Source organism: Pseudomonas sp. NPDC087336, assembly GCF_044744285.1.
Taxonomy (GTDB): domain Bacteria; phylum Pseudomonadota; class Gammaproteobacteria; order Pseudomonadales; family Pseudomonadaceae; genus Aquipseudomonas.
Window position 1 is genome coordinate 219,344 of sequence record NZ_JBIUYA010000004.1, and the last position, 56,913, is coordinate 276,256.

Here is a 56,913-nt window from a genome sequence, read left to right on the forward strand (position 1 = left end):
CGCCTATATCGCCAGCGCAATGAATGACTTTGATGGCGTTGCCTGCTTTTTGGACGCTAGTCCTTTCCAGCAGGGAAAAGAGCTGTTTGGCAAGCCGATTCTTTCTCCACAGTCGCTTCCGGAAGATGTGAAGGTACTTTACGTGGGCTTGAACCCCAGCATTGCTCGCGCCGTCATGGATGACATGCGCTGGCTGCAAGAGCGAGACATCTCCCTGGTGTTCCTTGAAGAGCAACTAGCATGATCACAGGGAAAAACGTTGTGCTACGTAGCTGGAAAGAGGGCGATCTCGCGCAACTCCGGAACATGCGAAATGACGTTTCGTTGCAAGCTCAGTTGCTGGCCCGCCCGCGGGGCAGCGATGAAAACCAGGTGCGTGAATGGCTAAAAAGCTTTTCGGGTGCCAACGATAGCTTCATCTTTATTCTGGCGGACCCTGCCGATGATACGGCCTTGGGGTTTTTACAGTTTAAAAACACCGATTTTGTCAGCCGGAATACAGAACTGGGTATCTGTTTGGCTTCCAGTGCCCAAGGGCGTGGTATCGGCAGAGAGGTGCTTGCCTTGGCCTGCGCCTATATGCGTGACACTTGGGGGCTTGGCAAAATTTGGCTGAAAGTCAGAAGTGACAATGCTGCGGCAATAAAGTGTTATGAAAAAGCAGGCTTCAAGCACTGTGGAAAGCTCTCGAATCACGTATTCATTGCAGGGGCTTGGCATGATGTGGTGCTTATGGAGCTCTTTTTGAGTTAAGTGACTTATGAATATCGTCATTTCACAATCGATGCTTTTTCCATGGGTAGGTCTCCTGGAGCAAGTACGCCTGGCCAACGTTTTTGTTCATTACGATGACGTACAGTTTTCCAAAGGCAGTTTTGTCAATCGCGTACAAATCAAGACGCCTCAGGGTATGCGCTGGATGACGGTCCCTTTGGTGGACCTGCATCTAGGTCAAAAGATAAATGAAGTTCAGGTGCCTCCCACTTCGACATGGCGAGATGCACACATGGCGTTGCTGGAAAAAAGCTTTGCGAACGCTCCATTTCGTCAGGATGCTCTTGAACTCGTTGCGAATGTCTATGCTGGCGATTATGCAAATGTCGGAGCGCTGGCTCGTGCATCGTTGATGGCACTGGTCGAGTATTTTGGCCTGGATATTAACTGTCGTTTTATCGATGTGCAGTCCCTGGATATTTCCGGAAGTAGCAGTGATCGTGTCCTTTCAGTAGTGAAGCGTCTGGAAGGGGACAAATACATTACCGGTCATGGCGCCGGACGTTACCTCGATCATGAGTTGTTCGAGCGTTCGGGCGTTGCCGTCGAATATATGGCCTATAACTGCACGCCTTACCCCCAAGCCCATGGCGATTTTACGCCCTATGTGTCCACCCTGGATCTGGTGGCGAACTGTGGCAAGTTCGGGCTTGAGTCTATAAATTCTGGAACTACAGATTGGAGAAGCTTTAAAAATGAATCCGCATGAGCAGTTTCGTCAGGAAGTCGCAGAAAACATTGAAGCGCTGGGTGCTGACACCGATCTGCAAGCACTCTCTCGTGTTTGGGTTCGCGAGATCAGCCGGCACAAGTGGGCTTATAACTTTTCCTGGTTCGGTCGTCCGGCGATTCAATTCCCTAACGATACCTGGGCCATGCAGGAGCTGATCTGGGATATCAAACCGGATCTGATCATCGAGACCGGCATCGCCCACGGCGGGTCATTGATTTTTAGCGCTTCGATGCTGGCGATGCTCGATTATTGCGAGGCTGTTGAACAAGGCAAGAGCCTTGACCCGCACGCCAGTAAGCGCCGTGTGCTCGGTATTGATATCGATATCCGTCAGCATAACCATGATGCGATTAAGGCTCACCCAATGTCGCATATGATTGAAATGATTCAGGGCTCGAGTATCGACAATGATACGATTTCCAAAGTCCGGGAATATGCAAAAAATTACAAGCGCGTCTTGGTCTGCCTGGATTCGAACCATACGCATGATCATGTGTTGGCAGAACTTGAGGCTTATGCCGATCTGGTCAGCGTTGGCAGTTACTGCGTGGTGTTTGATACCTTGATCGAAGACATGCCTGTCGATTTGATCCAGGAGCGCCCATGGGGCCCAGGAAATAGCCCGAAAAGCGCGGTTAAAGAATACTTGAAGCAACATGCTGAATTCGAAATCGACAAAAAAATTGATCACAAACTCCAGATCAGCGTGGCGCCTGATGGTTTCTTGAAGCGCGTTAGTTAAGGCTGGTATGGCAGGATGCTTCGAAGGAGCTTGATTGCCAATTTTATTGGGCAAGGCTGGACCGCGGTTATGGGGTTGGCCTTTGTCCCTTTGTACATTAAATGTATTGGCATTGAGTCACATGGTCTGATTGGTCTCTCTGGGGCATGCCCCGCGCCAAGATGAGAGTCGCGCCTGACGATCCTCGCAACATGGTTCGTTCCACGCTTTACGATGCCTTGAGCGCTCCAGCGATTGCGATGCTGTCGCCAAGGTGCACAGGCTGCTGGCCTGTGTTATCTGGGTACAAAACCTGTGGGAGCGAGCTTGCTCGCATGATGGCGTCAGTCACAACGCCCCATCCTTCGGCTCATCTGCAATGGAAATTTTATGTTCCGCTTCGTAAAGAAATATTTACGAATATCCCGCTTTTCACCCATGGAGTCGATGGACCTTCGGTGCCGTAAGGAAATCCTGCCGAATTCGTGCCGTCATTGCTGGCTGCAAGGCTTTGCCCCGGTTGTTTCGCAAGGCTGGTGAGGGTGTTATGCGCCCCATGCCTGTCGTGCAGGCCATAACAACAAGGAGGCGCAATGAACGCCGTGACTGACTTTCTGCGAGGCGAAATCGACTTCGCCTTCAATGACAACCCCTGCGGGTCTGTCCATTCGTTTGCCGCTATTGAAGACCCTCTCGCAAGCCCCGGCCTGACGCTGCGCGATCCGCGCTTATCAAGCGGTGTCTGGCAGCAGGTGGTTACGGGTGTACAATGCGCGGCGTTTTAACTGTGACTCAACTGCGTATCCGCGCATTTTGCGCCTGTCGGCTGTCATGAATCGTTTGCTCCCAGCATTCAGTTCGATTGCCCAAGGCCAATAAACTCAGGGCTATCCGCCTTGTTCACTCCGCCGCGCCACAAGCGTGTCGGGTTCGATTTCGTCACAGATAAAAACAAACAGGTGACGCATGACCGTTGTAAATACGCTGAACTCCTGGTGCCTGCGCTGGGGTTTGATCGACGCGGCTTAACGTCCTTCTGAGTAGCAACGTCAACTGACCATCATCAAACCTTGCGTGAGACCCTTTTCATGAGTGGACAAAACTCGCATTCAGGCGAGCTGAAACGCGGCCTGAAAAATCGCCACATTCAACTGATTGCCCTCGGTGGCGCGATTGGTACCGGTCTGTTCCTCGGCTCGGCCGGGGTGCTGAAATCCGCCGGGCCGTCGATGATCCTCGGCTATGCCATCTGCGGCTTCATTGCCTTCATGATCATGCGCCAGCTGGGCGAAATGATCGTCGAAGATCCGGTGGCCGGCTCCTTCAGCCACTTCGCGCACAAGTACTGGGGTGGCTTTGCCGGCTTCCTGTCGGGCTGGAACTGCTGGATTCTCTACATTCTGGTCGGCATGTCGGAGCTGACGGCGGTCGGCAAATACATCCACTACTGGGCGCCGGACATCCCGACCTGGGCATCCGCAGCCGCTTTCTTCGTGTTGATCAACGCGATCAACCTGGCCAACGTCAAAGTGTTTGGCGAGGCCGAGTTCTGGTTCGCGATCATCAAGGTTGTGGCGATTGTCGGCATGATTGCCTTGGGCAGCTACCTGCTGGTCAGCGGTAATGGCGGCCCGCAAGCGGCGGTCAGTAACCTGTGGTCCCACGGCGGCTTCTTCCCCAATGGCGTAAGCGGCCTGGTAATGGCCATGGCGTTCATCATGTTTTCCTTCGGTGGCCTGGAAATGCTCGGTTTCACCGCAGCCGAAGCTGACAAGCCGAAAACCGTGATCCCCAAAGCGATCAACCAGGTCATCTACCGCATCCTGATTTTCTACATCGGTGCACTGGTCATCCTGCTGTCGCTGACGCCATGGGACAGCCTGCTGACCACCCTGAACGCCTCCGGTGACTCCTACAGCGGCAGCCCGTTCGTGCAAGTGTTCTCGATGCTGGGCAGCAACACCGCTGCGCATATCCTCAATTTCGTGGTCCTGACCGCGGCGTTGTCGGTGTACAACAGCGGCACCTACTGCAACAGCCGCATGCTACTGGGCATGGCCGAGCAGGGTGATGCGCCCAAGGGCCTGGCGAAGATCGACAAGCGTGGCGTACCGGTGCGTTCGATCCTGGCTTCGGCTGCCGTGACGCTGATCGCGGTACTGCTGAACTACCTGATCCCGCACAGCGCGCTTGAGTTGTTGATGTCGCTGGTAGTGGCAACGCTGGTGATCAACTGGGCGATGATCAGCTACTCGCACTTCAAGTTCCGCCAGCATATGAACAAGACCAAGCAAACGCCGCTGTTCAAGGCCTTTTGGTATCCGTACGGCAACTACATCTGCCTGGCGTTCGTGTTGTTCATCCTCGGTGTGATGTTGTTGATTCCGGGGATCCAGACATCGGTGTACGCGATTCCGGTGTGGCTGGTGTTCATGTGGGTCTGCTACGGCATCAAGAACAAGCGCAGCGCACAGCGCGCCTTGCAGCCAGCTGTGGAGTAACGCTGCACAGAAACAACAAACCCGGCCATGTGCCGGGTTTTTTGTTGCGGGGTTCACACAAAACCTTGTGGGAGCGAGCCTGCTCGCGAAGGGGGCCTGTCAGTCGGCGTCACTGTTGCCTGGCACACCACCTTCGCGAGCAGGCTCGCTCCCACAAGGTCCGTATTCCTCCCACCTATTCGCGGTATCCTGCACTCTCTGAATACGGACGCTTTTTCCATGCTGGTGATTTCCAACAACGTGCATCTACCGGATGCCGAGATCGAGTTGACCGCCATCCGCGCCCAGGGGGCAGGTGGGCAGAACGTCAACAAGGTTTCCAGTGCCGTGCACCTGCGCTTCGACATTCCAGCCTCGTCCTTGCCCGAGTTCTACAAGGAGCGGCTGCTGGCGCTGCGCGACAGTCGCATCACCAGCGAAGGCGTGTTGATCATCAAGGCCCAGCAGTACCGGACCCAGGAGCAGAACCGCGCCGATGCGCTGGAGCGTTTGATCGAGTTGATCCAGAGCGCCACCAAGGTCGAGAAGAAACGCCGGCCGACCAAGCCGACCCTCGGTTCGAAAACCCGACGGCTCGAGTCCAAGAGCAAGCGCGGCAATATCAAGGCCGGGCGCGGCAAGGTCGACTTTTAGCGCGACTCCCGCGCCTGGCGTTGCTTCGGTGCTTGCCGATACAGATAGAGGCAGAGCATCAAACTGCTGAGCGCAGCAAGGGCGGCAAACAGGAAGATCGACGCAAAGCCGAATCCCGCCGCCACCGCTCCGGCGACTGGCCCGGTGATCCCCAGCGACAAGTCGAAGAACAGCGAGTAGGCCCCGACCGCCGCGCCCCGACTGGAGGCCGGTACCAGGTTGACCGCTTCGACACCCAGCGCCGGAAACACCAGCGAGAAACCGAAACCGCTCAAGGCAGCGCCGGCCAACGCCCAGTGCGCGTCGGGTGCCAGCCACAGCAGCAGCAGGCCCAGGGTTTCCACGGACAGGCAGGCAATAGCCACGCGAAAACCGCCGAGGCGATTGATCAGGTTGCCAAACAACAGGCGCGCACCGATGAAGCTCGCACCGAACAGGCTCAGGCACAACACGGCGTTGTCCCAGTGTTGGGTGGCGTAATAGAGCGTGATGAAGGTAGCGATGGTGCCAAAGCCGATCGAGCCCAGGGCGAGGCCGCAACCATGAGGTAGCACCCGACCGAGCACGTGCATGAACGGCAAGCGTTCACCGGCAACAATGGGCGCGGCGGTTTTCGGCCAGGCCAGCAGCAGGCCAAGTACTGCCAGCAGCACAATGCTCACGCCCATGATCCACAAGCCCAACTGTTTTACCAGCAGCACGCCCAAGGGGGCGCCCACGGCCAATGCGCCGTAGCTGGCGATGCCGTTCCAGGAGATGACCTTGGCGGTGTTCGCCGCGCCAACCCGACCGATGCCCCAGCCAATGGAGCCGGAACCCACCAGGCTTTCGGCGCTGCCGAGCACCAGGCGACCAATCAGCAGGCTGATCAAGCTGAGCATCGGCAGGCTTTGGGTCCAGGCCGATAGCAACATGAACACGCCGCTCAAGCCACAGCCGGCCAGGCCATACATGACCGCCAGTTTGCTGCCCTTGTTGTCGATGATTTTCCCGGCGTAGGGGCGGCTGAGCAGGGTGGCGAGGTACTGCACGCTGATCACCAGCCCGGCGATCACGGCGCCAAAGCCCAGGTCGCTATGGACATAGCCCGGCAGTACCGCCAGCGGAATGCCGATATTGAGGTAGCCGATAAAGGTGAACAGGACGATGGAAACAACTTGCAGCGTGACCGCCAGGGGGCGCTGGTTTTCAGACATGGGTAAAGGTCCACGGGAAAGCAGGATTAGATAGGCTGCTTATGATAGCGGCGCAAGCGGCTGCCGGTCGTGGAAAAAGTAAAACTATTTGCCGGACGGGATCGGTCAGGGCTTGGCAGGCGCTACCAGTTGCGTGGTGACCAGGGCGGCCAAGGCATTTTCTTCACTGCCGAAGCGGGCGAGCAGGGCGGCTTGTTTTTCGGGTGAGAGACGATTCCAGATCTCGATCATTTTCTCGGCGGTGCCGATCAGGACGCTGGCTTGGGCTTCGGAAAATTCGTCGGTCATGGAGGGCTCACAGTTCAGGCGGTGTGGAAAGCGCATGTTAGCGCTTTCCACACAGTCTGTACGGCGGGTGTTTCAGTCTTCGCTGTCAGCCTGGCGGCTGCCAGTGGCTTCTTTCGGCTCGGGCTGTTGGGCGCCGGCTTGTTGCGTGGTCGTCTGCTCAGGTACGTGCAGGCTTGGGAAGGGGAGATTAGGAATCTCGTGCATGGTAGCGCTCCTCGCTAAGTCTGTTGATAGATCTGGTAGATCCGCGCTTTCAAAAAAGCCTGGGCAGGATACAGCACGAGAAATGACAAACAGACTTTTATATCTATTTGTTTCGACGAATGGGGTTGTCTATACAAATCTGGAGGAGGACTTAAAACAATTGTGGGAGCGAGCCTGCTCGCGAAAGCGATAGCACATCCAGCATCGATGTGACTGAAATACCGCATTCGCGAGCAGGCTCGCTCCCACAGGGGGCTACAGCGTGCTTGAGGTTATTTGCAGACCTTGGCAATCGCCTCGGCCAACAGATCAAGACGCGTAGCATCAATGCCGGCAACGTTCGCCCGCCCCGAGCTAACCATGTACACACTGTGATGATCGCGCAGTTGCTTGACCTGCTCCGGCGACAACCCGGTGTAGGAAAACATCCCGCGCTGCACGCCAATGTGCGCAAAGCGCTCACGCAAACCGTAAGTCTCCAGCGCTTCGAGCAAGCCGCTGCGCAGTTGCGCAATGCGCAAGCGCATGGTTTCCACTTCGTCGGCCCAGAGGTTTTTCAGTTCCGGGTCGCCGAGGATGGTCGCCACCACGGCAGCGCCGTGATCCGGCGGCGTCGACCACAGGTTGCGGGCGATGTTGGCCAGTTGGCTGCGGATGTCGGTGAGCTTGTCCGCGGATTTTGCGCAGACAATCAGCGCGCCGGTGCGGTCGCGGTACAGGCCGAAGTTCTTCGAGCAGGAGCTGGTGATCAGGACTTCCGGCAACTCGGCGGCAAACAGTCGAGTCGACCACGCGTCCTGCTCCAGGCCGTCACCGAAGCCCTGGTAGGCGAAATCGATCAGCGGCAGCAACTCGCGCCGACGCACCACGTCCAGCACCCGGCGCCAGTCGTCATGGGACAGATCGAAGCCGGTCGGGTTGTGGCAGCAGGCGTGCAGCAGCACCACGTCGCCCCTGGGGGCTTCATTGAGCACGGCGAGCATCGCATCGACGTCCAGGCGGTTGTCGCTGCCCACGTACGGGTAATGGCTGACCTTGACCTTGGCCGCGGCGAAAATGGTTTCGTGGATCGGCCAGGTCGGATTGCTCAGCCAGACGCCACGGCCCGGCAGGCATTGGGCGATGAAGTCCGCGCTCAAGCGCAACGCACCGGTGCCGCCCGGGGTCTGGGTGGCGCCGGCGCGCTGTGCGCTGATCAGCTTCGAGTCGGCGCCGAGCACCAACTCGTTGATGACCTTGCCGAAGGCCGGGTCGCCATGCCCGCCGATGTAGGTCTTGGTGGTCTGGCGATCCACCAGTCGCGCCTCGGCGAGTTTCACCGCCTGGGGAATCGACGTCAGGCCCTGGGCGTCTTTATAGACACCCACGCCGAGGTCGAACTTGCGCGGGTTGGGGTCCTGCGCATAGGCCTCCATCAGGCCGAGGATCGGGTCGCCGGGCACCCGGCCGATGGCGTCGAAATGCATTATTTGCGGCCCTCGGCGTCCTTGGCAACGATGTCCGTACGCGCGGCCATGATGAAGTCATTGCGGTGCAGGCCCTTGATGGAGTGGCTCCACCAAGTCACGGTGACTTTGCCCCACTCGGTCAAAAGGCCTGGGTGATGGCCTTCGGCCTCGGAGATTTCACCGACGGCGTTGGTGAACGCCAGGGCATGCTTGAAGTTCTTGAACAGGAAAACCTTTTCCAGCTGCATGATGCCGTCGCGAACTTCGATGTTCCAGTCGGGGATCTGCTTGATCAGTTCCGGCAGTTCTTCATCGCTGACTTGTGGGGCGCCGGCTTGGCAGGCTTCGCAGTGGGCTTGGGTTAATGCGGTCATGATGGGTTCCTGAAATCGTATTATTGGAATTCGGCCGTCAATGTCACCACGCTAAAGCAAAGCGTCGGTTCCGGACAGGCTCACTTGATTCTAAAAGCTGCGGTTCACGCGGCTTTTGGTTTTGGCGGAAATTTCGGCGCGTGCAGACCCATCTGCATCGCTTGCTTGACCATACCCATGATGTCTTCGTGGGCCAGGTCGAACAGGCGCTTGAGGTTCGGCAGCACGAAATACAGCGGTTGCAGGATGTCGATACGGTAAGGCGTGCGCATGCACTCCAGCGGATCGAATGCCTGGTGTTCAGGCTCATCCGACAGGCAATACACGGTTTCTTTCGGTGAAGACAGGATACCGCCACCGTAGATGCGCTGGCCTTGCGGGGTGTCGAGCAGGCCGAATTCGATGGTCATCCAGTACAGGCGCGCCAGGTATACGCGTTCTTCCTTGGAAGCCTGCAGGCCAAGTTTGCCGTAGGTGTGGGTGAATTCAGCGAACCAGGGGTTGGTCAGCAATGGGCAGTGGCCGAAGATCTCGTGGAAAATGTCCGGCTCTTGCAGGTAATCCAGCTCTTCGCGGGTACGAATGAAGGTAGCCACTGGAAACTGCTTGCTGGCGAGCAATTCGAAAAAGGTCTGGAAGGGAATCAGCGCCGGAACGCGGGCGACTTGCCAGCCGGTGGTTTCACCGAGGACCTTGTTGATCTCGCCCAGTTGCGGAATGCGGTCGTGGGGCAGACCGAGTTTTTCGATGCCGTCCAGGTATTCCTGGCACGCACGCCCTTCGATCACTTTGAGTTGGCGAGTGATCAGCGTGTTCCACACCGCGTGTTCTTCGGCGGTGTAGTCGATAAAACCTTGCGCATCGGGCTCACGAGCCACGTATTGCGTCTGCTTCATGCTGCTCTCCTGCTAGGGGATTCGTTCTTGTTATGCACTGCTATGGACCTAGGAATACCCCATCAATTGCATCGTTGCAGCCGGTGAACCGCGTCCTGAGCGGAAAAATCCCTGGAAAATCGTAAAGTATTCGTTACGTATTGAGCGTCATCGCGCAGATGTTGAGATTGGCGGGTGGGAAAAGCCCTCCACCTGTCACATAATCTTGACGACTAACTGAGCGCTCCTGCAGAAAAAATCCTGCCAAGGGCCTCTTCATTACTGTCCGGGCCTCTATATGCGTATCAAAGTCCACTGCCAGAACCGCATCGGCATCCTGCGCGACATTCTCAACCTGCTGGTCGAGTACGGCATCAACGTCGCGCGAGGCGAGGTGGGTGGCGAACATGGCAATGCCATCTACCTGCACTGCCCGAACCTCATCAACATTCAGTTCCAGGCGCTGCGTCCGAAATTCGAGGCGATTGCCGGGGTGTTCGGCGTCAAGCGCGTAGGGCTGATGCCCAGTGAACGGCGGCATATGGAACTCAATGCGTTGCTCGGCGCGCTGGAGTTTCCGGTGCTGTCGATCGATATGGGTGGCTCGATCGTCGCGGCCAACCGCGCGGCGGCGCAGTTGCTGGGCGTGCGGGTGGATGAAGTGCCGGGGATTCCCTTGTCGCGTTATGCCGAGGATTTCGACTTGCCCGAGCTGGTGCGCGCCAACAAATCGCGGATCAACGGGCTGCGGGTCAAGGTCAAGGGCGATGTGTTCCTGGCCGACATCGCGCCCCTGCAATCGGAGCATGACGACAGCGAAGCCATGGCCGGGGCAGTGTTGACCCTGCATCGCGCCGACCGGGTGGGCGAGCGCATCTATAACGTACGCAAGCAGGAGTTGCGCGGCTTCGACAGCATCTTCCAAAGCTCGAAGGTGATGGCGGCGGTGGTGCGCGAAGCCCGGCGCATGGCCCCGCTCGATGCACCGCTATTGATAGAAGGGGAAACCGGTACCGGTAAAGAACTGTTGGCGCGTGCCTGCCATCTGGCCAGCCCGCGCGGACAATCGCCGCTGATGGCGCTCAACTGCGCCGGCCTGCCGGAATCCATGGCCGAGACCGAATTGTTCGGCTATGGCCCGGGTGCCTTCGAGGGGGCTCGCGCCGAGGGTAAGCTCGGGCTGCTGGAGTTGACGGCGGGCGGTACGTTGTTTCTCGACGGTGTCGGGGAAATGAGCCCGCGCCTGCAGGTGAAACTGCTGCGCTTTCTGCAGGATGGCTGCTTCCGTCGTGTAGGCAGCGATGAGGAGGTTTACCTCGATGTGCGGGTGATTTGCGCGACCCAGGTCGATTTGTCCGAACTCTGTGCCCGCGGGGAGTTTCGCCAGGACCTGTATCACCGCTTGAACGTGCTGTCGTTGCACATCCCGCCGCTGCGCGAATGCCTCGACGGCTTGACGCCGCTGGTGGAGCACTTTCTCGACCAGGCCAGTCGGCAGATCGGTTGCCCACTGCCCAAGCTGGCGCCAGCGGCCATGGACCGGCTCAGCCATTACCATTGGCCGGGCAACGTACGGCAATTGGAAAACGTGCTGTTCCAGGCGGTTTCCCTGTGCGATGGCGGGACGGTCAAGGCCGAGCATATTCGCCTGCCGGATTATGGTGTGCGTCAGCCACTTGGCGATTTTTCGCTGGAGGGTGGGCTGGACGAGATTGTCGGGCGCTTCGAGAAAGCGGTGCTGGAGCGATTGTATTCCGAGCATCCGAGCAGTCGGCAATTGGGCAAGCGGTTGGGGGTTTCGCATACCACCATTGCCAACAAGTTGCGTGACTATGAGGTGGGCAAAACTGAGTCCTAGCTGCCATTTGCGGTGATCGTGCAGGCCTCTTCGCGAGCAGGCTCGCTCCCACAGGGATCTTCGGTGCGGAACAGATCCAATGTGGGAGCGAGCCTGCTCGCGAAGGCGGTGGTGGCCATTGCCCAAGGCCAAGCCTTGCCACCATCCGGCACGACACCGCCGGTTTTTCGTCTCCGACACAATCGCGTCATCCCCTTTGAATACCTTCAAGTCCTTTGTTTTCAGGCCCTCGCGCCGCCAAAAACAACTTGGTCTGCAAATTGCTTATGCCACGGCAGTACAGCATCGGGCGGCAAACGTCCGGCAGGCAGAGGAAAGCGTGTGGACAAGTACCTTTATGTGGCAATGACCGGTGCCAGCCAGAATGCACTGGCGCAAAAGGCTCATGCCAACAACCTGGCGAACATCTCTACCAACGGTTTCCAGAAAGACCTGGAGCAGGCGCGCTCGATGCCGGTGTTCGGTGACAGCTTTCCGGCGCGTGCGTTTGCCCTGTCCGAACGCCCGGCCACCGACTTCTCCCCGGGTTCGCTGGTGGAAACCGGCCGTGACCTCGACGTCGCCGTGCAAGGCAACGGCTGGCTGGCGGTGCAGAACCCTGATGGCGGTGAAAGCTACGTGCGCACCGGCAGCCTGGTGGTGGACGCCCTGGGCGTGCTGCGGGCTGGCAACGGCATGCCGGTGATCGGCAATGGCGGACCGATTGCCGTGCCGCCCGAGCAGCAGATCGAAGTGGGCGAGGACGGCACCATCAGCATCCGCGCGATGGGCGAAGGTCCGCGCGTCATGGCTGAAGTCGACCGCATCAAGCTGGTCAACCCGGACATCAAGAACATGACCAAGGGCCTGGACGGATCGATCCACACCAAGGACGGCCAGCCGGCGCAAGCCGATGCCGGCGTCAAGCTGGTGTCCGGTTTCCTGGAGTCGAGCAACGTCAATGCGGTGGACGAGATGACGCAGGTGCTGGCCCTGTCGAAGCAGTTCGAGCTGCACATCAAGATGATGAATACCGCCAAAGAAGACGACCAGGCCATGGCTCGGGTCTTGCAGATCAGCTAATTACCAGAACGTCGCGCCGTAAAACAGGCGCACGAGGAGAATCGAATGCTTCCGGCTCTATGGGTTGCCAAAACCGGTCTGTCCGCCCAGGACACCAACCTGACCACCATTTCCAACAACCTGGCCAACGTGTCGACCACGGGTTTCAAGCGTGACCGCGCCGAGTTCCAGGACTTGCTGTACCAGATCAAGCGTCAGCCAGGCGCCCAGTCGACCCAGGACAGCGAACTGCCGTCGGGCCTGCAACTGGGTACTGGTGTGCGCATTGTCGGCACCCAGAAAAACTTCAACGCCGGCAGCCTGCAAACCACCGAACAACCCCTGGACATGGCCATCGACGGTCGCGGCTTCTTCCAGATCCTGCAGCCGGACGGCACCACGTCCTACACCCGTGACGGTACCTTCCACCTGGACTCCAACGGCCAGATCGTCAACGCCAGCGGCTTTGCCCTGGAACCGGCGATCGTCATTCCGAACGACGCCCAGACCTTCACCGTGGGCAAGGACGGCACCGTGTCCATCACCGTCGCCGGCAACCCGGCCTCCCAGGTGATCGGCAACCTGCAGACCGCCGACTTCATCAACCCGGCTGGCTTGCAGGCCGTGGGCAACAACCTGTTCCTGGAGACCGCCGCCAGTGGCGCGCCGCAAGTCGGCACGCCAGGCCTGGCCGGTTTCGGCACCACGCTGCAGAACACCCTGGAAACCTCCAACGTCAGCACCGTTGAAGAGATGGTCAACATGATCACCACTCAGCGCGCCTACGAGATGAACTCCAAGGTGATCTCCACCGCCGACCAGATGCTCTCGTTCGTAACGCAGAATCTGTAATCAAGTCTATGGGGCGGCCAGGCGGTCGCCTGCAACACCGTGAGGTAGGGTCATGAAACGCTTCGTCTCTGTTCTGGCATTGAGTGGGATTGCTGCGCTCGCTGCGCTCGCAGGCTGCGTGCCTGTGACGCCCAAGCCCAATGACCCTTACTACGCCCCGGTGTTGCCGCGCACGCCGTTGCCGGCTGCCGCCAACAACGGCTCGATCTACCAGGCCGGTTTCGAGCAGAACCTGTACAGCGACCGCAAGGCGTTCCGGGTCGGTGACATCATCACCATCACCCTGAACGAGAAAACCCAGGCCAGCAAGAACGCCAACTCGCAAATTGGCAAGAACAGCAAGGCCAGTATCGGCCTGAGCTCGCTGTTCGGTTCCACGCCCAGCACCAACAATCCGTTTGGCAGTGGTGACCTGAGTCTGGACGCCAGCTACGAAGGCGACCGCGCGACCAAGGGCGACAGCAAGGCCGGGCAGGGCAACAGCCTGACCGGTTCGATCACCGTTACGGTGGCGGACGTCCTGCCCAACGGCATCATCGCCGTGCGCGGCGAGAAGTGGCTGACACTCAACACCGGTGACGAACTGGTACGGATTGCCGGTCTGGTCCGGGCTGACGATATATCCACTGACAACACGGTGTCGTCGACCCGCGTCGCCGATGCGCGCATCACCTACTCGGGCACCGGTTCCTTTGCCGATGCGAGTCAGCCAGGCTGGTTCGACCGTTTCTTCCTCAGCCCGCTGTTCCCTTTCTAGGTGGTCACGTTGAATCTCAGAAGTCTCATCGTTGCAGCCTTGATGATGTCGGCAGCCTTCAACGCTCAAGCCGAGCGCCTGAAGGACATCGCCAGCATTTCCGGCGTGCGCTCCAACCAATTGATCGGCTACGGCCTGGTGGTCGGGCTTAACGGCACGGGCGACCAGACGACGCAAACCCCGTTCACCCTGCAGACCTTCAACAACATGCTCTCGCAGTTCGGCATCAAGGTGCCGCCGGGTTCGGGCAACGTGCAGTTGAAGAACGTTGCGGCGGTCTCGATCAGCGCCGACTTGCCGGCATTCGCCAAGCCGGGGCAGCAGGTCGACATCACCGTTTCGTCCATCGGTAACTCCAAGAGCCTGCGCGGCGGTACCTTGCTGCTGACGCCGCTCAAGGGTATCGACGGCAACGTCTACGCGGTGGCCCAGGGCAACCTGGTGGTCGGCGGTTTCGATGCCGAGGGTCGCGACGGCTCGAAGATCACGGTCAACGTGCCGTCGGCCGGGCGCATCCCGGGCGGTGCCTCGGTCGAGCGAGCAGTGCCGAGCGGTTTCAACCAAGGCAACAGCCTGACCCTGAACCTCAACCGTTCCGACTTCACCACGGCCAAGCGCATCGTCGACAAAATCAACGACATGCTCGGCCCAGGCGTGGCCCAGGCCATCGACGGCGGGTCGGTGCGCGTCACGGCGCCGCTGGATCCGAGCCAGCGTGTCGATTACCTGTCGATCCTGGAAAACCTTGAAATCGATCCGGGGCAGGCGGTGGCCAAGGTCATCATCAACTCGCGCACCGGCACCATCGTGATCGGCCAGAACGTCAAGGTTTCCCCGGCCGCCGTTACCCACGGCAGCCTGACCGTGACCATCACCGAAGACCCTATCGTCAGCCAGCCAGGTCCCTTGTCCAATGGCCAGACGGCGGTCGTGCCGCGCTCGCGGGTCAACGCCGAGCAGGAAGCCAAGCCGATGTTCAAGTTCGGCCCGGGCACCACCCTCGACGAAATCGTGCGTGCGGTGAACCAGGTCGGCGCGGCACCGGGCGACCTGATGGCCATCCTTGAAGCACTGAAACAGGCTGGCGCCTTGCAAGCCGACCTGATCGTGATCTGAGGACGGCGACCATGGACATGTACAAGAGCGGTCGGGTCAGCAGCAGCGATTCAGGTGCGTTTTCCGACCTGAACCGGCTAAACCAGCTCAAGGTCGGCGACAAGAACAGCGACGCCAACATGCGCAAGGTGGCGCAGGAGTTCGAGTCGCTGTTCCTCGGCGAGATGCTCAAGTCGATGCGCTCGGCCACCGAGTCCCTGGGCAAGGACAATCCGATGAACACCGCCGAGGCCAAGCAATACCAGGAAATGTACGACCAGCAACTGGCGGTTTCCATGTCCCGCGAGGGTGGCGGTATCGGCCTGGCGGACGTGCTGATGCGCCAGATGTCGAAGAACAAGCCGCTGGCGCCGGGTGAGGCGGCAACGCTGTCCGCCGCCAAGCAAGAGGCCGCCAAAGCCGCTGCGCAAACCCCGGTGGCCGCTGGCACGACGGCGCTCAACGGGCCGCTGTCGCGGGTCAATGGCGAGCGTCCTTTGTGGGCTTCGCGTTCGGTCAGTGCACCGACAGGCGAGGGCGCGCATCGCAATGACATGGCGCTGATCAATCAGCGGCGCCTGGCCTTGCCGCCGAAACTGGCCGATCGCTTGCTCGCGGGCCTGGTGCCTTCCGCCACGCCGAGCAGCGCTGCCGCGGTTAACAAGGCGCCCTTGCCCGAGCGCGTCGCGAGCAGTGGTTCCGGGCCTTTGTATAACGGCGACTGGCTGGCCAATGCCCAGGCAGCGGAGAGTGGGTCCCTGCAGATTCATGGTCGCGCCATCGCGCAGATCCCCTTGGCACCGGCGAAAAAAGCCTTCGGCAGCGCCGACGAATTCGTCAACACCATGCTGCCGATGGCCAAAGAGGCCGCCGATCGCATTGGCGTCGACCCGCGTTACCTTGTGGCTCAGGCCGCTTTGGAAACCGGCTGGGGCAAATCGGTCATGCGTGCCCAGGACGGCAGCAGCAGTCACAACCTGTTCGGCATCAAGGCCGGCAGCAGTTGGAAGGGCGATTCGGCGCGGGCGATCACCAGCGAATTCAGGAACGGCGAGATGGTCAAGGAGACGGCCGAGTTCCGTTCCTACGACTCCTACAAGGAGAGCTTCCATGACCTTGTAACGTTGTTGCAATCCAACAATCGCTATCAAGATGTCGTGAAGTCGGCCGATAACCCGGAACAGTTTGTGCGCGAGTTGCAAAAGGCCGGTTACGCAACCGACCCGAACTACGCCAGCAAGATTTCGCAGATAGCCAGGCAGATGACGAGTTATCAGAACTACGCTGCGGCGGGCGTTTCAACCACGCCTCTATAAACACAAGGTATAAGGTCTGAACCATGAGTTTGCTCAATATCGGGATGTCGGGGTTGTCTGCCAGCCAGTCTTCGTTGGTGACCACCGGTAACAACATTTCCAACGCCGACACCGCCGGGTACTCGCGTCAGCAAACCGTGCAGGGCAGCAAAAGCTCCATTCAGTACGGCAATGTGTTCATCGGCACCGGAACGACGCTGGCTGACGTGCGCCGCGTGTATAACACCTATCTCGATGCGCAGCTGCGCACGGCGACTTCGCTCAACAGCGAAGCGTCCGCTTACAGCGCTCAGGTCACGCCGCTGGATGCCACGCTTTCCGATACCAATACCGGTTTGACCAGCGTGTTGCAGAAGTTCTTCACCTCGATGCAGGGTGTAGCGACATCGCCCACCGATGACACCTCCCGTCAGTCGGTGTTGAGCGGTGCGCAGGCTCTGGCCAATCGCTTCAATTCCATTGCCAAACAGTTGAACGACCAGAACAACACCCTCAACGGCAACCTGTCCGACATGGCAGGTCAGGTGAACAAGCTGGCCAATTCGATTGCCAGTCTCAACCAGAAAATTTCCGAGTACTCCACCGGCAGCAGCCAGCCAAACGACCTGCTGGATTCGCGTGACGAAGCCGTGCGTCAGTTGTCCGAGCTGGTCGGTGTACAGCTCGTCGAGCGCGGCTCCAGCTTCGACATTTATGTCGGCAGCGGTCAGCCACTGGTCGTCGGTAACACCACCAACACCCTGCAAACCGTACCGAGCAAGGATGATCCGTCGCGCATGGCGCTGCAGATGGACCGTGGTTCGAGCACCATCGACATCACGTCGGTTGTCAGTGGTGGGTCGATCGGTGGTCTGCTCAGCTATCGCAAGGAAGTGCTCGACCCTTCTCTCAATGAGCTGGGGCGTGTGGCGCTGGTCGTGGCTGACCAGATCAACCGTCAACAAGCGCAAGGCATCGACAAGAACGGTGATATTGGCGCGGCGATTTTCAACAACATCAACAGTGCTGCCCTGATCAGTCAGCGCAGCATTGGCCAGGCAGGCAACAGTGCCGGGTCGGGCAATCTGGATGTCACCATCAAAGACACCGGCAAACTGACCAGCAGCGATTATCAGGTGACGTTCACCAGCGCAACCAACTACACCGTCACGCGCTCTGACGGCACCGCGCTGGGCGCTTTCAGCACCACGACCACGCCAGCTCCGGTGATCGACGGGTTCAGCCTGTCGCTCAATGGTGGTGCGATGAGCGCCGGTGACTCGTTCAAGGTGACTCCAACCCGTGGTGGGGCGAGCAACATCCAGGCGGTGTTGACCGAACCGAAAAAAATTGCCGCTGCGGCACCCTTGAGCGGAGTGACCAGCGCCAACAACTCCGGCACTTACACCCAGCCGACGCTGACCAGCACTCTGGACATCTACGACCCGGCGGCGCAGGCGGATATGCAGACCGCGCTCAAGTACTCGACACCGGTCAAGCTGGTGTTCGGTGCCGCAAGTGGTGGCAGCCAGAGCTACAACATGCTCGATGCCCAGGGCAATTCGATCGGCACGGGCACCATTGTTCCGGGCCAGAGCAACACCCTGAATTTAAGCGTGGGCATGGTCGATAGCACTGGCGCTCCGATCATGGACACCAGCGTCACGCCCGCCGTGCAGAAGACGTTTACCGTGCAAACCACGGTCGGCGGCACGCCAGCCAGCGGTGAAAGTTTCACGATCAACATGACTGGCGCGGCGTCCTCGGACAACCGCAACGCCCAGGCGCTGGTGGGGCTGCAAACCAAACAGACGGTGGATACCGGCTCGGCGAGCAAGGGCATCAGCCTGACCAATGCCTATGGCACGCTGGTGACCAATGTCGGCACCAAGGCTGCACAGGGCAAATCCGACAGCACCGCCACTACATTGATCCTTACCAATGCCAAGGGCGCCCGTGATTCGGTGTCCGGGGTCAACCTGGATGAAGAAACCGGCAACCTGGTCAAATACCAGCAGTACTACACCGCCTCCTCGCAGATCATCAAGGCTGCGCAGGAAATTTTCAGCACGCTGATCAACAGTCTTTAAGGAGTCGTAATTCATGCGCATTTCCACCGCCCAGTATTACGAAGTCACCGCTGCAAACTATCAGCGTAACTACAACAACACGGTCGCCACCAGCCAGGAAGCAAGCAGCCTGACGCGCATCAACACCGCCGCCGATGATCCGATCGGTGCCGGTCGTTTGCTGCAACTGGGTCAACAGAGCGCTGCACTGACCCAGTACACCACCAACATCAACACCACCAAGAGTACGCTGACCGAGCAGGAAACCACCCTGTCGTCCATTGGTACGGCTCTGCAACGCGCCAAGGAACTCGCCCTGGCCGCCAGCAACGGCATCAAGACTGATGTGGATCGCCAGGCCTATGCGTCGGAATTGAGCCAGATCCAGCAACAAGTGTTGGGCCTGATGAACTCCAAGGACTCGAACGGCAACTACCTGTTCTCCGGTTCGAAGACCGACACCGCGCCTTACTCGCAGAACTCGGACGGCACCTTCACCTACAATGGTGACCAGACCAGCATTAATCTGGGCATTGGTGACGGCATGACCGTGGCCACCAACACCACCGGTTGGGATGCTTTCCAGCAGACCATCAACACCAGCCGCACCCAGGCCACCATGACTGCTCCGGCGGTGGATGACGGTCGCGTGGTGCTGTCCAACGGTACGGTTGGCAGCAGTTCCACCTACAACGCCAAATTCTCCGGCGGCCAGCCCTACACCGTCAGCTTTCTCAGCAGTACCCAGTTGAAGATCACCGACGCACTGGGTAACGACGTGACGTCCGAGGCCAGCCAGAACGGCCTCGTCAGCAATTCCAACGGTGCCAACCAGACGGTGAGCTTCCGCGGCGTCGACCTGCAGTTGAACATCAACCTCAAGTCCACCGACACCAACCCCGATGCAGTCATCGCTGGCCACAGTTTCACGTTGTCGTCCACGCCGGACAGCTTCAACGCCTCGCGTAGTCCCGGTAATACGTCTACCGCTGTCATTACCGGCTCCAGCGTGACCAACCAGACGGCGTACAACAACGCCTTCCCGGCGGGCGGGGCGATCCTCAAGTTCACCAGCGCCACCAACTTCGACCTGTACGCCGCACCGGTCACAAGCGACAGCCGGCCGGTATCGTCGGGCACCGTATCAGGCGGCAATGCCACCGCTGCGGGCGTGACCTTTGCCCTGGGTGGCGGTACGCCGGCATCTGGAGACCAGTTCGCGATTCAGTCAAACAACCATCAAACCCAGAACGTGCTCGACACCCTCGGCCAGATGGTGACCGCGCTCAACGCGCCGGTCGACGGCAGCGCGGTGGCCCTGCAGAATTTCATGGCCGCCATGGATAAAGGGCTCGGTAACATCGACAGCGCATCCAACCAGATCGGTTCGGCCGTCTCCTCGATCGGTGCCCGCGGTCAAGCGCTGGATAATCAGTCCGCGACCAACGACAGCCTGACCCTGGCGAACGGTGCGAGCCAGTCGGCGATCCGTGACTCGGACCCGGCAGAGGTCATGACCCGCCTGACCTTGCAACAGACCATGTTGCAGGCAGCACAACTGGCGTTCAGCAAGATTTCCCAGCTGGGCCTGTTCAACAAGATCTGACGGTGGTCGGGTGCGCAAGCGCCCGATTGCCTGGTCCCTTCAGTATTTATCGTCTTTTTGCGGTTTCAGAGGGTTCGCCTTTCAGGGCGAGCTCGCACCGCCTGTGAGCCCGCCGTGAATTCACTCCCGCTTGTCAGTCTAGTCATTCCTGCCTTCAACCCACGCTTTTTCGGTTGTGCCGTGCTCTCGGCTGTGAGTCAGAGCTATGGCAATCTGGAGATCATTGTTTGCGATGACAGTCGCGGCCATGAGATCGAAGACTTCGTCACTTCGATCGTCGAGCAGGGGCACGCCGTGCGCTATGTGCGCAACCCGCGAACTTTGGGGTTGGTGGGCAATCTGCAAGCTTGCCTGGAGCAGGCACAAGGCGAGTTCATCAAGTTTTTGTGTGATGACGATCAGTTGTTCCCCACCTGCATCGAGCATCAGGCTCAGGTGCTGATCGATTGTGCCGACGTCAAGCTGGTGGTGGCACAACGGCTGTTCTGGGATGCCGATGACATGGTGCTCCCTTCGCGCCTGGAAAATACCCCGCTTTCTCCGGTGGGCGGGGTATTCAAGGGGGATGACCTGCTGGCGATTTTCGAGAACTTCCCGGTCAATATTCTCGGAGGCTTCAGCAACGCGCTGTTCCGCCGGGCAGATTTGCTGGAACTGTTCCCGGCATTGACTCAGCCCGACCATTGTTTTGTAGCGACGCTCGATTTTGCTTTGTACGTATGCCTGATGCGTCGCGGCAATCTGGCGGTCTCCAATTTTGTGCTTGGCGTCGAGCGCCTGTACGCGGAGCGTTTGAGCAGCCAGCAGTCAATGAAGGACGCGGCACAAAGCGAACAGCAATGGCTGTCGCAGATGCTCAAGGCGCGAAGCGGTGAATCTGCGCCGGCCCAGGGCTGGGTGCGCTATCTGCCGCTGACCAGGGTTGACGAGTCGCCGCGGGTTTGGGAAGAGCTGCCGTTGAGCCGAACACTGGGCACAAAGCAGACTACTCAGGATTGGCATGTCGGTATTGCCAGTGTCAGTTTCGCCCAGCTCTATGCTCAATGGCTGGAGTGCCGCCTGTTGACTGACCGCCAGCGTAACCACCTGCCAGACACATTGGCCTCCTGGCCAAAGGTGCCGAAAATCGTTCCGGTGATCCTTGATGAAAACGGCAGTCGTTCGGCGCTTGATCTCACGCTGCAGTCGCTCGCCACGCAGGAATTCCCGCCTGAGTTGACCCTGGTGCTGTCGACTTCCTGTACCCAGGTCGAGTTGGATGAGCGGGTCTTCCGTTTGCCTCTGCAAGACGACTGGCAGCAACAGATCAACGATTTGTTGCCGCAACTGGAAGGCGCTGACTGGATCTATCTGTTACGTGCCGGTGATCGTCTGGTCGTGCCGGCCTTGTTGGTGATGGCGGAGCGAATTGCCTTCGCGCCAACGATGGCGTGCCTGTACAGCGACGAAGGTGGGCTGCACCAGGGTGAATCCGCAGGCCCTGCATTCAAGCCCGACTTCAACCTGGACCTGATGCGCAGCTACCCCTATGTCGGACGGGCGCTGGCGTTTGAGCGTGAACGATTCCTGGCCTTGGGTGGTTTCAATTCGCAGTTCGGCGAGCTGGCGCCTCATGATCTGTTGTGGCGCATGGTCGAGAACGAAGGCACTCACGTGATCGGCCATATCGCCGAAGTGTTGCTGGAGTCGGCGCTGGATCTGGCCAAATGGTTGTCGCAGCCGCAAGTGCTGGACGGCAATCCTCTTTTGCTCGAAGCGCACCTGCAACGCCTGGGCGTCGCCCATGAGGTTCGCCGAGGCAGTTCGCAAATAATCAACCGTATCGATTACCTGCATGGCGAACGTCCGCTCGTGTCGATCGTCATTGTCAGTCAAGACCGTATCAGTGCCGTGCAGCGCTGCGTCGAGAGCCTGCTGGAGAAGACCACCTATAGCGAATACGAGTTGCTGCTGGTGGACAATGGCAGTGAAAGCGTCGAGGCGCGCACCTGGTTCGACGGCATGGCGCAGATGGGCAGTGAGCGGATTCGTGTGCTCAGCCTCGAACAGAAGGGGGCAGCGGCGCAGGTGCGCAACTTCGCCGTGAATCATGCCCATGGCGACTATGTTCTGATACTCAACCCCTATGCGGTGATCACCCAGGGCGATTGGCTTGCCGAGATGCTCAATCACGCGCAGCGTCCGGAAGTCGGTGTGGTTGGGGCCAAGCTGCTCAACCCCGACAGTCGAGTGGTGCACGCCGGTCTGATCCTTGGGTTGCGGGGGCCGGCCGGGGTGCCATTTTTTGGTGAGTCGCTGCAGGCTGGTGGACACATGTTCCGGTTGCAGGTCGCCCACGATTTCAGTGCCGTGGGCGGTGATTGCCTGATGGTACGCAAGGCGGTTTTCAACGCCGTCGGCGGCCTGGATGAGCAAGATCTGGCGCACTCGCTCAACGAGGTTGACCTGTGTCTGCGTATCGGCCAGGAAGGTTATCTGGTGGTATGGACGCCTTACGCCCAACTCGCTTTGGGTGCGCAACCGGCGGTGGATGCGCAGGAAGGGGATCAGGCTCGCGGCGAACAGGAGCAAGAGGTTTTCTATAAGCGCTGGCTGCCGATCGTTGCTCGCGATCCGGCCTACAACACCAACCTGGCGCTGCAAGGGGTGGGTGAGACAAGCTTCAGTCTCGAGCCGGGCCTGCGTTCCGGCTGGAGCCCTTACGCCAAGGCGCAGTTGCCGAAAATTCTCGCGTTGCCGGTCAATGCCTCCGCCATCGGTCATTACCGTGTCACGCAACCGCTGATTGAGCTGGAAGCGGCAGGCAGGGCGCACGGACGCATTCACTACAACCTGCCGACCATCATTGAAGTCGAGCGTCATTCTCCTGACGTGATTATCTTGCAGGGGCGCTATTCCGAAGGGCCGATCAATGAAATTCCGAGCCTGCAAAAATATTCCAGCGCGCGACGCATCTACGAACTGGACGACTACGTGATCAACGTGCCCCATCGCAATGCCCATATCCGCAATATGCCGGGCAAAGACGAGATGGAGAAACTCGTTCGTCGCGCCATCGGCATGTGCGATCGCGTGGTGGTTTCCACCGAACCGTTGGGCAATGCGTTGTCGGACATGCACCATGATATTCGCGTGGTGCCGAACATGTTGGCGGCGCACCTGTGGACCGATTTGCGCAGCCAGCGCCGTACCTCGAAGAAACCGCGGGTCGGTTGGGGGGGAGGCACCAGTCACCACGGTGACCTGGCAGTCATCGCCGATGTGGTCCGTGAGTTGGCCAATGAGGTCGATTGGGTGTTCTTTGGCATGTGTCCGGATGATTTGCTTCCGTACATGCATGAGTTCCACGGCGCGATCGGACTGGATGTGTATCCGGCCAAATTGGCCAGCCTGAACCTGGACCTGGCCCTGGCGCCCCTGGAGTTCCACATCTTCAACGACTGCAAGAGCAACCTGCGCTTGTTGGAGTATGGCGCTTGCGGCTACCCGGTGGTCTGTACCGACACGGCGGCCTATCGAGGTTACCTGCCTTGTACTCGCGTGATGACCAACACCACCGATGAGTGGCTGCAGGCTATTCGCATGCACCTGGCCGACCCGGATGCCAGTTACCGTATGGGCGACGAATTGCGCGAAGCGGTGTTGCGCGACTACATGCTGCGCGGGGATAACCTGCGGTACTGGGAGCATGGCTGGTTGGCGGACTGACAATAAACCGTCTTTAACAGCCAGGTGGCAGCTACGACAGGCTGCCCCGTTTCGGGCAATTCGAGATGGCGCGCTTCCTGCACGTCTCCCCAATATCGCCATAAATCGTGCATTTGCGGCGCAGCCAGAAGGCTGCGCGCTTGGCTTGAAGCGTTGCACTTCAGGTTCGAGCCAATTCTCTGGCACATCAATGGACGTCGAGTGGGGCAAGGGTCACCACGCCGCCGTTGTCGCAAAAACATCATTGTTAAGTTTATCGGGCGATTCGCCGATTCTGGGGACACGTTATGCAAGGCAAGTACGGTTCTGAACACGCTTTACCACTGAACGAGCAGTTGACGGTGGTGGTAATCACCCATAACAGACCCGCATTCTTGCGCAGGGCGCTGCAGTTCTACACTCCCTTGCCTTGCCGGATTATTGTGCTGGACTCCTCGACCCAGGCCAGCGAGGGCATTACCGACGCTTTTCCGAGCGTCGATTATCTGCACCTGCCACAGTTTGGCTACTGGGATGCCCAGGCCAAGGTCGTCTACGGTATCGATCAGGTCACCACACCCTATATCGTGTTTGCCGCGGACGATGATTTCCTCGTGCATGACTCACTGAAAGAGTCGGTGGCATTTCTGGAGGCGAACCAGGACTATGGCATGTGCCATGGTTACTGCCTGATGTACCTGGCGCTGGCGGGTAGCGTGACCTACTACCGCCGCGACAAGAAAGTCTGCGAAGACTATTCGTCCGAGCGGGCCCAGGACCGTGTGCTGGACTTCATGGGCCAGTTCATTCCGCCTTTCTATGCCGTTCACCGTACCTCGCTGTTTCGCGACTGGTATGCGGCCATGCCCCATGACGCGAAGTTCGAGTGGCAGGAAATCGGCCACTCGTACTACATGCTGGCCCGCGCCAAGGCACGGATTCTGCCGATACCGTATGTGGTGCGCGAGATCAACTACATGCAGTCGGAGCACAAGACCGATGTGTATCACTCGCTCTCCTTCACCGATGCCAAATCAGTGGCTGAGCGTGAGGCCTTTGCCGAGTTCCTGGCGGCGCTGCCCACCGAGATTACTGATCTGGAGCCGGAGCAGGGCAAACAATTCGCGCTCCAGTGTTTCGAAGCGATGGCCGACAGTTTGAGAACGGGGAAGGCGCTGGCGGCCGAAATGATTTTCGAGTCCTGCTGGAACAGCGCCTTGAAAGTGCCGGAGCGACGTTTCTCGCCCAGGCAGTACGTCGAAATGCCCTTTTATAACCAGACCTTTTTCGATCAGTTGACCCACATCGAGTTTCTGCTCCATGGGATGCCAGCGGGACGTGTTCAGCTACAACAGCTTGAAGGGGTGTGGACCCATCAGTACAACATGATGCGTGCACGCAACAACGATACGCCTGAGAGTGTCGTCGACCGTCTGTGGCATGCCCACGATTTCAATATGTTCAACCGGCACCTGATCCAGTGCCTGATGGACCAGTTGCAAGGTCTTGGCGAGGAAGAAGAGGCGCAAAAGATGCTCGCCTGGGCCGAGCGTCTGGATACGCTCCCGCCTCAGCTCATCCGCCAGACATTCGATTCCACGCTATCCGGGCGTTTGCTCAAGTGGCTGGAGGCGCGAGAGCCGGATGCCGGGCAGCGAGAGGCAATCGCCCAGCATCTGGCGGCCCATCACGGCGGCCCGCAGTTCGGCATCCTGATCCTGGACCTGGAGAACGATGTCGGCAAATTGCAGGTTACCCTCGACAGTCTTCTGGAGGGGCACTGCAAGGCATTCAAGATCGTGGTCTTCACCACCGGCGAACCGTTGGCGGCGACGACGGCGCAAAACACCCTGCACTTTGTCCGGGTCACCCAGGGCAATTACGTCGACAAACTGAATCAGGTCGCTCGGCAGTCGACCTGCGACTGGTTGTTGCTGGCAGAAGTGGATGACGAATTCACCGCCAGTGGTTTGTTGCGAGCGAGCCTGGAGCTATTGGACGCGCCGCAATGCCGTGCGGTGGCGACAGATGAAATCCAGCGTCAGGCCAATGGCTCGCTGGTGGATGTGTTCCGGCCGGGCTTCAACCTGGACCTGCTGCAAAGTTTCCCGGCATTGATGTCACGCCATTGGCTGATTCGCCGTGAAGTGCTGCTGGAAGCTGGCGGTTATTCTGCGGACTTCAGCAAGGCGCTGGAGTTCGATTTGCTGCTGCGGGTAATCGAGCAGGGCGGAATGGCGGGGCTGGCTCATCTGGATGAGCCGCTGCTGATCAGCCCGGCGGTGGTCATGGAAGATAACGCCCATGAGCGCCAGACCTTGATTCGGCACCTTGCGACGCGTGGCTACAACGCCAAGGTGACCTCGCCGGTGCCAGGCACCTATCACATCGATTATCGTCACACCGAGCGGCCACTGGTGTCGATCATTGTGCCTGTCCAGGACAACCTGCCGGCCTTGCAACGCTGCCTGGCCAGCGTGCTGCAGAGAACCCGCTATACCCGCTATGAGGTGCTGATCGCGGATAACCGGAGCCAGTCGTCCGCTGTCGCGGCCTGGCTGGACAGCCAGGAGCAACAGGGCGGTAACGTGCGAGTACTCAGGACTGACCGTCGCCTCAGTGCAGCGGCCTTGCACAACGCCGCCAGTCAGCAGGCCCGGGGCGAATACCTGGTGCTGTTGGACGCCGACAGTGAAGTGGTCAACCCGAACTGGCTTGAGTCGCTGCTCAATCACGCCCAGCGTCCGGAAGTCGGCGTGGTCGGTCCCAAATTGATCGACCGTGATGGCAATGTCACCCAGGCCGGACTGATTCTGGGCATGAATGGTGGGGTTGGCTCAGCCTTTGTCGGTGAAAAACACGATGACAAAGGCTATATGCACCGGTTGGCTCTGGAGCAAAACTATTCGGCGGTATCGACGGCGTGCCTGATGGTGCGCAAAGCGTTGTTTGACGACTTGGGTGGTCTCGACAGCGTGACCTTCGCCGACGGCTTGAGTGAAGTCGATCTATGCCTGCAGGCTGCTGAGGCTGGTTACCTGACCGTGTGGACACCGCTGGTTCAGGTCATTCATCCGGGTGAATTGCAACAGGTGCCGAACGCCCTTGATGCACTGCGTGAAAAATGGGCTGCTGCCTTTACCCAGGACCAGGCCTACAACAGCAATCTGGCCTTGAGCGGCAAAGGGTTCTCCCTGGGTGAAAGCGCTCCGGTGGACTGGGCGCAGTTGCTCGCATAAGCCTGGCGGACAGGTATAAGGATTCAAGGCATGTTCAACGGTAAATCGATTTTCATCTCGGGCGGCACCGGGTCGTTCGGACGCAACTTCATCCGTCGCTTGCTGGAGCAGTACCAGCCCAAGCGAGTGGTGGTGTTCTCTCGGGACGAGCTCAAGCAGTACGAGATGCAGCAAACGTTCAACGCGCCGTGCATGCGTTACTTCCTTGGCGATGTGCGCGACGCCGAGCGTTTGCGCCAGGCCATGCGCGGTATCGATTACGTGGTGCATGCCGCCGCGCTCAAGCAGGTGCCGGCGGCGGAGTACAACCCCACCGAATGCATTCGCACCAACGTCAACGGTGCGGAAAACATCATTGCCGCCGCCATCGACAACGGTGTGAAGCAGGTCGTCGCGTTGTCCACAGACAAGGCGGCGAGCCCGATTAACCTGTACGGAGCGACCAAGCTGCTGTCGGACAAACTGTTCGTGGCCGCCAACAACATTGCCGGCGAACAGCAGACCCGTTTTGCCGTGGTTCGCTACGGCAACGTTGCCGGTTCGCGTGGCTCGGTGGTGCCGTTCTTCAGCAAGCTGATCAGCGAAGGCGCCAAGGAACTGCCGATCACCGACGAGCGCATGACCCGGTTCTGGATCACCCTCGATCACGGTGTGCAGTTCGTACTCGACAGTTTCGCGCGCATGCATGGCGGTGAAGTGTTCGTGCCGAAGATCCCGTCGATCCGCATTGTCGATCTGGCCTTGGGCATGGCTGAGCATCTGCCGCACAAAAACGTCGGCATTCGGCCCGGAGAAAAACTCCATGAACTGATGGTGCCAGTGGACGATGCACGCATGACCCTGGAGTTTGCCGACCACTACACGATCCAGCCTTCGATTCGTTTCACCAGTGTCGATGTGGATTTCGCCGTGGATAAACTGGGCGAGCGGGGTGCACCGGTAGGCGAAGATTTTGAATACCGCTCCGACACCAACCCGCATTTCCTGTCGGTGGGACAAATCGCCGATCTGCACGCCCGGTTGTCGGCATGATTCCGTACGGTCGACAAAGCCTCGATCAGGCGGACATCGACGCGGTGGTCGAGGTGTTGCAGTCCGACTGGCTGACCCAGGGGCCGACCATCGAGCGTTTCGAACGGGCGATGGCCGAGCGCTGCCAGGCCGAGCATGCCGTCGCGGTGTGCAACGCCACGGCGGCCCTGCACATCGCTTGCCTCGCGGCGGGGCTCGGGCCGGATGATCGGTTGTGGACGACACCCAACACCTTCCTGGCTTCGGCCAACTGCGGTCGTTATTGCGGCGCAGCCGTGGATTTCGTAGATATCGACCCAAGGACCTGGAACCTCGACGTCGATGCATTGGCTGCAAAACTCGCCCACGCCGAGCGCGGCGGCACGCTACCGAAAGTGCTGGTGGCCGTGGCGTTCTCCGGGCAGAGCTGCGACATGCGCGCGATTGCCGCTTTGGCCGAGCGTTACGGTTTTACGGTCATTGAAGATGCGTCCCATGCGGTCGGTGCGTCCTATGCCGGTCGGCCGGTAGGTTGCGGCGAGTTCGCGGCGATGACGGTGTTCAGCTTTCATCCGGTGAAGATCATCACCAGCGCCGAGGGCGGCATGGTCCTGACCAATCGCCCGGACCTCGCCGAGCGCTTGCAACGCTTGCGTAGCCACGGCATGACCCGTGACCCGCAGCAGATGACCGAGCCCAGCCACGGCCCCTGGTACTACCAACAGGTGGAGCTGGGCTTCAATTACCGCATCACCGATTTGCAAGCGGCCCTGGGATTGTCGCAGTTGGGCAAACTCGATGAATTTGTGGCGCGTCGACGTGAGCTGGCGGCACGTTATGACCGTTTGCTGGCGCCCTTGCCGCTGACATTGCCCGGTGCACAGGCGGAGGCTGAATCGGCGTGGCACCTGTATGTGGTGCGCCTGCAACCGGAGCGCACCAAGCTCAGTCATCGGCAGGTGTTCGAAGAGTTGCGGGCCGCTGGTGTCGGTGTGAACCTGCACTACATTCCCGTGCATTTGCAGCCGTACTATCGCGATCTGGGATTCGCCGAGGGCGACTTTCCGCAAGCCGAGCGCTACTACGCCGAAGCCATCAGCCTGCCGCTGTTTCCGTTGCTCAGTGATGAGCAGCAGGATCATGTGGTCGAGCAATTGCGACGGCTGACCGAATAACCGCCGCCCTGCGGCTGATGGAAAAATGCGATGCGTCAATTGAGCGAGCAAGAAAAATCCTGGCAGGGTGACTTCAGCAACCCATACGCCGAGCGCAACGTCGGGCAGCCGCTGGTGGCCGATATGGCGTTGCTCGCCAAGGCGTTGAAATTTCTCTTGGAACAACGTCTTTGAACAGCGTGGCGATCATCCCGGCTCGCGGTGGCAGCAAACGCATACCGCGCAAGAATCTCAAGCCGTTCGACGGTGTGCCAATGATTGTCCGCTCGATTCAAACCGCCATCGACTCGGGGCTTTTCGCTCAGGTGGTGGTCAGCACCGACGATGAAGAAATCGCCGAGCTGGCGCGCACGCACGGCGCCCAGGTGCCATTCATGCGCCCGGCGAAGTTGGCCGACGATTTCACCGGCACCGCCGCGGTGATCGCCCATGCGCTGCAAGCCTTTTGCGAGCGAGGCCAGGCGTTCGATTACGCCTGTTGCATTTACGCCACCGCGCCGCTGCTCCAGTCGCGATTTCTCAGGCAGGGGTTGCACCTGTTGGAGCAGCATCCGGATAAGTCCTTCGCGTTTTCGGTGTGCGATTTCGGCTTTCCCGTGCAGCGCGCCCTGAGCGTGGACGAACAGGGTGCCCTGACCTCACTTTACCCGGAGTTTCGCGATACGCGTTCGCAGGACTTGCCTGCGGCGTATCAAGACGCCGGGCAGTTTTATTGGGGGCGCGGCAGCGCCTGGTTGAACGGTGAAGTGCTGTATTCACCCGCAAGTTTGCCGGTCATCCTGCCGCGTTATCTGGTGCAAGACATCGATACCCCCGAAGACTGGAGGCGCGCCGAATACCTCTACGCAGCCCTGAAGGCCGGTGGAGAGTTGCAATGAGGGTGCTGATCCGTGCCGACGCCTCGCCCACCATTGGCAGTGGTCACATCGCCCGCTGCCTGACCCTGGCCAGGGTATTGGGCCAGCAGGGCAGCCATGTGGCTTTCGCCTGTCGAGTGTTGCCGGGGCATCGCCTGGATGCATTGCAGGCCGAGGGCTTCGAAACCTTCGCGCTCCCCGAGTGCTATGACGGTGAGGACCCGCAGCGAGCGATCGAATCCATGTTGCCGTGGCAGGCGGACATCGCCGCGCTGGGGAAGGCGCTGCGAAGCCAGCCAGCATTCGATTGGATCATTGTCGATCATTACGGCCTCGACCATCACTGGCAGACTGCCGCCCGCCGCTTCGCGCCCCGGATCGCGGCGGTGGACGATCTGGCCACGCGCATCTACAGCGTCGATCTGCTGCTGAACCAAAACCTGTCAGGTACGCCAGAGGCTTACGCGGCGTTGCTGACGCCCGGCTGCCGGACATTGCTCGGTCCACGGTTTGCCATGCTGCGCGAGGAATTTTGTTGCCCACCGATCGAGATCAAATCCCGGGCCAGGCGCGTACTGGTGAATTTTGGTGGCTTCGATGCGGCGAAGCAGACTCATCACGCGATGCAGGCGCTGGCGGACTTCAATGAGCTTGAGGTCGATTTTGTCGCCGGCGCCGTTAACCCGGCCTGGGCGCAAATGCAGGCCCTGGCGGCTAGTCGTCCGCATTGGCGTCTGCATGGGTTTGTCAGTGACTTTTATCGATTGATGGCTGAAGCCGACCTGTTTATCGGCGCTGGCGGTGGCACCAGTTGGGAGCGTGCGGCCTTGGGGCTGCCGACGATTTGCATTGCTGTGTCGAACAATCAACAGGCCAATGGCGAGGTGATGGCGGTTGAGGGGGCTCATGTGTTCATGGGCGCCCGTGAGCAGGTCAGCGTCGAGCAACTGCGTCTGGCCATCGGTTTTGTCGTGGACAATCAAGGCCTGCGCCAGAGCATGGCAGCACGTTCGCGACAGTTGGTCGATGGTCGCGGCGCCCGACGAGTGGCGGCGGCGCTCGCGGGTGCCGTGCTGAAGCTGCGCCCGGCGACCCTGGCTGATGCACGACTGTTGTTTGATGGGCGCAATGCCGAGGCGGTACGGCGCTGGTCGCTGGAGAGCGGTGTGATCGATTGGTCCGCCCATCAGAATTGGGTGGTCGCGAGCCTGGGCAACGCCCAGCGGCTGTTATTGATCGCCGAGGCCGATGACGGGCCGGTCGGCGTGTTGCGTTATGACCTGCGCGGCGCTAGCGCCGAAGTGTCGATTTACCTGTTCGAAGACCGGCTCGGACTGGGCTGGGGCAGGGCGCTGCTGGCGCGGGGCGAAGCCTTTGCGAAGTCCCGGTGGCCGCAACTGGACTCGCTCAACGCCACCGTAATGCCCGGCAACCAACCATCGTTGAAGGTTTTTCGCGAAGCAGGTTTCCTCCAGAGTGCCTGCACGTTCAAGCGTGTTTTGAAGGATCACAGAAATGACTAGCTTCAAGATTGGCGAGCGTCTGATCGGTGCCGAGGCGCCGCCATTCATCATCGCCGAGATGAGTGGTAACCATAACCAGTCGCTTGAAGTGGCGCTACAGATCGTCGAAGCCGCCGCCAAGGCCGGCGCTCATGCGCTGAAGCTGCAAACCTATACCGCAGAGACCATGACACTGGACTTGTCCGAAGGTGAGTTCTTCATCCAGGACCCCAACAGTCTTTGGGCGGGCTCCTCGTTGTACGCGCTGTATGAGAAGGCTCATACGCCATGGGAATGGCACGCGCCGATTTTTGCCCGCGCCAAAGAGCTGGGCATGCTCGCGTTCTCTACCCCGTTCGATGCCACCGCGGTGGACTTTCTCGAATCCCTCGACGTCCCCGCCTACAAGATTGCCAGTTTCGAAAACACCGACTTGCCGCTGATCCGGCGGGTGGCCGCTACGGGGAAACCGCTGATCATTTCCACTGGCATGGCCAACCTCGCCGAACTCGATGAAACCATACGCGCCGCCCGAGAGGCCGGCTGCAGGGATCTGGTGCTGCTCAAATGCACCAGCACCTATCCGGCGACGCCAGCCAACAGCAACGTGCGGACGATTCCCCATCTGCGCGAAATGTTTGGCTGTGAAGTGGGCTTGTCTGACCACTCAATGGGTGTCGGGGTATCCGTTGCGGCGGTGGCACTGGGGGCGACGGTGGTGGAAAAACATTTCACCCTCGACCGTTCGGCGGGCGGTGTAGACGCCAGCTTCTCTCTGGAACCCGCGGAATTGGCCAGCCTGGTTGTCGAAACCGAACGGGCCTGGCAGTCCCTGGGGGAGGTGCACTACGGCGTCACCGAGGCCGAGCGTAAGTCTCTGGTATACCGCCGTTCGCTCTATGTGACTCAAGACATGGCGCCGGGCGATCTCTTTACCGCCGCCAATCTGAGGGCCATTCGTCCGGGACTGGGCCTGGCCCCCAAACACGCCGAAAACCTTATGGGACGCCGTGCCTGTACCGCTATCAAGCGTGGAACGGCGCTGGATTGGTCGTTGGTCGAATAACCTGGCGGAGCGTCGAATCGGCAAAATAGCGTGACCTGAGAGTCATAACGCGCATCTTCACTGTATTGTATGAGTCGGGAAGGTGGCGCCAGGGGTCTGTCTGGCTCGGTGATAGCCTTTGATCCTTCCCGTTGTCGCCGCCTCGGGGTGACGTATTTCTCTGTTTGTCGGCGCCCCTCGATTCCTTGCGAGCGGTGGTATTGGGCTGTTTATTATTGGGAAGCCGTAATGATTGGCATAAAAAGCATTGCGAGCTACGTTCCTGTAGCCGGCGTGGACAATTACGCACAAGGTGCAAAATTCGAAAAGGATGAAGAGTTCATCCTGGGCAAGATCGGTTCAGCCTTCCTGCCTCGCAAAGGCGCTGACCAGGAAACTTCCGATCTGTGCGTTGAAGCGGCCAATGCGCTGTTTGCCAGCAACCCTGATCTGAAACGCGAATCCATTGATGCGCTGATCGTCGTGACCCAGAACGGTGACGAAGAAGGCCTGCCCCACACGGCGGCCATCGTCCAGGACAAACTGGGCCTGCCGACTAGCGTGGCGGCGTTCGATATTTCCCTGGGCTGCTCCGGTTATGTCTATGGCATTTATGCGATCAAGGGCTTCATGGAAGCCGCAGGTCTGAAGAACGGTCTGTTGATCACGGCTGACCCGTACTCAAAGATCGTCGACCCGGAAGATCGCAATACCACCATGCTGTTCGGCGATGCGGCCACCGCGACCTGGATGGGCGAAAACCCGACCTGGGCACTGGGCAAGGCCAAGTTCGGCACCGATGGTTCTGGCGCTCCACATTTGAAAGTCACCGACGGCGTGTTCTTCATGAACGGCCGCCAGGTATTCAACTTCGCACTGCTCAAGGTCCCGGCGCATTTGCATGAGTTGCTCGCCGATTCGGATCTCTCGTCGGACGATATCGACGCTTTCTGCATTCACCAGGGCAGCGCGGCGATTGTCGATGCCGTGGCGCGCCGCTTCGAAGGCGAGCCGGAGAAGTTCATCAAGGACATGGTCGAGACTGGAAATACCGTATCGTCGAGCATTCCGTTGCTACTGGAAAAACATGCTCTGGACTCCAGCTGGAATCGCGTGGCACTAAGCGGTTTTGGCGTGGGGCTATCATGGGGGTCGGCGATTATCTATCGTCCTTGAGTGAACGTCTTTTCATAAAAAAGACCGATACAAGAAAAGCGTCCAGGGGGTAACCTTGGACGCTTTTTTTGCTTGAAGGAATACGAGGCTGCATGAGCGAATGGTTTGAAGACAATGCTCAAGTAATACAGCGGCGCTGGCCGGTGCTGTATTCGCGATTGTTGAAAGAGGAAGGTGCGATCGAGGTCGAGCTGCTGCAAGGTCGAGACTCGACGCTGAGTGTGGATGGCATCCAGCTCACCAGTCGACATGATCGTCTTCGCGAGGCCCGTGTACAGGCGGCGAACCTGCCCTTCGACAAGCCGCAACTGCACGTCTACGGTACGGGCCTGGGGGACCTGCCGCGGGTGTTGTTGGAGCGCCCCGGACTTGAAAAGTTGTATGTGCACATTCTCAACGGCGCGCTGTTCAAGCTGGTGCTGCAACTGCTCGATCATCAGCAATGGCTTGATCATCCGCGTGTAGAGCTATTGTTTGCCGATGATCTGCCAGACATTTGCACGCCATTTTTTGCGTTGCCGGCCGAAATGCTGCTGGCAGATGACTTCAATGCGAAGATTCGTGATCGGCTGGTCAGTGAGGTGCACTTGACCTTCAATAATCGCGAATTCGATCCGCAGTCACCGGTCATTCAGCAACGCCTGCAAGACTGCCTGGAAGTGTTCCTGGCCGACGACGATGTGGTGCAGTTGTTCGGCACCTGTACGGGCCGGGAGGTCTATGTCATCGGCACCGGGCCTACGCTTGAAGGGCATTTCCAGCGTTTGGCAGCGGTGCGGGGGCAGGTCGAGCGGCCGTTGTTCATTTGCGTCGATACGGCGTATCGACCCTTGCGTGAGAACGGGATCGCACCGGATCTGGTGGTGAGTATCGACCAGCGCATCAGTTTTCGGCATCTACCCTGCGAAGAATCCGATGGTATTCCGTTGGTGTATATGCCCATGAGCGACCCGCAAGTGTTGAAAGCCTGGAAGGGCAAGCGCTATGGCGCTTGTTCCGCCAGCCCGATTTACGCGCAATTGCGCCAACAGCAACCACGGGGCCAGTTGCATGTCGGCGGCAGCGTGATTCACCCGGCGGTGGACCTGGCGGTAAAAATGGGTGCTGCGCGTATTACGTTGTTTGGTGCTGACTTTGCCTTCCCGATGAACAAGACCCATGCCGGCTGGAATGATGGTGATCTTGGGCCGGCAGTCAATCAGGCACGACACTGGGTATTGGACGGGCACGGTGAGCGAGTCAGGACGCAGTTGAATTTCCGCAGCTACCTGTGCGTGCTGGAGCGTTATATCGCCGCGCATCCGCAGGTCAGTTTCGAGAACAGCAGTCGCGCCGGGGCGATGATTGCCGGAACAGTGTTCAATACGGATTTCGTGCAATGAGTGCCGGTTTGAAATGCATCCGTGGCTGCCGTCAGTGCGCGCGATTGTTCCGTTTGGGCCGTGATGTCGAGGCTGCGTTGACCATGGTCGATGTATTCGATGAGGCACAGACATTGGTGTTGTCCGCTCCTCGGGATGTTCAACAGGCGTGGGCCTGTATCTTGACTCAAATGTTGGCGTGCCAGGAGCGCCAGGATTGGTTGGGGCTTGCCGATTTCCTGGAGTATGAGCTGGTGGAGCTGCTGGAATCTGTCCCGGCCTGAATCCGCCGACCGCACTGGTGCGCGGGTTTGCCTCGGGGTTGATTTTATGACGTCATTTTTTTGCGGTTGAGGGGCGCTAACCCCTTGTTTTCTCGGGGGTGGCAGGGTGATGGCAATTTTTTTATAAAAAGCCCTCAAGCAACCTGCCAATCCGACGATAACTATTACGAAGGTTCTCTAGGCCATAACCGGCTGTTGCCAGGGCCGGAAGCCGCAGTACCCAACCAACGAGGAATTCGTCATGGCTTTAACAGTAAACACTAACACCACTTCGCTGGGCGTCCAGAAGAACCTGAACCGCGCTACCGACGCTCTGTCGACTTCGATGGCTCGTCTGTCTTCCGGCCTGAAAATCAATAGCGCCAAAGACGACGCAGCTGGCCTGCAGATCGCAACCCGCATGTCTGCACAGATCCGTGGTGGCAACCAGGCAATCCAGAACGCCAACGACGGTATCTCCGTTGCCCAGACCGCTGAAGGCGCTCTGCAAGCATCGACCGACATTCTGCAGCGTATGCGTGAACTGGCTATCAAAGCACGTAACGGTACCAACAGCACTGCTGACCAGACCGCTACCAACTCCGAATTCGCTCAGATGTCTGACGAGATCACTCGTATCTCTGCTTCCACCAACCTGAACGGCAAAAACCTGCTGGACGGTTCGGCTAGCACCATGCAAATTCAAGTGGGTGCCAACACTGGTTCGGCCAACCGCATCGACCTGGTTCTGAGCTCCAAGTTCGACGCCGTCAGCCTGTCGGTAGGCAGCGGTACTGTTGTTCTGACAGGTGCTACTTCCGCTACCCTGTCTGCGAACATCGACAATGCGATCACCGCGATCGACGCTGCTCTGGCATCGATCAACGCCACCCGTGCAAACCTGGGTGCTTCGCAGAACCGTCTGTCCAGCACCATCTCCAACCTGCAGAACATCGTGGAAAACACCACTGCTGCACAAGGCCGTGTACAAGACACCGACTTCGCCGCAGAAACCGCGAACCTGACCAAGCAGCAAACCCTGCAACAGGCTTCCACCTCGGTTCTGGCCCAGGCCAACCAACTGCCTTCCGCTGTACTGAAGCTGCTTCAGTAATTTCGGAATGAGTTTGGGCGGGGGAGTGTGCTGGTCACGCTCTCTCGCTTTTTACGTTAAGAGGTGATGGGCATGGACATGAGCGTAAAGCTTGGTGTGTCTTATCCGGCTCCCCAGTCAGCGAACACCGTTTCGGATAAAGCGCCGGAAAAGCATGAAACCGCCAGCGTGACTCCAGTGGCGGAAAAAAAAGTGGATGCCGATGACCGCCATTTGAAGCAGGCGGTGCAACAGATCGAAAAGTTTGTGCAGTCGATCAAGCGCAATCTGGAGTTCTCGATAGACGAGCAGTCCGGAAAGGTCATCGTCAAAGTGATTGCAAGCGATACGGGCGAAGTCGTACGACAGATCCCTTCGGCAGAGGCCTTGAGGCTTGCGGAAAGTCTTAGCAATGCAAGTCACGTATTGTTTGATGCCAAAGTCTGATAGCTGGCATGAATAATGTTTGCACCTTCTTCGGGCGCTGTTAGGGTCAAAAGACTGGCTGCAACTTGAAGGGAGACGCACAACATGGCAAGTCCAATTTTACCGGGGTCGGGCCTGGGATCTGGCCTGGATATCGGATCGATCGTCAAGGCGCTGGTCGATTCCGACAAGGCGGCCAAGCAGACGCAGATCGATAAGCAGACCAAAACCAACACGCTGAAAATTTCCGGCGTCGGCTCATTGAAAAGTGCACTGACCGCTTTCCAGACGGCGCTCACCAACCTTGGCAGCACGACCAATCCTGCGTTTGCCGGCTTTACGGCCACTTCGGGTACGACGTCGATCCTCACCGCGACTTCCGATAACACGGCCGTTGCCGGTACCTATAACGTTGTTGTGAATAACCTGGCCACCAGTTCGAAAGTAGCCAGTGCTGCTTTTGCCGGCGGTGCCGCCAGTGCCATTCCGAGTGGTACTCTGAAAATCAGTCAGAATGGCACTGTTTACGATGTCGCGATTCCAGCCAATGCGACTTTGCAGTCCACTCGCGATGCCATCAACTCTGCGCAGGGGGCCAATGGTATCTCTGCCAACATCGTGACCGACAGCACCGGTGCATCGCGTCTGGTGATCAGTTCCAACAAGACCGGCGCGGGCTCGGACCTCAAGGTCAGTGGTATCCCGGGTCTTGTAATCGATGGCACTCAACCGATGGGTACCAATCCCGCGGCCGGTGCCTCTGGGGCTGTCGACGGAATTGCCAAGGATGCATCCCTGACCATTGATGGTCTGGCAGTGACCAGCAAGAGCAATACTGTAACAGGTGCGATCAGCGGTTTGACCTTGAACCTGGCCTCTGTAAGTCCTGGTACGCCACCGGCGGCCGCCACGGTCACTGTCGCGTCCAATACCTCGGGATTGCAAACCTCGATCCAGTCGTTCGTTGACTCCTACAACACCCTGATGAACACCATCAACTCGCTGACCAAGGCGACAGCCGACTCCGAAGGCAGGCTGACGGTTTCGGCGGCGTTTACCGGCGACTCCATGCCACGTGCGTTGATCTCCGATATTCGCAGCGTGTTGACTGCTCCGGGAGCGGGCGGCCCCTTGGCCGTGCTGTCGCAGATCGGCGTGATGACGAACGAGAAAACTGGCAACCTGGCGTTCGATTCAACGGCCTTCAACAAGGCGATGTCCACCAACGGTATGAGTGGCCAGGTGAAGCAGTTGTTCAGCGGTACCGATACAACCAACGGCCTGCTGGCACGCATGGGCAAGGCAATCACCCCATACCTGCAGACCGGTGGCTTGCTGGATCAACGCAATACCAACTTGCAGATCGTCGGCAAAAACCTCTCCACTCAGCAATCGGCATTGGACCTGCGTGTCGAGAACATGACCAAGACGTTAACGGCTAAATACAATGCAATGGACTTGCTGGTTGGGCAAATGAAAGCGACGGCTTCCAATATCACCTCGTTCTTCGCTGCCCTGAACGCGCAGAAGTCCAGCAACTAACATGGGCTGGCGACAAGAACCCGGCTACACCTTCTGGTGTGCGCCGGGTTTTTGTCTTTTGCCCTAAAGTTTTTCGGGTAGCAGGCGATACACTGGTTATACGAGTCATTGTGGCAATGAGGTACAACATGAATCCAATGTTAGCCCTTCGGCAATATCAGAAAGTGAGTGGGCACGCTCAAACGTCGGAAGCCAGTCCGCATCGTTTGGTGCAAATGCTGATGGAAGGTGGCCTGGATCGAATCGCTCAGGCCAAAGGCGCCATGGAGCGCAAGGATGTTGCCGGCAAGTGCGCGTCCATCAGCAAGGCCATTGGCATCGTGGGTGGCCTGCGCGAGGGTCTGGATCTTGAAAGCCGCGCCGATGAAGTCGGCGAACTCGACAGTCTCTACATCTACATGATGAAACGACTTGCAGAGGCGAATGTCAGCAGTGATCCGAAGATTCTCGATGAGGTCGCCGGCTTGCTACGCACGGTGAAAGAAGGCTGGGACGGTATTGCTCCGCCAAGTCCGCAGTTCTGAGGAGGTCGCCTTGAGTCATGTTCTGCAACGAATCCAACAAACCCGCGTCGACCTGGCTGGTGCATTGGCCGAGCGAAACTGGGAAGCCATCGGTGAGCTGGATCTGGCTTGCCGTTCCTGCATGGAAGAGGTAATGAGTGAAGCTTCGCTGGATGAAGCGGCGCTGCGCGATAACCTTGAAGAGCTGCTGGGTGTCTACAAGCAGCTTCTCGAGGCGGCAACCGGAGAAAGGCAGGCGATCGCCGATGAGATGTCGCAGATCTCCCAAGCACAGAAGGCTACAAAGGTTTACCATCTGTTTGGTTAAATAATCCGCCGGTTAATCCAAGCATAATGCGCCATAAATTTGACTGTGAACGGTTTTTTGACTTTACTAGTGGCTGTTTCCAGATTTCAGGCGTCTACAGGCATTAACGGTCTGCAAGCGTCTAGCTTGCCCACTCATTTCGGGCACCGGGTCGACTAGGGAAGTTACGATTGCATGTGGCGTGAAACCAAAATTCTGTTGATCGATGACGATAGCGTCCGCCGCCGCGACCTGGCGGTGATTTTAAATTTTCTCGGCGAAGAAAATTTACCCTGCGGTAGCCATGACTGGCAGCAGGCTGTCGTCTCTTTATCGTCTAGTCGTGAAGTGATCTGTGTCCTCATCGGGACGGTCAATGCTCCGGGTTCGCTTCAGGGCTTGTTAAAGACACTCTCGACATGGGATGAGTTCCTTCCGATTTTGCTGATGGGCGATAATTCTTCCATCGACCTGCCGGAAGACCAGCGTCGCCGTGTGCTTTCGACCCTCGAAATGCCACCCAGCTACAGCAAGTTGCTCGATTCGCTGCACCGTGCCCAGGTCTATCGCGAGATGTACGACCAGGCCCGCGAGCGCGGTCGGCATCGCGAACCCAATCTGTTCCGCAGCCTCGTCGGCACCAGCCGGGCGATCCAGCATGTGCGCCAGATGATGCAGCAAGTGGCCGACACCGATGCCAGCGTGCTGATCCTCGGTGAGTCCGGGACCGGCAAGGAAGTGGTCGCGCGCAACCTGCATTACCACTCCAAGCGCCGCGAGGCACCGTTCGTGCCGGTCAATTGCGGGGCGATTCCGGCCGAGTTGCTGGAAAGCGAATTGTTCGGCCATGAGAAGGGCGCTTTCACCGGGGCGATCACCAGCCGCGCCGGGCGTTTCGAGCTGGCCAATGGCGGCACGCTGTTCCTCGACGAAATCGGCGACATGCCGCTGCCGATGCAGGTCAAGCTGCTGCGCGTACTGCAAGAGCGTACGTTCGAGCGTGTAGGCAGCAACAAGACCCAGAGCGTCGATGTGCGCATCATCGCGGCGACCCACAAGAATCTCGAAAGCATGATCGAGATCGGCACCTTCCGCGAAGACCTGTACTACCGCCTGAACGTGTTCCCGATCGAGATGGCGCCGCTGCGCGAGCGTGTCGAAGACATTCCATTGCTGATGAACGAATTGATCTCGCGCATGGAGCACGAGAAGCGCGGTTCGATCCGCTTCAACTCCGCGGCCATCATGTCGCTGTGCCGTCACGGCTGGCCAGGCAACGTCCGCGAGCTGGCCAACCTGGTGGAGCGCATGGCGATCATGCATCCGTACGGGGTGATCGGCGTGGTCGAGCTGCCTAAGAAATTCCGCTACGTCGACGATGAAGACGAGCAAATGGTCGACACCCTGCGCAGCGATCTCGAAGAGCGGGTGGCCATCAACGGCCATACCCCGGACTTCACCACTCATGCCATGCTGCCACCTGAAGGCCTGGACCTGAAGGATTACCTCGGTGGCCTGGAGCAAGGCTTGATCCAGCAAGCGCTGGATGATGCCAATGGCATTGTCGCGCGCGCCGCCGAACGCCTGCGCATCCGCCGTACCACGTTGGTGGAGAAAATGCGCAAGTACGGCATGAGTCGTCGTGATGGAGATGAACAGGCGGATGATTGACGCCTGTTTTTCAAGTCGCTCATTTTCAAGCGATTTTTTTTAGGCACGGGTATTGCTACGTCCCTCGCAACGTTCCGTTTCACTGACGGTCAGCCAAGCGAGAGAGCACGCCATGCCCCCATCCGCCCAGATGTCTCCTGCTCCAGTTGCCTTGGGGGATGCCCTGGGGCAATCGTCGTCCGTGGAGCAGGCGAGCCGGCTTGGCCTTGAGCAGGCGTTTGCCCTGTTCAATCAGATGTCGAGCCAATTGACCGACTCCTACAGCCTGCTTGAAGCGCGGGTGACCGAGCTCAAGGGTGAGTTGGCGGTGGTCAGCGCCCAGCGCATGCAGGAGTTGGCGGAGAAGGAGCGCCTGGCCAATCGCCTGCAGCATCTGCTCGATCTTTTGCCTGGTGGCATCATCGTCATCGACGCCCAGGGTATCGTGCGCGAAGCCAACCCAGCGGCGTGCGAACTGCTCGGCCTGCCCCTCGAAGGTGAGCTGTGGCGGCAGGTCATTGCCCGTTGCTTTGCGCCCCGTGAAGACGACGGTCATGAGGTCTCCCTCAGGGATGGCCGGCGCCTGTCGATTGCCACGCGTTCGCTGGGTGCCGAACCCGGGCAGCTGGTTCTGCTCAACGACCTGACCGAGACCCGCCATCTGCAAGATCAACTGGCGCGCCACGAGCGCCTGTCTTCCCTGGGTCGCATGGTGGCGTCGCTGGCGCATCAGATTCGCACGCCGTTATCCGCGGCCTTGCTCTACGCCAGTCACCTGACCGAGCAGGCGCTGCCGGTGGACACCCAGCAACGATTCGCCGGACGGCTCAAGGAACGCTTGCATGAGCTGGAGCATCAGGTGCGCGACATGCTGGTGTTTGCCCGCGGCGAGCTGCCATTGACCGACCGCGTGACGCCCGCGCAGCTGATGCAATCGCTGCAAGCGGCGGCCCTGACGCATGTGCAGGACCTGCCGATTCGCTGGCAATGTGACGCCCATGCCGGCGAATTAATGTGCAATCGCGACACCCTGGTCGGTGCGGTCCTTAACCTGATCGAGAACGCCATTGCGGCCAGCGCCGCTGATGTGCGCTTGAAGGTGCATCTGTACGCCCGTGGCAACAACCTGCGGTTGTGCGTCAGCGACAGCGGCAGTGGTATCGACCAAGCGGTGCTGGCGCGTCTGGGAGAACCGTTCTTTACCACCAAAGCCACCGGCACCGGTCTGGGCCTGACCGTGGTCAAGGCGGTCGCGAGGGCGCACCAGGGCGAGTTGCGCTTGCGCTCGCGGATCGGTCGCGGCACCTGTGCGCAGGTACTGCTGCCGCTTTTTGACAGTGAAAAACCCAGCGTCCAGGGAGTGGAGTGAAGCTCATGGCTATCAAGGTTCTACTGGTCGAGGATGACCGCGCGTTGCGCGAGGCGCTGGCCGACACGCTGTTGCTCGCCGGGCACGATTACAAGGCCGTGGCGTCGGCGCAAGAAGCCCTGGAGGCCGCGGCGGGCGAGGCGTTCAATCTGGTGGTCAGCGACGTCAATATGCCGGGTATGGATGGTCATCAATTGCTCGCTTTGCTGCGGGCGCGACAGCCTCAACTGCCGGTGTTGCTGATGACGGCGCACGGTGCTGTCGAGCGCGCGGTGGATGCGATGCGCCAGGGGGCGGCGGATTACCTGGTCAAGCCGTTCGAGCCCAAGGCGCTGTTGGACCTGGTCGCACGGCATGCGCTGGGCAGTGTCGGCACTGCCGACCGCGAAGGACCTGTGGCGTTCGAGCCGGCCAGTGCGCAGTTGCTGGAATTGGCGGCGCGGGTGGCGCGCAGTGATTCCACGGTGCTGATCTCCGGCGAATCCGGCACCGGCAAGGAAGTGCTGGCGCGCTACATTCACCAGCACTCTCATCGGGCCAGTCAGCCGTTCATTGCGATCAACTGCGCGGCGATTCCGGACAACATGCTGGAGGCCACGCTCTTCGGTTACGAAAAAGGCTCGTTCACCGGCGCTATCGCGGCGCAGGCCGGCAAGTTCGAACAGGCCGATGGCGGGACGATCCTGCTCGATGAAATTTCCGAAATGCCCCTGGGGCTGCAGGCCAAATTACTGCGGGTGCTGCAAGAGCGCGAGGTTGAGCGAGTCGGTGCGCGCAAGCCGATAGCCTTGGATATCCGCGTGGTCGCGACCACCAATCGGGACTTGGCGGGTGAGGTGGCGGCGGGGCGTTTTCGTGAAGACCTGTACTACCGCCTGTCGGTATTCCCCCTGGCCTGGCGGCCGTTGCGCGAGCGCACCGCCGATATCCTGCCGCTGGCTGAGCGACTGTTGGCCAGGCACGTCAATAAAATGAAGCATGCGGCGGCAAAGCTGTCGCCTGCGGCCCAGGCGTGCCTGATCGCCTATCCGTGGCCGGGCAATGTGCGTGAGCTGGACAACGCGCTGCAGCGCGCGCTGATCCTGCAGCAGGGCGGCACCATCGAGCCGCAGGACTTCTGCCTGAGCGGACCGATCGCTTGCGCGCCGTTACCGCCATTGACGCCGGCACCCGTGCGCGTGGTCGAGGCCGAGTCAGGCGGGGCGCTGGGCGACGATCTGCGGCGCCGTGAGTTCCAGATGATCATCGACACCTTGCGCACCGAGCGCGGTCGCCGCAAAGAGGCCGCCGAGCGCCTGGGCATCAGCCCGCGCACCTTGCGCTACAAACTGGCGCAGATGCGCGATGCCGGCATGGATGTGGAAGCATATTTGTTTGCCACCTGATTCACCGGTTCACCCTGATCGGCTGTAGGAGCCAGGCTTGCCGGCGAACCAGGCGCTGCGGTGCACCTGTCACACCGCATCACCGTTCTTCGCCTGTAGGAGCGAGGCTTGCCCGCGAAGAACGATGACGCGGTCTACCAGAAATACCGCGGCGCCTGGTTCGCGGGCAAGCCTCGCTCCTACAGGGTTTCTCGGTCATACGCAGCGCAGGGTTTTGTTTGAGGTAGGCGCGGAGCTGGCACCCTTGTTGCTAACACCTCGTTACCCGCTGAGTGAGCGTCAAAAAATTGCGGGCCGCCAGAGAGAGTAGAGCATGAGCCAAGGTATTGAATTCAATCGATTGATGCTGGATATGCGCGCCATGCAAATGGACGCCATGTCTGCGCCGAAATCGACTGCAGCCGTCCCGGAACTGAATGGCAGCAGCTTTGCCGACATGCTCGGTCAGGCCGTCAACAAGGTCAACGACACCCAGCAGGCTTCATCGGCGTTGGCCAATGCCTTCGAGATCGGCAAGAGCGGCGTCGACCTCACCGACGTGATGATTTCCTCGCAGAAGGCCAGCGTGTCTTTCCAGGCATTGACCCAGGTGCGCAACAAGCTGGTTCAGGCGTACCAGGACATCATGCAGATGCCGGTTTAAGGACGAGATTGAGTCATGGCAGATGCAATCGCTGACAATGTTCCGGCCAAGGCCAACTCCGTAGACGGCAAGCCGCCGCTGTTCGGGTTGTCCTTCCTGGAAAACCTCTCCGAGATGACCATGCTGCGCCAGGTGGGCCTGCTGGTCGGCCTGGCCGCGAGCGTGGCGATTGGCTTTGCCGTGGTGTTGTGGTCCCAGCAACCGGACTACCGTCCGTTGTACGGCAGCCTTGCCGGCATGGACGCCAAGCAGGTGATGGATACCCTGGCGGCCGCCGATATCGCCTATAGCGTCGAACCCAATTCCGGCGCCTTGCTGGTCAAGGCCGAAGACCTGTCCCGTGCGCGTCTCAAACTCGCGGGCGCTGGTGTCACTCCCAGCGATGGCAACATCGGTTTTGAAATCCTCGACAAGGAACAGGGCCTGGGTACCAGTCAGTTCATGGAGGCGACCCGTTATCGTCGCGGCCTTGAAGGCGAGCTGGCGCGCACCATTTCCAGCCTGAACAATGTCAAGGGCGCCCGGGTGCACCTGGCGATCCCGAAAAGTTCGGTGTTCGTGCGTGATGAGCGCAAGCCGAGTGCCTCGGTGTTGGTCGAGCTGTATTCCGGGCGTTCGCTGGAGCCGGGCCAGGTCGTGGCCATCGTCAATCTGGTGGCGACCAGTGTTCCGGAACTCAGCAAGTCGCAGATCACCGTCGTCGACCAGAAAGGCAACCTGCTGTCCGATCAGGCGGAAAACTCCGAACTGACCATGGCCGGCAAGCAATTCGATTACAGCCGCCGCATGGAGAGCATGCTCACCCAGCGCGTGCACAACATTCTGCAACCGGTGCTGGGCAACGACCGCTACAAGGCCGAAGTCTCGGCTGATGTCGACTTCAGCGCCGTCGAGTCCACCTCCGAGCAATTCAACCCGGACCAGCCGGCGTTGCGTAGCGAGCAGTCGGTCAACGAACAACGTACCGCCAGCAACGGCCCACAAGGTGTACCGGGTGCCCTGAGCAACCAGCCACCGTCGCCAGCCTCGGCGCCGCAAACCACCGGTGGCGCCACGGCGTCGGCCGGCATGGTGCAGCCCGGCCAGCCATTGCTCGATGCCAACGGCCAGCAAATCATGGACCCGGCCACCGGCCAGCCAATGCTCGCACCGTATCCTGCGGACAAGCGCCAGCAATCGACCAAGAACTTCGAGCTCGACCGCTCCATCAGCCACACCAAGCAGCAGCAGGGCCGATTGAATCGCCTGTCGGTCTCGGTGGTGGTCGATGACCAGGTCAAGATCAACCCGGCCAATGGTGAAACCACCCGTGCGCCGTGGACTGCCGATGAATTGGCCCGCTTCACCCGCCTGGTCCAGGATGCAGTCGGTTTCGACGCCAGCCGTGGCGACAGCGTCAGCGTGATCAACATGCCGTTCTCCGCCGAGCGCGGTGAAGTGATTGCCGATATTCCGTTCTACTCGCAGCCGTGGTTCTGGGACATCGTCAAGCAGGTGCTGGGTATCCTGTTCATTCTGGTGCTGGTGTTCGGGGTGTTGCGTCCCGTGCTCAACAACATCACCGGTGGCGGCAAAGGCAAGCAACTGGATGGCATCGGCAGCGACGCCGAGCTCGGTGGCATGGGCGGCCTGGACGGCGAGCTGGCCAACGACCGTATCAGCCTCGGTGGCCCGACCAGCATCCTGCTGCCGAGCCCGAGCGAAGGCTATGACGCGCAGCTGAACGCAATCAAGAGTCTGGTGGCAGAAGACCCGGGTCGTGTCGCCCAGGTCGTGAAAGAGTGGATTAACGCAGATGAGTGATAACCGAGCCATTGCCGCCAAACTGAGCAAGGTCGACAAAGCCGCGATCCTGCTGCTGTCGCTGGGCTCAACCGATGCTGCCCAGGTGCTGCGCCACATGGGGCCCAAAGAGGTCCAGCGTGTCGGCATGGCCATGGCACAGATGGGTAACGTGCACCGCGAGCAGGTCGAGCAGGTGATGAGCGAGTTCGTCGAAGTCGTCGGCGACCAGACCAGCCTGGGCGTCGGCTCCGATGACTACGTGCGTAAAATGCTCACCCAGGCCCTGGGCGAGGACAAGGCCAACGGCCTGATCGATCGCATCCTGCTGGGCGGCAACACCAGCGGCCTGGACAGCCTGAAGTGGATGGAGCCGCGTGCGGTCGCCGACGTGATTCGCTACGAGCACCCACAGATCCAGGCGATCGTGGTGGCCTACCTCGACCCGGATCAAGCCGGTGAAGTGCTGGGCAACTTCGACCACAAGGTGCGCCTGGACATCATTCTGCGGGTTTCCTCGCTCAACACCGTGCAGCCGGCGGCCCTCAAGGAACTTAACCAGATTCTCGAGAAGCAGTTCTCCGGCAACTCCAATGCTTCGCGCACCAACCTGGGCGGCATCAAGCGCGCTGCAGACATCATGAACTTCCTCGACAGCTCGATCGAAGGCCAGCTCATGGACTCGATCCGCGAAGTCGACGAAGACCTGTCCGGTCAGATCGAAGACCTCATGTTCGTCTTCAACAACCTGGCCGATGTCGACGATCGCGGTATCCAGGCGTTGCTGCGTGAAGTGTCTTCCGACGTGCTGGTGCTGGCCCTCAAGGGCTCGGACGAAAACGTCAAGGAGAAGATCTTCAAGAACATGTCCAAGCGTGCGGCCGAGCTGTTGCGCGACGATCTCGAAGCCAAGGGCCCGGTGCGCGTCAGCGATGTGGAAACCGCGCAGAAAGAAATCCTCACCATTGCCCGTCGCATGGCCGAAGCGGGCGAAATCGTGCTCGGCGGCAAGGGCGGCGAGGAAATGATCTGACGCCATGGCCAAGAACGATGAGCTGCCCTCTGACCTGATCCGGGCCAGGGATGTCGCTGGTTTCGATACCTGGGCCCTGCCCAGCTTCGATCCGCCGGCCCCCGAGCCCGAGCCCGAGCCTGAACCCGAGCCGCCGGAAATGGAGGAAGTGCCGCTGGAGGAAGTCCAGCCACTGACCCTCGAAGAGCTCGAGAGCATACGCCAGGAAGCCTACAACGAAGGTTTCGCGGTGGGCGAGAAGGAAGGGTTTCATAGCACCACGCTCCGGGTTCGTCAGGAGGCCGAGGTGGCGTTGGCGGCCAAGATCGCCGCTCTTGAACAGTTGATGGCGCAACTGTTCGAGCCCATCGCCGAACAAGACACCCAGATTGAAAAGTCCCTGGTGGAACTCGTGCGGCACATGACCAGGCAGGTGATTCAGCGCGAACTGGCCATGGACTCGACGCAGATCGAGCACGTCATGCGCGAAGCCCTCAAGCTGTTGCCGTTGGGCGTCGACAACGTACGGCTGTACATCAATCCGCAGGATTTCGCGCAGGTCAAAGCCTTGCGCGAGCGGCATGAGGAAACCTGGCGCATCGTCGAGGACGAGGCGCTGTTGCCCGGTGGTTGCCGGGTCGAAACCGAGCACAGCCGCATCGATGCCACGGTCGAAACCCGTGTCGCGCAGGTGATGGACAAGCTGTTCGACCAGCTTCACGAGCAGGCCTTGCACCCGGCTGCGCCGGATCTGAGCCTCGACTTGTCCGTGATAAGCAAACCAGTGGCGGCGCCCGATGCGCCTTGAACGCACCAGTTTCGCCAAGCGCCTGGGCAGTTACGCCGAGGCCACGCAATTGGCGGGTGCACCGATCCTCGAGGGCCGCCTGTTGCGCATGGTCGGCCTGACCCTCGAAGCCGAGGGCTTGCGCGCGGCCATGGGCAGCCGCTGCATGGTCATCAACGATGACAGCTACCACCCGGTGCAGGTCGAGGCTGAAGTCATGGGCTTTTCCGGTAGCAAGGTCTTTCTGATGCCGGTGGGCAGCGTGGCCGGCATCGCCCCCGGTGCCCGGGTGGTTCCCCTGTCTGACAGCGGTCGCTTGCCGATGGGCATGAGCATGCTCGGGCGCGTGCTCGACGGTGCCGGCCGCGCCCTGGACGGCAAGGGCGGGATGAAGGCCGAAGACTGGGTGCCGATGGACGGCCCGACCATCAACCCGCTCAAGCGCGAGCCGATCAGCGAGCCCCTGGATGTGGGCATTCGTTGCATCAACGGCATGTTGACGGTCGGGCGCGGTCAGCGGCTCGGGTTGTTCGCCGGTACCGGCGTCGGTAAATCCGTGCTTTTGGGCATGATGACGCGCTTCACCGAGGCCGACATCATCGTCGTCGGCCTGATCGGCGAGCGGGGTCGTGAGGTCAAGGAGTTCATCGAGCACATCCTCGGTGAAGAAGGGCTCAAGCGCTCGGTGGTGGTGGCGTCGCCCGCGGACGATGCGCCGCTGATGCGCCTGCGCGCCGCCATGTACTGCACGCGAATCGCCGAGTATTTCCGCGACAAGGGCAAGAACGTGCTGTTGTTGATGGATTCGCTGACGCGTTTCGCCCAGGCCCAGCGGGAAATTGCCCTGGCCATCGGCGAGCCTCCGGCGACCAAGGGTTATCCGCCCTCGGTGTTCGCCAAGTTGCCGAAACTGGTGGAGCGCGCGGGCAATGCCGAGAAGGGCGGTGGCTCGATAACCGCTTTCTATACCGTGCTGTCCGAAGGCGACGACCAGCAGGACCCGATCGCCGACTCGGCGCGGGGCGTGCTCGATGGGCACATCGTGCTGTCGCGGCGACTGGCCGAGGAAGGCCATTACCCGGCCATCGATATCGAGGCCTCCATCAGCCGGGTCATGCCGGCGGTGGTGTCGCCGGAACACATGGCCCGGGCGCAGTACTTCAAGCAGTTGTGGTCGCGCTATCAGCAGAGTCGCGACCTGATCAGCGTCGGCGCCTACGTCGCCGGCGGTGACCGCGAGACCGATTTGGCGATTTCCCTGCAGCCGCAACTGGTCAAATACCTGCGCCAGGGCCTCAACGACAGCATCAGCCTGGGCGAAAGCGAAGCGTATCTCGCCTCGATCTTCGCGCCCGCGGCGGGCGGTTAACCGGCCATGGCCCAGACTCGGGCAGGGCGCCTGGCCCCCGTGGTGGAAATGGCCGAGAAGGCCGAGAAAACCGCTGCCCAGCGCCTGGGGCACTTCCAGGGGCAGGTGCGCCTGGCTGAAAGCAAACTGGCCGACCTCGAAGCCTTTCGGCTCGACTATCAGGAACAGTGGATCGTACGCGGCAGCAGCGGCGTGTCGGGCCAATGGCTGCTGGGGTACCAGGGCTTTCTCGCGCAGTTGGGCACGGCCATCGATCAGCAGCGTCAAAGCCTGGCCTGGCACCAGAACAACCTGAACAAGGCGCGGGACACCTGGCAACAGGCGTTCGCCCGGGTCGAAGGCTTGCGTAAGCTGGTGCAACGCTACCAGGACGAAGCACGGGCACTGGAAGACAAGCGCGAGCAGAAGCTGCTGGATGAGTTGTCCCAGCGGTTGCCGCGCCATGATGCGTATTGAAACAGATGGACCGCGTTATCGTTCATCGCGAGCAGGCTCGCTCTCACAGGAGGGCGCGTTTTTGCATTGAAATGCGGTCAACCTGTGGGAGCGAGCCTGCTCGCGAAGGGGGCTCAAGCCCTCCACAAATATCCCGCCTTGCCCCAACCTCTACCAAATGCTAAACCTTGTACAAGCAGGTTTACCAACGACAAGGAAGCCATGACATGTCAGTCGTTACGGAAGTCTCCCCGGATGGGCAAAAGCTGACGATATCGGTCAAGGGACGATTCGATTTCGCCAAGCATCAGGAATTTCGTCAATCCTACGAAGACAAGGCACTCGCCGAAGTCGTCGTCGACCTGAAAGAAGCCACCTACCTCGACAGTTCCGCCCTGGGCATGCTGCTGCTGTTGCGTGATCACGCCGGTGGCGACGATTCCGATATCCGCGTGGTCAACAGCAGTTGCGATGTGAGGAAAATCCTTGCCATTTCCAACTTCGACAAGCTGTTCGACATCAGTTGACCAGTGCACAATCGGCACTTGAATCGCTGACGATCCTGATCGCCGAAGACAGCGCGGCCGACCGCATGCTGTTGTCGAGCATCGTCCGCCGTCAGGGGCATCAAGTGCTGACGGCCGCCAACGGCGCCGAAGCGGTCGAGGTGTTTCGCCAGCAACGCCCGCAACTGGTGTTGATGGACGCGATGATGCCAGTGATGGATGGCTTCGAGGCCGCCGCTCAGATAAAGGAATTGGCCGGGGAAACGCTGGTGCCGATCATCTTTCTGACCTCGCTGTCGGAAAGCCAGGCGCTGGCCCGCTGCCTGGAGGTCGGGGGTGACGACTTTCTGGCAAAACCCTACAACCAGGTGATCCTCGCCGCCAAAATCAAGGCGATGGACCGCTTGCGGCGCTTGCAGGCTACGGTTTTGCAGCAACGCGACCAGATCGCCAGGCACCATGAATATTTGCTCAACGAGCAGCGGGTGGCCAAGGCGGTGTTCGACAAGGTGGCCCATTCCGGTTGCCTGAATGCGCCCAACATCCGCTACCTGCAATCGCCCTACGCATTGTTCAACGGCGACCTGCTGTTGGCCGCGTTCACCCCGGCGGGGGACATGCATGTCCTGCTCGGTGATTTCACCGGCCATGGCCTGCCCGCCGCCGTTGGCGCCATGCCCCTGGCCGAAGTCTTCTACGGCATGACCGCCAAGGGTTACGGCCTGGCCGAAACCCTGCGCGAGATGAATGCCAAGCTCAAGCGCATCTTGCCGGTGGACATGTTCTGCTGCGCCACGATGCTGTGCCTGAGTTTCCAGAGCCGCTCGGTGGAGGTCTGGAACGGCGGCATGCCGGATGGCTACCTGCACAGCGTCGCCAGCGGGACGCGAACGCCACTGACGGCGCGCCACTTGCCACTGGGCGTGTTGAGCCCGCAATCCTTCGATGATCGCACTGAAGTGTTTCCGATGGCCGTGGGTGATCGGGTGTTCCTGTTGTCCGACGGGGTGATCGATACCTGCGATGCCGATGAACAGCTGTTTGGCGTGCAGCGGTTGCAGCAGGTATTTGCCGCCAATCGTGAGCCCGACACCTTGTTCGAGGACATCGAGCAGGCGCTGCGAGACTTTCGCGGTGAGGCGCGCGATGACGTCAGCATGGTCGAGGTCAGCCTGCCTGCGCCCGCGCATGCAAGTCCGCCGGTGCCGGTCTATTCCGACAGTGGCCAGTCCTGCCCCCTGGACTGGTCGGCCAGTTTCGAGTTTCGCGCCGCAACGCTCAAACGTTTCAATCCGTTGCCCTACCTCTTGCAATTGTTGCAGGAAGTGCACGGTCTGCGGGCTCAAAGCGGGGCGCTCTACAGTGTTTTGGCGGAGCTGTACTCCAACGCCCTGGAGCACGGGGTGCTGGGCCTGGACTCCAGCCTCAAGCGCGATGTGTCAGGGTTTACCCGCTATTATCAACAACGCAATGCACGCCTGGATGAGCTGCAGGACGGTTATGTCCGGGTGCATTTGCAGGTCACGCCGCAGGGCGAGGGCGGTTGCCTGGCGATTCGCGTCGAGGACAGCGGCAAGGGGTTCGATGTCGGGCGGGTGCTGGAGCGTCCCGTCGATCCTGTCCGTCTGTCCGGACGCGGCGTCAGCCTGATCCGTCAGCTGGGTCATAATGCAAGCTGGTCCGACGATGGTCGAAGTGCCCGCGTGGAGTTTCTCTGGAAGGCTCTGGCATAATCCGTAAATTCTTGATCAGGGAGCGAACAAGTGACTGACAAACATCTGGACCTGGACGCGCTGAGCGCGTTGCGCGAGGTCATGGAGGACGCGTATCCGCAGTTGCTGGATACCTTTCTCGCCGATTCCGAAGAGCGCCTGCAGTCGCTGCGCAAGGCAGGGCAGGTTGCGCAACTGGTAGACGTGGCGCACAGCTTCAAGGGCAGCAGCAGCAATATGGGGGCCGTCAAGCTTGTCGCGCTATGTGGCGAGCTTGAGAAAAATGCCGAAAAGCTTTCGTCCTCCCAAATCCAGGAGCTGATTGCTGCAATCGACCTTGAGTTCGCGATCGTTCGTCCTCTTTACGAAGCTGAGCGGCAGCGGTCCCTGGCGGAAAGTTGAAGCCTAAGGCGCTTTTCGTCGTCATCGGGTGAAACTGGCCCGCCCCTTGCAATCACCTCTTTCAACTGTACCTACGATTCCAGTGCAGCGGAGACCGTTAAATGCCCTTTACCCCCAATTCTCTCCTCCAGGCCACCGCTCAGGCCAAAGGTCAGGCCGCCGCCGCCCCTTCCACGAAGGTCGCCGCCGAGCCCGGGGACAAGGCGTCCAGCTTCTCTCAGGTCTACGCCACACAAGGCCGGAGCTCGTCTGTAGCGGCCGCTGACGGACCTTTGAAACCACCACGCGACAAGGTGGCGTACAACGCCGGTAAAAAAGAAGTCATCAAGGATAACGATGCCGCCGAGAAGCCAGCCGTTGCCGATAGCGGCAAAAGCTTGCCCGCCGATAAACCGGCGCAAGCCGACGACAAGCAGGCCGACGATACGACGGGCGCCGGGCAGGCAACGGTCGTCGATGCCGTACCTGTTGATCCTGCCTCGTCGCCTGCAGTCGCGGCGCCTATTGTAGCTGATTCGCCAGCCGTTGAAGCGATTGTTGCGTCGATCATCCCGCCAGCCGTCCCTGGCACCGACGATGGTTTCGATCCCGAAGCCGACCCGCTCGACGCCCTGCCAGCCCTGCGCATGGCCATGGAGCAGAGCGGTCATGTCTCGGCCTCAAGCCAGGCACAACCCAAGGCGGCACCGACAGAGGCTGACGGCGAGCGGACCGCGGCGCAGACCTTTGCCGCCAGCATGGCGAACATGCTCGATGTGCAAGCCGACAAGGACGGTACCGGCCAGGGGGGCGACCAGGCCTTCAGTGGCCTGATCGATGAGGGGCTCAAGGACCTCAAGTCTGCCAGCAGCGATACCCGGGTCGACGATTTCGCCAACCGTCTGGCGGCGCTGACCCAGGCGGCCACGCCAAAAACCGCCAACGCGGTGCCGGTCAACCAGCCCATCGCGATGCATCAGAGCGGCTGGACCGAAGAAGTGGTGAACCGGGTCATGTACCTGTCCAGCGCCAATCTCAAGGCGGCCGATATCCAGTTGCAGCCGGCCGAGCTCGGCCGCCTCGACATTCGGGTGAACATGGTGCCTGATCAACAGACCCAGGTAACGTTCATGAGTGCGCACCCTGGCGTGCGTGAAGCGTTGGACGGCCAGATGCAGCGTTTGCGCGACATGTTCACCCAGCAGGGCATGGGCCAGGTCGACGTCAATGTTTCCGACCAGTCCCGGGGATCGCAGGACCAGGCGCAGCATCAGCAGGCACAGAGTGGGCGCGCGAGTGCTGGCGGCGGTCGTCTTGATTCGATGGATGACGAGATCACCCCAGGCGTTGCCGAAGTGGCTGCAACGGCCACTCATGTAATCGGCTCCAGCGCAGTCGACTACTACGCTTGATCAAGGGCCGCACTAACCCTGTGGGAGCGGGCTTGCTCGCGAAGAGGGCGTAACAGTCAACATCTTCCTCGACTGTTACGCCCTCTTCGCGAGCAAGCCCGCTCCCACAATGGTTTGTGGTGGCCTCCAGATCTTATCGTTCTGGCATAACACTTGCTCCTGCCTTGTCGCGCGACTGTAAAAACCGAATAGTGACGGATTATTGGCATGGCGAAGAGCGACGCAGCAGTAAAAGACCCCGCAACCAAAGGCAAACTCAAGCTGATCATCTTGATCGTGGTGGCGCTGCTGCTGGCGATCGGCTTGTCCGTGGGGGCGACCTGGTACTTCATGCACAGTGCGCAGAGCAAACCTGCCGTCGTGGCCGAAACCACTCCCGTGGGCAAGCAGCCCGCCGTTTTCGAGCCGATGGCCCCGGCGTTCGTGGCCAACTACAACCAGAACGGTCGCCAGCGCTACATGCAAGTGAGCATTACCATGCTCGCGCGCAACCAGGCTGATCTGGACGCGCTCAAGGTGCACATGCCGGTGATCCGCAACAACCTGGTCATGCTCTTCTCCGGTCAGGATTTCGCGACCCTCGCCTCGCCGGTCGGCCAGGAAATGTTGCGCCAGAAGGCCACGGCCAGCGTCCAGGAAGTGGCGCAGAAAGAGCTCGGCAAAGTGGTGATCGAACAGTTGCTTTTCACTAATTTCGTACTGCAGTAGGAACACGACATGGCCGTGCAGGACCTGCTGTCCCAGGATGAGATCGACGCGCTGCTGCATGGCGTCGACGATGGTCTGGTACAGACCGATATTGCTGCCGAACCCGGCACCGTCAAGAGCTATGACCTGACCAGCCAGGATCGCATCGTCCGTGGACGCATGCCGACCCTGGAAATGATCAACGAGCGTTTTGCCCGCTACACGCGCATCAGCATGTTCAACATGCTGCGCCGCTCGGCAGACGTAGCGGTCGGTGGCGTGCAGGTGATGAAGTTCGGCGAGTACGTGCACTCGCTGTACGTGCCGACCAGTCTTAACCTGGTCAAGATCAAGCCGCTGCGCGGCACGGCGCTGTTTATCCTCGACGCCAAGCTGGTGTTCAAGCTGGTGGATAACTTCTTCGGCGGCGATGGCCGCCACGCCAAGATCGAGGGGCGTGAATTCACTCCGACCGAGTTGCGCGTGGTGCGCATGGTGCTGGAGCAAGCCTTCGTCGACTTGAAAGAGGCCTGGCAGGCGATCATGGAAGTGAACTTCGAGTACATCAACTCGGAAGTGAATCCGGCCATGGCCAACATCGTCGGTCCGAGCGAAGCCATTGTGGTGTCGACCTTCCACATCGAACTCGATGGCGGTGGCGGTGACCTGCACGTGACCATGCCTTATTCAATGATCGAACCGGTCCGCGAAATGCTTGATGCCGGCTTCCAGTCCGATCTCGACGACCAGGACGAGCGTTGGGTCAACGCCTTGCGCCAGGACGTGCTGGACGTCGATGTACCGATCAACGCTACGGTTGCCCGTCGCCAGTTGAAGCTGCGCGACATCCTGCACATGCAGCCGGGGGATGTGATTCCCGTGGACATGCAGGAAGAACTGGTCATGCGCGCCAACGGCGTGCCGGCCTTCAAGGTCAAGATGGGCTCGCACAAGGGCAACCTTGCACTGCAAGTGATCGAGCCGATCGAGCGCCGTTGAAGCGGCGCAACTACCCCTATTAATTCACTCTTCGTTGAAGGGTTGCCCGCCGAGGACAAATGATGGCTGACAATATGAATACCCAGGACGACCAGGCGCTGGCTGATGAGTGGGCCGCGGCCCTGGAGGAAAGCGGCGATGCCGGGCAGGCCGATATCGACGCCTTGCTGGCCGCCGATGCTGGCCGCTCCTCGTCCAACCGCCTGCCCATGGAAGAGTTCGGCGGCCTGCCGAAGAACAACGACCCGGTGAGCCTGGAAGGTCCGAACCTGGATGTGATCCTCGATATCCCGGTGTCGATCTCCATGGAGGTCGGCAGCACCGATATCAATATCCGCAACCTGTTGCAGCTCAACCAGGGCTCGGTCATCGAGCTTGATCGCCTGGCCGGTGAGCCACTGGACGTGCTGGTCAATGGCACCCTCATCGCCCATGGCGAAGTGGTGGTGGTCAACGAGAAGTTCGGCATCCGCCTGACCGACGTGATCAGCCCAAGCGAACGCATCAAGAAGCTGCGCTGAGTGAAAAGGCTTCTGGGGTTGTTCTCGGGATTGGCGTTGGCGTTGCCGTGCCTTGTGCTGGCCGCCGAGCCCGTCGCCAATGCCACCGCCGCGCCTGCGGTCAACAGCGGCGTGGCCGGGCAACTGACGCAGCTTGTGTTGGGTTTGTTGCTGGTGCTGGGGCTGATTTTCTTCCTCGCCTGGCTATTGCGCCGGGTGCAACAGGCCGGGCCGGCCGGCAAGGGGCAAGTGATCGAGTTGATTGGCTCCCGCGCGCTGGGGCCCCGTGATCGCTTGATGCTCGTGCAGGTCGGCAGCGAGCAGATCCTGCTCGGCCTGAGCCCGGGCACCATCACGGCGTTGCATGTGCTCAAGGAGCCGGTGCAGGTGCCGAGCGGGACTGAAAAAGCCACCCCCGAGTTTGCCCAGCGCCTGATGGAGTTGATGGGCAAGGATCAGAAGGATAAGAAGTAATGGGTGCGCTGCGCATCATCTTGACCCTGGCCCTGATGCTGGCCGCGCCGCTGGCGTTCGCCGCCGATCCGTTGTCGATCCCGGCGATCACCCTGGGCACCAACGCCGAAGGCGCGCAGGAGTATTCGGTCAGCCTGCAAATCCTGCTGATCATGACCGCGCTGAGCTTCATTCCGGCGTTCGTCATGCTGATGACCAGCTTCACCCGGATCATCATCGTCTTCTCGATCCTGCGCCAGGCCCTCGGTTTGCAGCAGACGCCGTCGAACCAGATCCTCACCGGCATGGCGCTGTTCCTGACCC

Annotated in this window: 55 protein-coding genes (2 of these 55 only partly in view); 49 read left to right on the top strand and 6 right to left on the bottom strand. The window is 59.9% G+C overall.

Annotation, left to right across the window (positions count from 1 at the left end; all coding sequences use genetic code 11):
- From ACIO0C_RS05980 to arfB, 7 genes are all read left to right on the top strand, one after another.
- A protein-coding gene (locus ACIO0C_RS05980; RefSeq protein ID WP_401309071.1) for a class I SAM-dependent methyltransferase crosses the window boundary here: on the top strand, positions 1-244 show its 3' portion. The gene continues 911 nt to the left of window position 1, outside the view; the window shows 244 of its 1,155 coding nt (coding positions 912-1,155); its start codon lies off the left edge, out of view; its stop codon occupies positions 242-244.
- Entirely contained in the window at positions 241-753 is a 513-nt protein-coding gene (locus ACIO0C_RS05985; RefSeq protein WP_401309073.1) for a GNAT family N-acetyltransferase, read from the top strand. Before ACIO0C_RS05980 ends, ACIO0C_RS05985 begins: the two co-directional genes overlap by 4 nt.
- 7 nt (positions 754-760) lie before the next feature.
- Complete coding sequence (locus ACIO0C_RS05990; RefSeq protein ID WP_401309076.1) at positions 761-1,483, top strand: WbqC family protein; 723 nt, start codon at positions 761-763, stop codon at positions 1,481-1,483.
- Positions 1,470-2,249, top strand: coding sequence for a cephalosporin hydroxylase family protein (locus tag ACIO0C_RS05995; protein ID WP_401309078.1), 780 nt, complete (start codon positions 1,470-1,472; stop codon positions 2,247-2,249). Before ACIO0C_RS05990 ends, ACIO0C_RS05995 begins: the two co-directional genes overlap by 14 nt.
- A 572-nt stretch (positions 2,250-2,821) precedes the next feature.
- Positions 2,822-3,013, top strand: a complete 192-nt coding sequence (locus ACIO0C_RS06000; protein WP_401309081.1) for a hypothetical protein — start codon at positions 2,822-2,824, stop codon at positions 3,011-3,013.
- A gap of 303 nt (positions 3,014-3,316) precedes the next feature.
- Positions 3,317-4,729: an amino acid permease gene (locus tag ACIO0C_RS06005; protein ID WP_008055512.1), complete on the top strand. Its 1,413-nt coding sequence runs from the start codon at positions 3,317-3,319 to the stop codon at positions 4,727-4,729.
- A 219-nt stretch (positions 4,730-4,948) separates the two neighbouring features.
- Positions 4,949-5,362, top strand: coding sequence for an alternative ribosome rescue aminoacyl-tRNA hydrolase ArfB (gene arfB, locus ACIO0C_RS06010; protein ID WP_180202868.1), 414 nt, complete (start codon positions 4,949-4,951; stop codon positions 5,360-5,362).
- Here arfB and ACIO0C_RS06015 read toward each other — a convergent pair.
- From ACIO0C_RS06015 to phhA, 6 genes are all read right to left on the bottom strand, one after another.
- Positions 5,359-6,558: an MFS transporter gene (locus ACIO0C_RS06015; RefSeq protein ID WP_401309084.1), complete on the bottom strand. Its 1,200-nt coding sequence runs from the start codon at positions 6,556-6,558 to the stop codon at positions 5,359-5,361. The two genes, arfB and ACIO0C_RS06015, sit on opposite strands and share 4 nt — an antisense overlap.
- A gap of 105 nt (positions 6,559-6,663) precedes the next feature.
- Positions 6,664-6,846, bottom strand: a complete 183-nt coding sequence (locus ACIO0C_RS06020) for a hypothetical protein (protein WP_020796929.1) — start codon at positions 6,844-6,846, stop codon at positions 6,664-6,666.
- 72 nt (positions 6,847-6,918) lie between these two features.
- Positions 6,919-7,050: a hypothetical protein gene (locus tag ACIO0C_RS06025; protein ID WP_007984112.1), complete on the bottom strand. Its 132-nt coding sequence runs from the start codon at positions 7,048-7,050 to the stop codon at positions 6,919-6,921.
- A 272-nt stretch (positions 7,051-7,322) separates the two neighbouring features.
- Positions 7,323-8,516, bottom strand: coding sequence for an amino acid aminotransferase (locus ACIO0C_RS06030; RefSeq protein WP_401309088.1), 1,194 nt, complete (start codon positions 8,514-8,516; stop codon positions 7,323-7,325).
- Positions 8,516-8,872, bottom strand: a complete 357-nt coding sequence (locus tag ACIO0C_RS06035) for a 4a-hydroxytetrahydrobiopterin dehydratase (RefSeq protein ID WP_401309091.1) — start codon at positions 8,870-8,872, stop codon at positions 8,516-8,518. The genes ACIO0C_RS06030 and ACIO0C_RS06035 overlap by 1 nt, the downstream gene beginning before the upstream one ends.
- Before the next feature lie 104 nt (positions 8,873-8,976).
- Positions 8,977-9,768, bottom strand: a complete 792-nt coding sequence (gene phhA / locus ACIO0C_RS06040; RefSeq protein ID WP_110752699.1) for a phenylalanine 4-monooxygenase — start codon at positions 9,766-9,768, stop codon at positions 8,977-8,979.
- Positions 9,769-10,045: 277 nt separating this feature from the next.
- On the opposite strand from phhA, the gene ACIO0C_RS06045 reads away from it, so the two are divergent.
- The 42 genes from ACIO0C_RS06045 to fliP form a co-directional block, all read left to right on the top strand.
- Positions 10,046-11,605, top strand: a complete 1,560-nt coding sequence (locus tag ACIO0C_RS06045) for a sigma-54-dependent phenylalanine hydroxylase transcriptional regulator PhhR (RefSeq protein ID WP_020796934.1) — start codon at positions 10,046-10,048, stop codon at positions 11,603-11,605.
- Positions 11,606-11,926: 321 nt separating this feature from the next.
- A complete protein-coding gene (locus ACIO0C_RS06050) occupies positions 11,927-12,667 on the top strand; it encodes a flagellar basal body rod protein FlgF (RefSeq protein ID WP_008055495.1) in 741 nt (246 codons plus the stop codon).
- Positions 12,668-12,712: 45 nt separating this feature from the next.
- On the top strand, positions 12,713-13,498 hold the full coding sequence (gene flgG / locus ACIO0C_RS06055; protein ID WP_008055493.1) for a flagellar basal-body rod protein FlgG: 786 nt from the start codon (positions 12,713-12,715) through the stop codon (positions 13,496-13,498).
- A 52-nt stretch (positions 13,499-13,550) separates the two neighbouring features.
- Entirely contained in the window at positions 13,551-14,255 is a 705-nt protein-coding gene (gene flgH, locus ACIO0C_RS06060; RefSeq protein WP_401309097.1) for a flagellar basal body L-ring protein FlgH, read from the top strand.
- A gap of 42 nt (positions 14,256-14,297) precedes the next feature.
- Positions 14,298-15,371 (top strand): flagellar basal body P-ring protein FlgI, encoded by a 1,074-nt coding sequence (locus tag ACIO0C_RS06065; protein WP_008055490.1) that lies wholly within the window; start codon positions 14,298-14,300, stop codon positions 15,369-15,371.
- 11 nt (positions 15,372-15,382) lie between these two features.
- Positions 15,383-16,666 carry a flagellar assembly peptidoglycan hydrolase FlgJ gene (flgJ, locus tag ACIO0C_RS06070; RefSeq protein ID WP_401309099.1) on the top strand — a complete coding sequence of 428 codons (1,284 nt, stop codon included), beginning with the start codon at positions 15,383-15,385 and terminating at the stop codon, positions 16,664-16,666.
- Positions 16,667-16,689: 23 nt separating this feature from the next.
- Positions 16,690-18,735 (top strand): flagellar hook-associated protein FlgK, encoded by a 2,046-nt coding sequence (gene flgK, locus ACIO0C_RS06075; RefSeq protein WP_401309104.1) that lies wholly within the window; start codon positions 16,690-16,692, stop codon positions 18,733-18,735.
- 13 nt (positions 18,736-18,748) lie between these two features.
- Complete coding sequence (locus tag ACIO0C_RS06080; RefSeq protein WP_401309107.1) at positions 18,749-20,320, top strand: flagellar hook-associated protein 3; 1,572 nt, start codon at positions 18,749-18,751, stop codon at positions 20,318-20,320.
- A 114-nt stretch (positions 20,321-20,434) separates the two neighbouring features.
- Positions 20,435-24,028 (top strand): glycosyltransferase, encoded by a 3,594-nt coding sequence (locus ACIO0C_RS06085; RefSeq protein ID WP_401309110.1) that lies wholly within the window; start codon positions 20,435-20,437, stop codon positions 24,026-24,028.
- Between the two features lie 287 nt (positions 24,029-24,315).
- Complete coding sequence (locus ACIO0C_RS06090) at positions 24,316-27,246, top strand: TIGR00180 family glycosyltransferase (protein WP_401309112.1); 2,931 nt, start codon at positions 24,316-24,318, stop codon at positions 27,244-27,246.
- Between the two features lie 30 nt (positions 27,247-27,276).
- Positions 27,277-28,278 (top strand): UDP-N-acetylglucosamine 4,6-dehydratase (inverting), encoded by a 1,002-nt coding sequence (gene pseB, locus ACIO0C_RS06095; protein WP_401309114.1) that lies wholly within the window; start codon positions 27,277-27,279, stop codon positions 28,276-28,278.
- Positions 28,275-29,432 carry a UDP-4-amino-4,6-dideoxy-N-acetyl-beta-L-altrosamine transaminase gene (gene pseC, locus ACIO0C_RS06100; RefSeq protein ID WP_401309117.1) on the top strand — a complete coding sequence of 386 codons (1,158 nt, stop codon included), beginning with the start codon at positions 28,275-28,277 and terminating at the stop codon, positions 29,430-29,432. Before pseB ends, pseC begins: the two co-directional genes overlap by 4 nt.
- Positions 29,433-29,462: 30 nt before the next feature.
- Entirely contained in the window at positions 29,463-29,606 is a 144-nt protein-coding gene (locus ACIO0C_RS06105) for a hypothetical protein (protein WP_401309119.1), read from the top strand.
- Positions 29,603-30,310, top strand: coding sequence for a pseudaminic acid cytidylyltransferase (gene pseF / locus ACIO0C_RS06110; protein WP_401309122.1), 708 nt, complete (start codon positions 29,603-29,605; stop codon positions 30,308-30,310). The genes ACIO0C_RS06105 and pseF overlap by 4 nt, the downstream gene beginning before the upstream one ends.
- Positions 30,307-31,812 carry a UDP-2,4-diacetamido-2,4,6-trideoxy-beta-L-altropyranose hydrolase gene (gene pseG, locus ACIO0C_RS06115; RefSeq protein WP_401309125.1) on the top strand — a complete coding sequence of 502 codons (1,506 nt, stop codon included), beginning with the start codon at positions 30,307-30,309 and terminating at the stop codon, positions 31,810-31,812. The genes pseF and pseG overlap by 4 nt, the downstream gene beginning before the upstream one ends.
- Entirely contained in the window at positions 31,805-32,857 is a 1,053-nt protein-coding gene (pseI, locus tag ACIO0C_RS06120; RefSeq protein ID WP_401309128.1) for a pseudaminic acid synthase, read from the top strand. The genes pseG and pseI overlap by 8 nt, the downstream gene beginning before the upstream one ends.
- Before the next feature lie 228 nt (positions 32,858-33,085).
- Positions 33,086-34,012, top strand: coding sequence for a ketoacyl-ACP synthase III (locus ACIO0C_RS06125; RefSeq protein WP_401309131.1), 927 nt, complete (start codon positions 33,086-33,088; stop codon positions 34,010-34,012).
- Between the two features lie 92 nt (positions 34,013-34,104).
- Positions 34,105-35,394 carry a motility associated factor glycosyltransferase family protein gene (locus ACIO0C_RS06130; RefSeq protein ID WP_401309133.1) on the top strand — a complete coding sequence of 430 codons (1,290 nt, stop codon included), beginning with the start codon at positions 34,105-34,107 and terminating at the stop codon, positions 35,392-35,394.
- Positions 35,391-35,657 carry a hypothetical protein gene (locus tag ACIO0C_RS06135; RefSeq protein ID WP_401309136.1) on the top strand — a complete coding sequence of 89 codons (267 nt, stop codon included), beginning with the start codon at positions 35,391-35,393 and terminating at the stop codon, positions 35,655-35,657. The genes ACIO0C_RS06130 and ACIO0C_RS06135 overlap by 4 nt, the downstream gene beginning before the upstream one ends.
- 241 nt (positions 35,658-35,898) lie before the next feature.
- The gene (locus tag ACIO0C_RS06140) at positions 35,899-36,750 is read left to right on the top strand and encodes a flagellin domain-containing protein (RefSeq protein WP_401309138.1); all 852 of its coding nucleotides are present in this window, start codon (positions 35,899-35,901) and stop codon (positions 36,748-36,750) included.
- A 72-nt stretch (positions 36,751-36,822) separates the two neighbouring features.
- On the top strand, positions 36,823-37,176 hold the full coding sequence (locus ACIO0C_RS06145; protein ID WP_401309141.1) for a flagellar protein FlaG: 354 nt from the start codon (positions 36,823-36,825) through the stop codon (positions 37,174-37,176).
- Positions 37,177-37,260: 84 nt separating this feature from the next.
- Positions 37,261-38,697, top strand: a complete 1,437-nt coding sequence (gene fliD, locus ACIO0C_RS06150) for a flagellar filament capping protein FliD (RefSeq protein WP_401309143.1) — start codon at positions 37,261-37,263, stop codon at positions 38,695-38,697.
- Positions 38,698-38,825: 128 nt separating this feature from the next.
- The gene (gene fliS, locus ACIO0C_RS06155; protein WP_401309146.1) at positions 38,826-39,221 is read left to right on the top strand and encodes a flagellar export chaperone FliS; all 396 of its coding nucleotides are present in this window, start codon (positions 38,826-38,828) and stop codon (positions 39,219-39,221) included.
- Between the two features lie 10 nt (positions 39,222-39,231).
- Entirely contained in the window at positions 39,232-39,528 is a 297-nt protein-coding gene (gene fliT / locus ACIO0C_RS06160) for a flagellar protein FliT (RefSeq protein ID WP_401309149.1), read from the top strand.
- 174 nt (positions 39,529-39,702) lie between these two features.
- Complete coding sequence (locus ACIO0C_RS06165) at positions 39,703-41,178, top strand: sigma-54 dependent transcriptional regulator (RefSeq protein WP_008058586.1); 1,476 nt, start codon at positions 39,703-39,705, stop codon at positions 41,176-41,178.
- A gap of 130 nt (positions 41,179-41,308) precedes the next feature.
- A complete protein-coding gene (locus ACIO0C_RS06170; RefSeq protein WP_401309239.1) occupies positions 41,309-42,526 on the top strand; it encodes a sensor histidine kinase in 1,218 nt (405 codons plus the stop codon).
- 5 nt (positions 42,527-42,531) lie between these two features.
- Positions 42,532-43,911 (top strand): sigma-54-dependent transcriptional regulator, encoded by a 1,380-nt coding sequence (locus ACIO0C_RS06175; RefSeq protein ID WP_401309153.1) that lies wholly within the window; start codon positions 42,532-42,534, stop codon positions 43,909-43,911.
- Positions 43,912-44,224: 313 nt separating this feature from the next.
- Entirely contained in the window at positions 44,225-44,554 is a 330-nt protein-coding gene (fliE, locus tag ACIO0C_RS06180; protein WP_401309156.1) for a flagellar hook-basal body complex protein FliE, read from the top strand.
- A gap of 15 nt (positions 44,555-44,569) precedes the next feature.
- Entirely contained in the window at positions 44,570-46,357 is a 1,788-nt protein-coding gene (gene fliF / locus ACIO0C_RS06185) for a flagellar basal-body MS-ring/collar protein FliF (RefSeq protein ID WP_401309159.1), read from the top strand.
- On the top strand, positions 46,350-47,369 hold the full coding sequence (fliG, locus tag ACIO0C_RS06190; RefSeq protein WP_401309162.1) for a flagellar motor switch protein FliG: 1,020 nt from the start codon (positions 46,350-46,352) through the stop codon (positions 47,367-47,369). The genes fliF and fliG overlap by 8 nt, the downstream gene beginning before the upstream one ends.
- Positions 47,370-47,373: 4 nt before the next feature.
- Positions 47,374-48,156, top strand: a complete 783-nt coding sequence (gene fliH, locus ACIO0C_RS06195; RefSeq protein ID WP_401309165.1) for a flagellar assembly protein FliH — start codon at positions 47,374-47,376, stop codon at positions 48,154-48,156.
- On the top strand, positions 48,146-49,504 hold the full coding sequence (gene fliI / locus ACIO0C_RS06200) for a flagellar protein export ATPase FliI (protein WP_401309168.1): 1,359 nt from the start codon (positions 48,146-48,148) through the stop codon (positions 49,502-49,504). Before fliH ends, fliI begins: the two co-directional genes overlap by 11 nt.
- A gap of 6 nt (positions 49,505-49,510) precedes the next feature.
- Positions 49,511-49,960 (top strand): flagellar export protein FliJ, encoded by a 450-nt coding sequence (fliJ, locus tag ACIO0C_RS06205; protein WP_272605152.1) that lies wholly within the window; start codon positions 49,511-49,513, stop codon positions 49,958-49,960.
- A 206-nt stretch (positions 49,961-50,166) separates the two neighbouring features.
- Positions 50,167-50,466 carry an STAS domain-containing protein gene (locus ACIO0C_RS06210; protein WP_180202849.1) on the top strand — a complete coding sequence of 100 codons (300 nt, stop codon included), beginning with the start codon at positions 50,167-50,169 and terminating at the stop codon, positions 50,464-50,466.
- On the top strand, positions 50,463-52,178 hold the full coding sequence (locus ACIO0C_RS06215; RefSeq protein WP_401309172.1) for a SpoIIE family protein phosphatase: 1,716 nt from the start codon (positions 50,463-50,465) through the stop codon (positions 52,176-52,178). Before ACIO0C_RS06210 ends, ACIO0C_RS06215 begins: the two co-directional genes overlap by 4 nt.
- Before the next feature lie 30 nt (positions 52,179-52,208).
- Complete coding sequence (locus tag ACIO0C_RS06220; RefSeq protein ID WP_008058611.1) at positions 52,209-52,559, top strand: Hpt domain-containing protein; 351 nt, start codon at positions 52,209-52,211, stop codon at positions 52,557-52,559.
- A 101-nt stretch (positions 52,560-52,660) separates the two neighbouring features.
- A complete protein-coding gene (locus ACIO0C_RS06225; RefSeq protein ID WP_401309176.1) occupies positions 52,661-53,950 on the top strand; it encodes a flagellar hook-length control protein FliK in 1,290 nt (429 codons plus the stop codon).
- Positions 53,951-54,157: 207 nt separating this feature from the next.
- Positions 54,158-54,658: a flagellar basal body-associated protein FliL gene (gene fliL / locus ACIO0C_RS06230; RefSeq protein ID WP_401309179.1), complete on the top strand. Its 501-nt coding sequence runs from the start codon at positions 54,158-54,160 to the stop codon at positions 54,656-54,658.
- Positions 54,659-54,667: 9 nt separating this feature from the next.
- Positions 54,668-55,636 (top strand): flagellar motor switch protein FliM, encoded by a 969-nt coding sequence (gene fliM, locus ACIO0C_RS06235; RefSeq protein ID WP_272605157.1) that lies wholly within the window; start codon positions 54,668-54,670, stop codon positions 55,634-55,636.
- Positions 55,637-55,698: 62 nt separating this feature from the next.
- A complete protein-coding gene (gene fliN, locus ACIO0C_RS06240; RefSeq protein WP_401309182.1) occupies positions 55,699-56,157 on the top strand; it encodes a flagellar motor switch protein FliN in 459 nt (152 codons plus the stop codon).
- Complete coding sequence (gene fliO, locus ACIO0C_RS06245) at positions 56,158-56,610, top strand: flagellar biosynthetic protein FliO (RefSeq protein ID WP_401309185.1); 453 nt, start codon at positions 56,158-56,160, stop codon at positions 56,608-56,610.
- Positions 56,610-56,913: the beginning of a flagellar type III secretion system pore protein FliP gene (gene fliP, locus ACIO0C_RS06250; protein ID WP_401309187.1), read on the top strand. 455 nt of this gene lie beyond the right edge of the window; only the first 304 of its 759 coding nucleotides appear in the window; its start codon is at positions 56,610-56,612; its stop codon lies beyond the right edge, outside the window. The genes fliO and fliP overlap by 1 nt, the downstream gene beginning before the upstream one ends.

What these genes read in the sequence shown, in the direction of transcription:
- ACIO0C_RS05985 (WP_401309073.1), top strand. Translation starts at nt 241, where the DNA reads ATGATCACAGGGAAAAACGTTGTGCTACGTAGCTGGAAAGAGGGCGAT.
- ACIO0C_RS05990 (WP_401309076.1), top strand. Translation starts at nt 761, where the DNA reads ATGAATATCGTCATTTCACAATCGATGCTTTTTCCATGGGTAGGTCTC.
- ACIO0C_RS05995 (WP_401309078.1), top strand. Translation starts at nt 1,470, where the DNA reads ATGAATCCGCATGAGCAGTTTCGTCAGGAAGTCGCAGAAAACATTGAA.
- ACIO0C_RS06000 (WP_401309081.1), top strand. Translation starts at nt 2,822, where the DNA reads ATGAACGCCGTGACTGACTTTCTGCGAGGCGAAATCGACTTCGCCTTC.
- ACIO0C_RS06005 (WP_008055512.1), top strand. Translation starts at nt 3,317, where the DNA reads ATGAGTGGACAAAACTCGCATTCAGGCGAGCTGAAACGCGGCCTGAAA.
- arfB (WP_180202868.1), top strand. Translation starts at nt 4,949, where the DNA reads ATGCTGGTGATTTCCAACAACGTGCATCTACCGGATGCCGAGATCGAG.
- ACIO0C_RS06015 (WP_401309084.1), bottom strand. Translation starts at nt 6,558, where the DNA reads ATGTCTGAAAACCAGCGCCCCCTGGCGGTCACGCTGCAAGTTGTTTCC.
- ACIO0C_RS06020 (WP_020796929.1), bottom strand. Translation starts at nt 6,846, where the DNA reads ATGACCGACGAATTTTCCGAAGCCCAAGCCAGCGTCCTGATCGGCACC.
- ACIO0C_RS06025 (WP_007984112.1), bottom strand. Translation starts at nt 7,050, where the DNA reads ATGCACGAGATTCCTAATCTCCCCTTCCCAAGCCTGCACGTACCTGAG.
- ACIO0C_RS06030 (WP_401309088.1), bottom strand. Translation starts at nt 8,516, where the DNA reads ATGCATTTCGACGCCATCGGCCGGGTGCCCGGCGACCCGATCCTCGGC.
- ACIO0C_RS06035 (WP_401309091.1), bottom strand. Translation starts at nt 8,872, where the DNA reads ATGACCGCATTAACCCAAGCCCACTGCGAAGCCTGCCAAGCCGGCGCC.
- phhA (WP_110752699.1), bottom strand. Translation starts at nt 9,768, where the DNA reads ATGAAGCAGACGCAATACGTGGCTCGTGAGCCCGATGCGCAAGGTTTT.
- ACIO0C_RS06045 (WP_020796934.1), top strand. Translation starts at nt 10,046, where the DNA reads ATGCGTATCAAAGTCCACTGCCAGAACCGCATCGGCATCCTGCGCGAC.
- flgG (WP_008055493.1), top strand. Translation starts at nt 12,713, where the DNA reads ATGCTTCCGGCTCTATGGGTTGCCAAAACCGGTCTGTCCGCCCAGGAC.
- flgH (WP_401309097.1), top strand. Translation starts at nt 13,551, where the DNA reads ATGAAACGCTTCGTCTCTGTTCTGGCATTGAGTGGGATTGCTGCGCTC.
- ACIO0C_RS06065 (WP_008055490.1), top strand. Translation starts at nt 14,298, where the DNA reads ATGATGTCGGCAGCCTTCAACGCTCAAGCCGAGCGCCTGAAGGACATC.
- flgJ (WP_401309099.1), top strand. Translation starts at nt 15,383, where the DNA reads ATGGACATGTACAAGAGCGGTCGGGTCAGCAGCAGCGATTCAGGTGCG.
- flgK (WP_401309104.1), top strand. Translation starts at nt 16,690, where the DNA reads ATGAGTTTGCTCAATATCGGGATGTCGGGGTTGTCTGCCAGCCAGTCT.
- ACIO0C_RS06080 (WP_401309107.1), top strand. Translation starts at nt 18,749, where the DNA reads ATGCGCATTTCCACCGCCCAGTATTACGAAGTCACCGCTGCAAACTAT.
- ACIO0C_RS06090 (WP_401309112.1), top strand. Translation starts at nt 24,316, where the DNA reads ATGCAAGGCAAGTACGGTTCTGAACACGCTTTACCACTGAACGAGCAG.
- pseB (WP_401309114.1), top strand. Translation starts at nt 27,277, where the DNA reads ATGTTCAACGGTAAATCGATTTTCATCTCGGGCGGCACCGGGTCGTTC.
- pseC (WP_401309117.1), top strand. Translation starts at nt 28,275, where the DNA reads ATGATTCCGTACGGTCGACAAAGCCTCGATCAGGCGGACATCGACGCG.
- ACIO0C_RS06105 (WP_401309119.1), top strand. Translation starts at nt 29,463, where the DNA reads ATGCGTCAATTGAGCGAGCAAGAAAAATCCTGGCAGGGTGACTTCAGC.
- pseG (WP_401309125.1), top strand. Translation starts at nt 30,307, where the DNA reads ATGAGGGTGCTGATCCGTGCCGACGCCTCGCCCACCATTGGCAGTGGT.
- pseI (WP_401309128.1), top strand. Translation starts at nt 31,805, where the DNA reads ATGACTAGCTTCAAGATTGGCGAGCGTCTGATCGGTGCCGAGGCGCCG.
- ACIO0C_RS06125 (WP_401309131.1), top strand. Translation starts at nt 33,086, where the DNA reads ATGATTGGCATAAAAAGCATTGCGAGCTACGTTCCTGTAGCCGGCGTG.
- ACIO0C_RS06130 (WP_401309133.1), top strand. Translation starts at nt 34,105, where the DNA reads ATGAGCGAATGGTTTGAAGACAATGCTCAAGTAATACAGCGGCGCTGG.
- ACIO0C_RS06135 (WP_401309136.1), top strand. Translation starts at nt 35,391, where the DNA reads ATGAGTGCCGGTTTGAAATGCATCCGTGGCTGCCGTCAGTGCGCGCGA.
- ACIO0C_RS06140 (WP_401309138.1), top strand. Translation starts at nt 35,899, where the DNA reads ATGGCTTTAACAGTAAACACTAACACCACTTCGCTGGGCGTCCAGAAG.
- ACIO0C_RS06145 (WP_401309141.1), top strand. Translation starts at nt 36,823, where the DNA reads ATGGACATGAGCGTAAAGCTTGGTGTGTCTTATCCGGCTCCCCAGTCA.
- fliD (WP_401309143.1), top strand. Translation starts at nt 37,261, where the DNA reads ATGGCAAGTCCAATTTTACCGGGGTCGGGCCTGGGATCTGGCCTGGAT.
- fliS (WP_401309146.1), top strand. Translation starts at nt 38,826, where the DNA reads ATGAATCCAATGTTAGCCCTTCGGCAATATCAGAAAGTGAGTGGGCAC.
- ACIO0C_RS06165 (WP_008058586.1), top strand. Translation starts at nt 39,703, where the DNA reads ATGTGGCGTGAAACCAAAATTCTGTTGATCGATGACGATAGCGTCCGC.
- ACIO0C_RS06170 (WP_401309239.1), top strand. Translation starts at nt 41,309, where the DNA reads ATGTCTCCTGCTCCAGTTGCCTTGGGGGATGCCCTGGGGCAATCGTCG.
- ACIO0C_RS06175 (WP_401309153.1), top strand. Translation starts at nt 42,532, where the DNA reads ATGGCTATCAAGGTTCTACTGGTCGAGGATGACCGCGCGTTGCGCGAG.
- fliE (WP_401309156.1), top strand. Translation starts at nt 44,225, where the DNA reads ATGAGCCAAGGTATTGAATTCAATCGATTGATGCTGGATATGCGCGCC.
- fliF (WP_401309159.1), top strand. Translation starts at nt 44,570, where the DNA reads ATGGCAGATGCAATCGCTGACAATGTTCCGGCCAAGGCCAACTCCGTA.
- fliG (WP_401309162.1), top strand. Translation starts at nt 46,350, where the DNA reads ATGAGTGATAACCGAGCCATTGCCGCCAAACTGAGCAAGGTCGACAAA.
- fliH (WP_401309165.1), top strand. Translation starts at nt 47,374, where the DNA reads ATGGCCAAGAACGATGAGCTGCCCTCTGACCTGATCCGGGCCAGGGAT.
- fliI (WP_401309168.1), top strand. Translation starts at nt 48,146, where the DNA reads ATGCGCCTTGAACGCACCAGTTTCGCCAAGCGCCTGGGCAGTTACGCC.
- fliJ (WP_272605152.1), top strand. Translation starts at nt 49,511, where the DNA reads ATGGCCCAGACTCGGGCAGGGCGCCTGGCCCCCGTGGTGGAAATGGCC.
- ACIO0C_RS06210 (WP_180202849.1), top strand. Translation starts at nt 50,167, where the DNA reads ATGTCAGTCGTTACGGAAGTCTCCCCGGATGGGCAAAAGCTGACGATA.
- ACIO0C_RS06225 (WP_401309176.1), top strand. Translation starts at nt 52,661, where the DNA reads ATGCCCTTTACCCCCAATTCTCTCCTCCAGGCCACCGCTCAGGCCAAA.
- fliL (WP_401309179.1), top strand. Translation starts at nt 54,158, where the DNA reads ATGGCGAAGAGCGACGCAGCAGTAAAAGACCCCGCAACCAAAGGCAAA.
- fliM (WP_272605157.1), top strand. Translation starts at nt 54,668, where the DNA reads ATGGCCGTGCAGGACCTGCTGTCCCAGGATGAGATCGACGCGCTGCTG.
- fliN (WP_401309182.1), top strand. Translation starts at nt 55,699, where the DNA reads ATGGCTGACAATATGAATACCCAGGACGACCAGGCGCTGGCTGATGAG.